Here is a 57,671-nt window from a genome sequence, read left to right as displayed (position 1 = left end):
CGCATTTTTGCCTCTCGAGTTATGCGTAAAGCCAACCGTGCCATCTTTTTCTACACTACTTACTATGCCTACATGAGTGACGATTTTTGCTTTTTTGTTATTTTTCGTGCTTCTAGTCGTGTTGTTGAAAAATACTAAATCTCCAACCTTCGGATCGTCAAAGGCGATCAGATTTTTACTCTCGTAAAGCTTAAACATAGCTTCGCTTTTTAGACCGTGCTTGGTGTAAAATTTATCAAGCTCTTTTTCGTCAAAAAAGTCTCGATTTAATTTTTTATTTATAAGCGTCACAAAGCCCGAGCAGTCGCCGCCGTCTCTTTTACCTATATATCCTTGCAGGAGATTTAGCAGGGCCGTTTCTTTTGCGTCGAGTCGGTCGCCGGTTTTACCATAAAATGTCTTGCTTCCCCAATTTTGGATTTTATCCTTTTCTAGCGAAGTAGTAGCTTGGGTTTTACTTTGCTTCGTTAACATCGTATTTTTGGGAGTGCCTGACGAAACGTTAGCGCACCCCGACATAAAAGCCGCTAAAAATAGGGCGTAAATTTTAATTTTATAATTTACAAGCATCAGCTACGCGATTACCCCGCTTTCTTTTAGAAATTTGATATTTGCAGCCGTTTGCGATTCGCCTTTTTCAAGAGCCGCTTTTTCCTCCGCGCTTGGTTGTTTGATCTCGCGCACGCCGCCCTTGCCTAGCTTAACGAGCCTACCGCCCGCGCACTCGCCCTCTATCACGCAGCAGCTTAGCCACTGTTCGCTGCCGGTTTTTATCGCCTCGCACATCTTGGCAGCAGCCGCGCCAGGAGCGTAATACGCCGACGTGCCAAGTAGCTTAACTATCTTTGCGCCGCCAGTTTTTGCCTCCTGCGCTACCGCGTCAAATTCGCCGCCCAGATCCACGCTCACGTTACTTTGTAGCGCGACCATATCGTCGTTGTGAGAGCCTATGATGTGTGCGCTAAATGCGCTGTTTTTTAGTCCCGTTTTTTGAGAGATCTCGTATTTTAGGCGCGCAGAGTCTAGTTCGCCAGCCATCCCCAGCACCCTGCTTTTATCAAAACCGCTCGTTTTATAGACTAGATACGTGAGCGCGTCAAGCGGATTAGTTACGTTTATGATGACGCAGTTTGGAGCAAATTTAGCGATTTTCTCCACCGTGCCTTTTACGATGCCTGCGTTTTTTAGCAGCAAATCCTCTCTAGTCTGCCCCTCTTTTCTAGGACTTCCGGCGGTCACGACCACTATATCGCTATCTGCGATCAGCTCAAAATCATCCCCGCCGGCAACGCTCGCGTCCAGACCAAAAACCGCCGCGCTCTGAGATAGATCGATCGCCTTTGCGCGCGCCACGTCGCCAAATATATCCACCAGTACGATTTCGTCTGCTATGCCTCTTAGCAAAATAGCGCTAGCCGCACTCGCGCCTACGTTTCCGGCTCCGATAACTGAAATTTTCATTTTTTTCCTTTTTTATAAAATTTGATTTTGTAAAATTTGATTAAACGTCGCGCTCGGCTTCATCGCCGCGCTCGCCTTTTTATCATCCGGCTTATAGTATCCGCTGATATCGACCTTTTGTCCTTGCGCCGCGTTTATTTCGGCCACGATCGCGCTCTCGTTTTGCGCGAGATTTTGGGCGGCGAGTTTAAATTTATCGCCCAGCTGCGTACCGCTAGCGGCAAGCTCGATCGCCCAGTAAAGCGCGATATAAAAATGGCTCGTGCGCGTATCTAGCTGCCCCACTTCAAACCGCGGAACTTTGTTTTCTTTTAGATAGCGCTCTACGGCCGCGTTTAGCGTATCTGCTAAAATTTGCGCCTCAGGGCTTTGCTTAAAGCCGGCTAACTGCTCAAGACTAGCGCCCAGAGCCAAAAACTCGCCCAAACTATCCCAGCTTAGGTGATTTTGCTCCAGCAGCTGTTCGGCGAGTCTTGGCGCGCTGCCTCCGGCTCCCGTTTCAAAGATACTTCCGCCCTCCAGTAGCGGCACGATAGAGAGCATCTTGGCGCTGGTTTCAAGCTCCAAGATCGGAAAAAGATCGGTCAGATAGTCGCGCAAGACGTTGCCCGTGACGCTGATGCAGTCCTCGCCGCGCCTCATGATCTCAAGCGATTTTTTACAAGCAGTCGCAGGAGACAATATCTCTATATCAAGCCCGCTCATATCCATGCTAGCTAGCTGCGCTCTTACCTTTTTTAGGATTTCTCGGTCGTGAGCCCTGTTTTTGTCCAGCCAAAATATCGCCTTTTGTCCCGTGATTTTCGCGCGTTTTAGCGCTAGCTCGACCCAGTTTCGCACGGCGACGTCTTTAACCTGCGTCATCCTAAATATATCGCCCTTTTCTAGCTCAAATTTAAATAAAATTTCGTCTTTGGTGTTTAGCACGCGCGCCTCGCCCGCTTCGCTCATTACAAAGGTTTTATCGTGACTGCCGTACTCCTCGGCCTTTTTAGCCATTAGACCTACGTTTGAGACGCTGCCGATTTTAGCGGGATCTAGCGCGCCGTTTGCCTTGATATCCGCAATCGCGGCTTCGTAAACCACAGCGTAGGTTTTATCCGGTATCACGGCTTTAGTTTCGCGAGCTATACCCTCTTTATCCCACATTTTGCCGCCGTTTTTTATCATCGCCGGCATCGAGGCGTCGATGATAACGTCGCTAGGAACGTGTAAATTTGTAACGCCTGCGGCCGAGTTTACCATCGCTAAATTCGGCCTCTTTGCGTAAATTTCATCAAATTTGGCTTTGATTTTTTCCTGCGTAGCTTGAGGCAAATTTAAAATCCTGGCAAAAAGGTCTTTTAGCCCGTTGTTTTCGCTGACGTTTACGCTTTTTAGCTCGTCTGCGAACTCATCAAAAACTTCCGCGAAAAAAATCTTCACAAAATGCCCGAAAATCACTGGATCGCTCACTTTCATCATCGAAGCTTTTAGATGCACGCTAAAGAGCAAATTTTTTGCCTTCGCGTCCGCGATTTGCTCTTTTATAAAGGCGTCTAGCTTACTTGCGCTCATAAAGCTAGCGTCGATTATGTCGCCTTTTTCTACCGTTAAATTTTCTTTTAGCACGCGTTTTTTGCCGCTTTTTGAGATAAACTCCACGCGTAAATTTTCATCCGTTTCAAAGCTAATCGAGCGCTCGGAGGAGTAAAAATCTCCGCCCTTCATATAGGCGACTTCGGTTTTGCTGTCTTTTTCAAAAGGGGTGATTTTATATGGATTTTCGCGGGCGTAGCGTTTTACCGCACCGACGCATCTGCGGTCTGAGTTGCCCTCGCGCAGCACTGGATTTACCGCGCTTCCTAGCACTTTGGCGTATCTAGCGGCAGTATCTTTTTCCTCAGGCGTTTGCGGCTCGGACGGGCATGGCGGCAGATCGTAGCCTTTGGCACGAAGCTCCATGGTAGCGGCGTTTAGCTGAGGCAAACTTGCCGAGATATTTGGCAGCTTGATGATATTCGCACGATTTTCTTGCGTCAAATTTCGCAGCATCTCCAGATCGTCGCTTACGCGTAGATCAGGCGGTAGCTTGTCGTTAAAAGCGGCGATGATCCGCGCGGCTAGCCCTATGTCGGCCTGGACTATCTCTATGCCGCCCGAGCGCAAAAATGCCTGCAGGATCGGAAAAAGCGAGTAGCTAGCAAGCAGCGGGGATTCATCGGTTCTAGTATAGACGATGTCGCTCATCTTTCCTCCTAAATAAATTTCGCAAAATCTTATCCAAATTTATATTAAAACGCCTTTTGGCGCGCTATTTTTGGGAATTTATCGCGCCGACGTGCTCATCGTAGGTTACGCTAAATTTATGCTTGCCCGTCTTTTTATCCCGCACGAAGTACAAAAACTCGCTCTGCGCCGGCCTTATCGCCGCCCTTATCGCCGCTAGACCCACGGTACAGACGGGGCTTGGCGGCAGGCCTTCGTTTAGATAGGTGTTAAATTTGCTCTTATCGCTTCGTATGCGTTCGGCCGTGACCGTCTCGTGCGAGTAGAGTCCGTAGTTTAGCGTGCCGTCCATTTGTAGCTTCATGCCCTTTTTTAGGCGGTTTTGTATGACGGAGGCCACAAGTGGCATCTCATCCTCGCTCGCGGCCTCTTTTTGCACGACCGAGGCAGTAACCAGATACTCGCTCCAGTGCTTTTCGTCATAGCTTCCCAGTAGCTCGGTCGCCGTTTTTTCGTGGGATTTTTTAGATAAATTTACGAGGTGCGCCGCTAGTTGTTCTTCGTTTACGCCAAGAGGCACTTTATAGGTCTCAGGCACCAAAAAGCCGTCTTCTAGCGGAGCAAATTTGGCGTAAAATTCATTTAGCTTCGCCTCGCTCAAATTTAGCTTTTTTGCGACCTCTTGTAAAAATACGGCCGTCGTTTCGCCCGGAATCAGCGTTATTTGCGTTAGGGCCGCTTTTGCGGTCGTGAGCTTGTATAAAAAATCAAGCTTGCTAAGCTTTGCCGCGCCCAGGTCTATCCAGCCTGCTTGCACGTGCCCCATAGCGCGCAAGATCACGGCGTCTAATTTATTTGCGTCCGTATTTTTTTCGCTTAGATATGATATAATCGCGAGCGTACTGCCCTGAGGCACGAAAATGACCTCGCTCACGCTCACCGGGCGGCTAAGATAAACAAGAAAGCTCAGAAAAAATATGAAAATCATCTCGCTGATAATGAAGAAAATTTGGCGCATTTTGATCCCCGCGGTTTTGATATTCGTCATTTTTATAGCCGTCCTAAAACACGGCGCCATGATAGAAAATATCGACGCGGGCGACTTTAAAATAGAGCAATTATATATAAAACTCGATAAAAAAATAATTTTACGCGCGAAAAATATAGAGATACCTAAACAAAGCGCCAAGGATAGCTCCGAGGAAACGCTACTTGACCTCTCCAAAAACATCGTCTGGATCGACAGGCTGTTTGAAGAAATCTTACTCGAGCGCATCAAATTTTTAAACAGCGAGTCCACGCTATTTTACAGAGACGACGTTTTTTATCTGGATAGCCCGTTTTTGGCGGTTAGCTCAAATTTTAAAGATACCGAAGACGGCATAACCGCAAACGTTTATCTACTCGAGTTTAAGGACTTTAACATCACTTTAAGCGGCGTTAGCAATGCCGATTTGAGGCGCCAAATTTACGATTTTAACGGCACTTTTTCTAGCCACGAGCTAAACGGAAACGCTACCGTAAATCTCAAAAAAGCCGAGCTAACATACGAGCTAAGCGACATAAACGCGACTAGCCTACGGGGCTTTATGGACGAGCTGGGCGCAAAAACTGGGCTAGATAAAGAGATAAAAAGCTGGATCTACGGCTACATCACGGCGGATAACTACTTCGTAAAATCGCTTCGGGGTAGATTTGACCTAAACAAGCAAGAACCATATCTAAACGAGCTTAGCGCGCAGGGATTTTCTAAAAACGTAAAGGTTAAATTTCACGAAAAGCTACCCGCCGCGACCGCCGAAGGAGTCGATGTCGAGCTAAAGAAGGGTTCGCTGTTTTTCACGCTAAAAAACCCAAAATGGCAGGGCAAAAATCTAAACGGAAGCAATCTTGAAATCTATAAAATTTTCGAGGAAAAAGGCGCGGGACTCACGCTAAATCTGCAAACCTCGGCCCTCTACGACAAAAGCGTAAACTCTATACTAAAGGCCTACGATATCGAAGTTCCCGTTGAGCAGCTAAGCGGCAAAACGGACGCCAAACTCGCGCTTGATATCAAATTTGATCCGCTAGAAGTGACGCCTAAGGGCAAATTTAAGATCACCGGCGGGCAAACTCTGATCGCGGGAGCTAAATTTAACGTCGAAACCGCAGACGTCGAGCTTTTAAACGACAAACTAAAGGTAAGTGCAAAAAATACGGGGATGGACTTTTTTAGCGCGGACGCAGCGGTAAATCTCGATCTAGGAAAGCTCGCAGGCGACATAAACGGCACGCTAAAAGGGCTAAATTTAGCATTTGGCAAGAGCGAAATTTTAAAGCTAGGCGCGACGCCGTTTGCTGCTAGGCTTGATTTTAGCGGCAAGGATACGAAGCTAGATATCGCTTCGCCCGCTACCGTGGGTTTAAAATTCGGCGCGCAAAACGAGATAAATTTACCCGACTCGCGCGATCTACTGCCCTACTCGCCGCTGCTAAAAAGCCTACAAATCTCTGAAGGCGGCGTAAATATAAAAACCAAGGATTTTGAAAATCTAAGCATCGAGGCTAACGGCGTCAAATTTGAAACTCCGCTACTTAAAAAAGACGGCTCGCCATATGACGCCGATAGCTTTACCATCGACGTAAACGCAAAAGGCGCAACGGGCAAAAGCAAAAGCGGCGGGTTAAATTTCAAAATCGCGGGCGGTAAAACGGAGCTTTTTATAAAGGAGCTTGATCTGGCGCTTAGCGGAGATGAAAATTTGACCGACAAAGACGGCGACATCGAGTTTGAGGCCAAGGGCTCAAAGCTGATTTTAAATGATTTCAACGCGACTCTAGACCTGCTAGCCTACAGCGGCCAGAGCGCGGGCGGGACGGTGAGATTTGACGCAAAGCCCGCTCGCGGCAACTTTTCGCTCATAAAATCGGACAAAAAATTTGAAATGTGGGCAAACGACATCAGAGGCGAGTTTATCAACTCGATCTTTAACATCAAAAGCTTTGAGGGCGGCAGCTTTAAAATGCGCGTTTTAGGCGGCGGGACGAATGATTTCAAAGGCGAAGTGAGACTAATCGGCGCCACGCTAAAAGACTATACGTTTTACAACCAGCTTCTGACGTTTTTAAACTCCGTGCCGTCCCTGCTCGTGTTTAAAACACCGGACTTCGGCGCGGACGGGTATCCCGTGAAATTTGGCAAAATTTTGTTTGAGAAAAAAGGCGATGTGCTAAAGTTTCTAGCCATCGAGTTAGAGAGCTCGAGCGCTGATATCGGCGGTCACGGCACGATAAATCTCGCAACCAAAGAGATCGACGTGGATCTGGAGCTAAAGCTGCTAAAGGACGCTAGCTCCATCATCGACAAAATCCCGCTCATAAATCAGATCGTGCTGGGTAAAGACCGCACGCTATCAACCGTCATCAAGGTGCGTGGAACTCTGCAAAAGCCGCAGTATTCGACGCAAATCCTGCAAGACACGCTACTCTCGCCGTTTAAGATAATCAGAAACGTACTCGAAGCGCCGTTTTTGATATTTGAGTAAATTTGACGAGCTTCCAGGCGTCTGCGCTGCTAGTTTGCGGGTTAAATAAAGCCAAATTTGATACCCCGCGCCGCTCGACTGTGCAAGGCGTTCGCGGGCTATTGGCAAATTTAGTCTTTGATATTTCTAAATGGCAAGCATGAGCGCCATACTTAAATACGGCAAAAACCGAATCGAAAACAAAGCCCAAAATCACAGCGTTAATGACCGCATAGCAAAAATTTCGCCATTAAAATATACTAGGCTCGCTGCGAATTTTCATAAATTCGTAATCTTTATAGGCCGTTAAAGCCGCGAGCAAAACGCCAAATATCGCTGCGATATTTGGTGCCGCAAAGCCAAAATCGCCTCCGAGTCAAATTTGATAAAAACGGCGCCAAAGCTAGCAAGATAACACGGCGTAGATCTAGTACGCAGACGCGCTAAACTCTCTCAGGGCAAAAACGGCACTAAAAATTAGCGCGCCGACCGTAGATTTTGCACATTTCTTGTAAATTCACGGCGGGTTTTGGCGTTTGGCGCCATCTTGCCAGGACTACGATTTTTATTAAATTTGCTTGCGTTTTAAATTTTATTGCTAGCGGCTCGGGCGTTTTACGGCATCAAATTTAGCTTTTGATCTCATCGTCAAAAAGCTCGCGAACGTCCACCCAAAAGCTTTCGGGCATAAAAATCGGCGAGTCCAAAATCTCCAGCAAACCGTCCCTAAAAGACAAAAACTCCGCAACTCTTTGGAGTCTGTCAACGGTTTTTAGGCTCATGTCCGCTAGTCGCAGCACCTTTGCAAGCTGCATTTTATCAGCCGTCCACTCGGCAAATGCCAAAAACCGCGAATCGTCCGAAAACATAAAGCACGCCGTAGCCTGCTCGCTAAGCAAAATTTGCTCACTCTCGCCGCTTTGGCTAAATTTTACATTTTCGCTCTCGCTTTCTTCGCGCTTCAAATTTAAACCTTGTGCCTCGGCGTTTGCGTCGCCGTTAAATCCGCTTTGCAAATTTACGCCGCCTCGCAAAAGCTCAGCGCTCGCGTAAAGCCGTAGCTCGCCCAGACTCGGCGCACCCATAGCTATCTCATGACCTTCAAATTCCGCGCTAAATTTACCGTCCGCGCTGCACTCTTTCGCACTGTAATTCCAAGCAGAACCCATTTATTTCCTTTCAAATTTATTTAGCTAAATTTATCCGCGCATTTACCCGCGCCGCCGCATAAAATCTCGCGGTCTCACGACTCAAAATCAAAGCAGTAAAAATCATCCGCCTCGCTCCAAAGCTCTTTGAGCGACTGCCCGTCTATCTGAGGCGCGGCGTAGAGTTCTCGCAGCGTGGCGAAATACCGCTCGCCGCTCGCGTTTGCGCCGGGCTCGTCCGAGCACCTTTGAAACGAGCAGCGATCCGCATAGGCGATGATCATATATTCTGCACCGAGCAGATGAAAACCAAACTCGGGCTCGCCGCCCTGGGCTACGCATTTTAACAGCATTTGCTCTATGGTTCCAAATGAAAATTTGGGCTTTTGACTTCTTTTTAAAATTATTTTGCCGTGTTTTTAAAGGTAGAAAATGCGTAAAATTTGCCGCGTTTTTGGAAGTAAATTTTAAAAATCGGTTCAAATTTAAACACCGATTTAAACATCAAATTTGAGCTAAAATTTGCAGCAAAATCACCGCATCTCAAGGCGCATGAGGTGCATATCCTCGCCGCCCGTGACCTCTAGCTCCTGTGAACCGCAGGCTGGGCAGGTGAAGTCGTTTTCGCTTAGCTCGCCGCTAAAACCGCAGCTTTTACACTCCACGGCGACGTTTTGCACCGCGATAGCAAGTTCGGCATTTTCGCAGATCGTGCCCGTTTTATAAACCTCAAACGCGCTTTCTAGATAGTGAGGCTCGACGCCGCTTAGCCGCCCGATACGCACCTCAAGGCGCACGACCTCTTTTGCGCCGTTTGCAGCGGCGTTTTTCTCGCAGAGCGCGACTAGGCTTTGGACTATGCTTAGTTCGTGCATCGGATTTCCTTGCTTGCGGACGGAGCGGGTTTTATTTGCACGGACGTGCCTAGGGCGTAAATTTGATAAATTTTGCGAGCCCGCTCTCGTGCCGTACAAGCCCAAAAATATTGCGCATTTAAATTTGATCTAGCCATCGCCGCTCCTAGCATATTCTAGGCAACAGCTCGCCCTTTGGCGCTTCTAAAAAGCGCTTCGAGCCGTATGTGTTTTGCAGGATGACGCGGCCGTTTGTAGTACCTAAAATCTCACCGATCAAAGCCGCGTTAGCGTCAAATTTGCGTAAAATCTCAAGCGCACGCGCCTCGTCTTTTTCATCGACGGCTAGCACGAAGGTCCCCTCATTTGCTAGCTCGTAGGGCTCAAAGCCAAACAGCTCGCAAACGCCCGTCACTTCGTCGCTAACCTTGATATCCTCCTCGCGAACGAGGATGTCTAGGCCGCTAAATTTCGCCCATTCGTTTAGCACCGCCGAGAGTCCGCCGCGCGTCGCGTCGCGCATACACATGGGCTTTACGCCGCCTTCTATCAGCGCCTTTACCACGCCTACTAGCGCCTTGCAGTCGCTTTTTAGCTCGCTTTGCAGATCCAGCTCCTCGCGGCTGGCCAGTACTACTGCGCCGTGTCTACCCACGTCGCCAGAGATCAGGATTTTGGCGCCGGCGCGCAGGCTTTTTAGCTCCACGCCCTCGCAGACGATCTCGCCGATACCGCTCGTGTTGATAAAAATTTTATCGCATTTACCGCGCGGCACGACCTTCGTATCGCCGCAGACGATCCGCACGCCGTTTTCGCGAGCGACCGCGGCTAGTGAGCCTAGCACGCGCTCTAGCTCGGCTATTTCCAGCCCCTCCTCAACGATGAGCGCGCAGCTTAGGTACTTTGCCTCAGCACCCACCATAGCTAGGTCGTTTATCGTGCCGCATGCGGCGATCTTGCCGATATCCCCGCCGTTAAAAAATATCGGCGTAACAACGAAACTATCGGTGCTAAAGGCTAGCTTGCCGTTAAATTTAGGCGTCAAATTTGCCGAGTCGCCAGCATTTTTGTCCGCGTGAAAATCGCTGAAATTTAGTATCGCGCTGTCGTTGCTCTCGCGCAAAATTTCATTATCGAATATCCTAAAAATCGTCTCGTTTATGAGCGAGTTCATCTCCTCGCCGCCGCCGCCGTGGCTTAGCATTATCTTGCTCAAATTTGCCTCCTCTTAGCCCGCGCTTTTTACGTCGCCGTATTTGTAATATGCCGCGCACGCGCCCTCGCTAGAGACCATGCACGAACCCACGGGAGTTTTTGGCGTGCAGGCTTTGGCGAAAATTTTGCAGTCAAAAGGCTTTGCTCGCCCGCGTAAAATTTCAGGACAGATACAGGCCTTGCTCTCGCCTTTGCTTTGCACATTGCAGTCAAATTTGACCCTCGCGTCAAGCTCGGCGTACTCGGAGCGCAGCTTCATACCGCTTTGCGCGATCACGCCAAGACCGCGCCATGAGAAGTCGCACGGCTCAAAAAACTCCTCTATGAGCGCCTTTGCTTTTTGATTGCCCTCGCGCGTGACGACTCTAGCGTATTCGTTATAGACCTCGTGCGTGCCTGCGTTTTGCTGGCGAACGAGGTTTAGGATGCCGTCCATCAGATCAAGCGGCTCAAATCCGCTAACCGCGATAGGTTTTTTATACTCGGCCGCGATGCTCTCGTAGATGCCATATCCCGTGATCACGCTCACGTGGCTAGGGCCCAAAAATGCGTCGATCTTGACGTCCTCGTCGTTTAGGATCGCTCGCACAGGTGCGGGGACCGTAACGTGATTTATATGGAAAAAGAGATTTTTTAGCCCGAGTTCTAGCGTTTTTTGGACCAAATTCGCGCTCATAGGCGTCGTCGTCTCAAACCCGATTGCGAAAAATATCACGCTCTTTTCGGGATTTTCGCGCGCGATCTTGATACAGTCTAGCGGGCTATATAACGCCCTGATGTCGCAACCCTCGCCTCGCAGCTTTTGCAGGCTGGTGTTTGAGCCTGGGACTCTCATCATATCGGCTAGAGTGCAGAGAATTACGCCTGGCATCTGGGCTAGCTTGATCGCCTCGTCTATGCGGCTCCTTGGCATCACGCAGACGGGACAGCCCGGGCCGTGGACGAAATTTATATGCTCGCCGACTAGCTGCGGCAGGCCAAATTTCATGATCGAGTGCGTGTGTCCGCCGCAAATTTCCATGATATTTAGCGGTTTTACGCTCTCTTTTTTAATAAGTTTTGAAAGCGCTAAAATAAGCTCTTTATCGCGAAAATCATTGATTAGATTCACGCTTTTTCCTTTGCGTTTGGATCGTTTGTCGCCGCTTGCATAGCGCCTAGCCCGGCGTCGCCTTCGTCCGCACAGATCTGGCCGCTCTCCATATCTTTAGCGATTTGGCGGTAGATTTCGATACTCTCTAGCGCAAATTTCGTATCGATTTTTTCCATCGCGTAGCCGACGTGGATGAGTACGTATTCGCCAACGGCTACGGGCTCGGCGATGAGATCGAGGCTCACGCGGCGACTCACGCCTAGCGTCTCGACGGTAGCGACGTTATCTTCGTCGATCGCGACCACTTTTGACGGTATTGAGAGGCACATTATCTAAGCTCTTTTTTAAATTTTAAGAAATTTAACCACTTCTCCATGCCTTCGCCCGTTTTTGCGTCAAGCTCGATGACGTCGACCTTCGGATTTAGTTTGCGAGCCTCTTTGACGACTTTTTTCACGTCAAATTCAAAATGCGGCAACAGCGAAGTTTTGGTTATCACAATGAGATCGGCGGCGCGAAACATCACGGGGTATTTTGCTACCTTGTCGTCGCCTTCAGGTACCGAGAGCAGCACGACGTTAAAGTGCGAGCCCACGTCGTAGCTAGCCGGGCAAACGAGGTTGCCGACGTTTTCAACGAAAACTATATCAAGGCCCTCTAGCGGCAGATGATGAAGCCCCTCGTGCACCATAAAGGCATCCAGGTGACATGCCTGTCCGGTCGTGATTTGGTGGGCCTTGCCGCCTGCTTTTATTATGCGGTCGGCATCTTGGTTGGTTTCTAGATCGCCCTCGACGACGCCGATTTTAAATTTACCGCTTTTTATCGTAGCTTCTAGTAGCGTTGTCTTGCCGCTACCGGGGCTGCTCATGAGATTTACGCATAAAATCCCGCACTCGTCCAAATGCGCGCGGTTGTGCGCGGCCTCTTCGTCGTTTTGGGATAAAATTTTCGTTATCACTTCGACGGTTTTACTCTCGTTTAGCGCCGGGTGCGCGTGGCCGTGACTATGCTCGTGAGCCGCGCCGTGTCCATGCTGGGCGCCGTGATCGTGAGCGTGCGAGTGTGTCGTGCCGTCTGCATGAGTGTGGGCATGATCGTGCCCGCCCAGCGAGCATCCGCAATCTTTACACATATTGTTTCTCCTTAGCGATTTTTTGGGGTTATTATACTCTTAGATGTTAAAAAATTGCTTTAGTTTCATACCTTGCGGATATTATTTCGTTGCGTTTTATTTATATTTTGAGATTTTTGCGGTAGCGGCGAGGGGGGGGGTAAATTTGACTCAAATTTGAGCCTAGTTAAATTTGACGGCTCGGGCTAAATTTGAGTTCGGGTAAGTCTAGTCAAATTTAGCCCTCCGGCCGCCCATAAATTTAACGCTTGTTAGATTCTGCCGCGTTTGGTTTTTCTAGCACGATATCCTTGATTCGAGCTTTGCCGTTATCCATCACGCTGATGACGGCCGTGGCGTTAAACTCCATCATATCTCGCTCCATCTGCTTTGCGCTTTTGGGAGGCATGAAAAAGGCCTCGATGCCGAAATTTGCGGTATTATAATCAACCCTGCCCGCTAAAAACGTCCCGCCGTTAGGCCGCTCGAAGCTATATCTGTCAAATTTATACCTGCCGTCTTTGTCCTGCTTTAAAACGGCGTAAATTTTAGCGCCGTGCAGCTGCTGCCTTTTGCTTAAATTCGAGTCTCTTTTATCCAGCTCGTAAATGCCTGTAAAGCCGTAACTAAGGCGCACGTAGTCGCCGCGAAACATATCGCGCGGATCGTAAAGCGTGGTTTGCAGCAAGATCTCTTTGCCAAAATATATCGGCGCGTACGCATACGCAAGCATCGCGATCACGGCTAAAATTTGAAATACCGCGGCGGCAAAAATCAGCTTTAGTTTCATTTCGCGCTCCTTTTTTTAGAGATCCTAGATACCCCGAGCACCACGAGCGCAAATACCAAAAACAGCGCGCTAGCACTGACGTAATCGCCAACCAGATCCACATATCGCACGAACGCCACCCAAAAAATGAGCGTAATGCCGAATTTCATGTTATTTTGCTTGATAAGAGAGACCGCGACGCAAACGCCGATGAGCGAAAACACGCCCTCCTCGTAGCCCGCAAGCGCGTCTAAGATAAAAGGCAGCGCGACCAAAAGCGCTCCGACTATTGCGGCGGCGTATTTTTTAAAGTAAAACGCAAGCCCCAAAGAGGCCCCGCAAAAAGCCACAAACAGCGCTCCAAACACGCTTTTTAAAAACGTAACGCCGTTTAAAACATACTCGTAGTTCTGGGCGCCGTAAGACCACGGACGCGAGAAATGCAAATCCTCGTAAAGCGACATATCAAAACACAAGATGCCAGCGCCGCAGACGATACCGATGTTTTTAAGGTAAAACGCGAGTTCAAATTTACCCGCCCTCTCAAGCAAAAACGAGGCGCAAACGGCGAGCAAGCAGTAGCTAAGCGCAAAAAAATGAACGGCGTAAAACGCGTCGTCCACGCGCAAATCAGCTAGGAAATACCGCTCGTAAAGCACGAAAGAGACGATATAAGCAAACACGCTCGCAAAAAGCGCGCCCGTAAGTAGACGCGAATCATCGCGCCAAAGCACCGCAGCCGAAGTTATGATAAACAGCAAAAATCCGTGCGAAACACCGCTAAACTCAAACTCCATCAAAAACCAAATAAGCCCCAAAACAAGAGCTTGCAATGCGATGATGGACTTGCGCGTCGCAAGCGCTAGCGCCAAAGCTCCGACCGCCCACAGCAGCACTCCGTCAGGCATATGCTCGCCTAGGTGGTAAATTTGCGCGACTAAAACGATCGCCGCGCCGTAGCAGAAATTACCCAGAAAAAACAGCGTCGTAGCCTGCGTCTCTTTGCCGTTTTTCTGCGCCCAAACTCCGCTAAAATTTACCGCCGCGAGTATGCCAAGCACGATGATTAGCCTCACGGCGCGCGGCAGCTCCTCCCAGTTTGCGCCCACAAGCGTAAATAGCGAAAGCGCCAAAAACAGATACGCAATGAGCTTTAAAATAAAGCTTCGTCGCTCGTTTGCGCCCGATAAATCTATATCGTATCTAGCTGCTATCTTGCGCGCCACCTCGTCGCTTATCAGCCCGTCTTCTCGCCACTTAGCAAGCTCGTCAGCGAGAAAATTTTTATGAAATATCATCATTTTTCTACTCCACGCATTTCATTATCCTATGTCGTCCAGCCCGGTAGAGCACCGTATAGCCCGTAGCGCCCGAGATCACCGATGCGATTAGTACCGCGAGCTTATCGGCGTACGCGAACTCGTACGTGTCGTGATAGGAGAGCGAATTTATAAAAAGACTCATCGTAAAGCCAATGCCGGTAAGCAAGCAAAGGCCGTAAAACTGAGCCAGATTGCAGTATTTGGGTAGCTTTGCGAGCTTAAATTTGATCGCAAGAAAGCAAAATCCAAACGCCCCAAGCTGCTTGCCTGCAAACAGCCCCAATATGACGCCCAGCGATACGGGGTGAAAAATCTGCTCCACCCCTATGCCTTTTAGCGAGATGCCAGCGTTTACGAAGGCAAACACCGGTAACACGAAAAAGGCGACGTAACCGTGCAAGTCATGCTCGATCTGCTTTAGCATCGAGCCCTCGCCCTCCTTTGCCTTAAGCGGTATGAAAAATGCCGCCACGACGCCAGCTAGCGTCGCATGCACGCCTGATTTTAGCACGCTCACCCAAAGGATAATGCCCAAAATCACGTAGCAGGCTTTTTTATTTACGCCAGCTAAATTTAAGGCTAAAAGCCCCAAAGTAGCCGCTCCGGCAACTATAAACGATACTGCTGAGAGATGTCCGCTGTAAAATATCGCCATTATTAAAATCGCGCAAACGTCGTCGATGATAGAGAGCGTCACGAGAAAAATTTTAAGACTCGCCGGCACTCTTTTGCCAAGTATCATTATAAGTCCCAATGCAAACGCCGTGTCCGTCGCAGTCGGGATCGCCCAGCCTTTTAGCGCAAAAGCATCGGCGTGGTTAAACGCGTAAAAAACGAGCGCGGGCATGACGATACCGCCGGCCGCACCCACGATAGGCAGCACGATCTGAGCGGGATTTCGCATCTCGCCCTCGACTATCTCGCGCTTTAGCTCAAGCCCCAAAAGAAAGAAAAAAACCGCCATGAGCCCGTCATTTACCCACAAAATAAGCGGCTTTTGCAGGCTAAATTCGCCAAAAACCACGCCCATATTTATGCGTAAAAAGGAGTTGTAAAATTCGCTCAAAAAGCCGTTTTGAAATATCATCGCAAAAATCGCGGCAAGGATGAGCAAGATGCCCGAACTAGCCTCGTTTTGGACGAAATTTTTAAAAGAGATATGTTTCAAATTTTAACCTTGAAATAAAAATAGTGATAAATTTGGATAATTTTAGCGTTAAAGAGATAAATGCGTGATAAAAGAGAGGCTTTTGCGGGCAAATTTGATATGGCTTATCAAGCTTGCCCGCATTTTAAACGTTACGAGCGCGGGACGGCAGCCTTGGTTAGTTTTGCAAATTTAACCCCTTTTAGTCCGCCCATTTTTTCGGAAAATTTCTCGATAGCTCCCGCTTTACCGCGCAGTATCAGAGTCTCCAGGCAGTTGTCGTGATCTATATGGACGTGAGTCGTGCAGGCGATGTGCAAATTTGCCTGATGCTCGATGTCCATCATTTTTACGACGAGGTCGTTTTGGTGGTGCAAATAAATGAGCGTCAAAACGCCGATGAGATCCTCGTCCGCGTCTTTCCAGCTGTCATTTACTATTTTTTCCCTAATCAGATCGCGAGTAAACTCGCTTCTCGAAGCATAGCCCTGAGCGCCTATTTTGTTGTCGAGTTCGTCTAATAACTGCTTTGGCAACGAGACACTAAATCTTATGATGTTTTCCACTATCGCCTCCTTAAAGAAATTATTAGTTATTATACATCAGAAAACTTTAATTTAAATTAATGTAAGCGCGATCTGACCGATAGCTACCGAGGAGTCGTTTGAGGAAAAGTTCTTATTTATGTAATACTTCTTACCTTTTTGCTTAAGAATTAAAATTACATTTTCAAGCAGGGCCTTATTTTGAAAAACTCCGCCAGCTAGCAAGACGTCGTTATGCTGTGCGCAAGCCACGTCTGCTACGAGCTTTACTAGCCCTTTTATAAAGCCCGTCGCAGCCGTTTTTGCATCGTCTTTGAGAGCTCTTTTAAAGGCCTCTTTAAAGCAAATTTTGTCACTACTGATTTCAAATTCGTAGCAGACGTCTAAATTTGCGTCGTAAAGCGCCTCTAGGCTCATTCCCGCCTCGCCCTCGTAGCTGATGCTATCAAGCCCGAGGATTACCGCCGCAAACGCGTCAAATATGCGTCCAAGCGAGCTAGTTTTAACGCAGTTTATTTGCTTTTCGTGCAGGATTTTTAGATTTTTTAGCTTAGCGGGCTCAAATTTAGCCAAAAACGCCTCCGCCTCGCTCTCTAAATCATATTTTAAAATCGCGGCATAAGCAATCTGCCAGATATTTTTCACGCTAGCTTCGCCGCCGATCAGCAAAATTTCGTCAAATTTGCAAACCCGCTCATACTCTTTGCCGCGCACTTTCATGATCTCTCCGCCCCAGACGCTCCCGTCCGGGCCGTATCCCGTACCGTCAAAGCAAAAGCCCAGATACTCGCGATTTGCGTCTAAATCGTTTTCTAAAATCACCGATAGCAAATGCGCGTGATGATGCTGGATCTGCGTGATTTTTGAGCCCAAATTCGCAGCATATTCGCGCGCCCATTTCAAATTTAAAAAATGCGGGTGCAAATCAGCCGCTATCTCGTCAAATTTTAACTCGTAAATCTCGCTAAAAAGCTGGATTAGCGCGCAAAACCGCTCATAGGTTGCGACGTTTTTTAGATCGCCGATATACGGGCTTATCATCAGCTCACCGTCCTTAAAGATCGCAAACTGGTTTTTTAGCTCCGCTCCGACGGCTAAAACGGTCTTTTCGCTCTTAAATTTAGTGCGGATAAATTTGGGATGCACGCCGCGGCTCGTGCGGATAAAGATAGTCTCGCCGCCCGCTACAAACGCGATACTATCGTCGCTTGGCGAGTGTATCTCGCGGTCGTTATCTAGGTAAAAATCTATCGCGCCGCCGAGCTTTTCTCGCAGGTCTTTTTCACCATATATGATGGGCTCGCCAGAGACATTGGCCGAGGTAGCGATAACGTCGCCCTCTAGGTACTCAAAAAGCAAAAGATGTACGCCCGTGTATGGCAAAAATATGCCGATTTTATTTAGGCCGGGTGCTAAATTTGAGGGAACCCGCGCGCTAGGCAAGCTTTGCAAAACGACGATCGGTTTTAAATTTGAGCTTAAAAGCTGCTGCTCCTCGGGCGAAATTTGAGCGTATTTTTTAGCGCGCGCGAGGTCTTTACACATCACGGCAAAGGGCTTTTTAGGCCGCTTTTTGCGCTCTCTTAGCAGCCCTACCGTATCCTCCTTTAAACGGCACATCAGATGAAATCCGCCAAGCCCTTTGACGGCTAAAATTTTACCCTCATTTATGAGACGTGCGGCCTGCTTTGCGCTTTCGTTATCCCGTGCTAAAACCCGCCCGAGTTTATCTTTTAAAGCAAGCCTAGGCCCGCAGTTTGGGCATGAGACGGGCTGGGCATGATAGCGGCGATTTAGCGGATTTTTGTATTCGCCGCCGCAAAATTCGCATATCTTAAACGCGTTCATCGTCGTGTTTGCGCGGTCGTAAGGCAGCGACTCGATAATCGAAAACCTCGGGCCGCAGTTGGTGCAGTTGATAAAAGGATAATGATACCTCGGGTCTGCGGGGTCATAAAACTCGCGCTCGCAGTCTGCGCAAAGGGCAAAATCGGGCAAGATAGGCGCGTGCTTTTTGGCCGATTTTGAGGCGACTATCTTAAACTCGTCAAATTTCGCGCCCGCTAGCTCGGTTTTTCTTATCTCGTCGATGCGAGCAAGGCTGGGTAGCTCCTCATGCAGCGCTTTTTCAAATTTTTCTATCTGCTCGTCTCGCCCGCAAAGCGTTAGTTTCACGCCCTCGTCGTCGTTATAAATTTCGCCCGTAAGGCCGAATTTAAGGGCTAGATTATAAACAAAAGGGCGAAAGCCGACGCCTTGGACTAAGCCTGAAATTTCATATTTAAAACATCTCTTCAATCAAAAACTCTTTGCTAAATTTGGCATTTAAGCCTGTTTTTAGATGCTTTAACGTCAAATTTGCAAGCGTTTTGTTCTCAAAAAGCGAACCGCAAAGCAGCGCGTTTTGCACGCTAAAATCCTGCTTTAGCGCGTCTGAAAAATCGCTCAAAAAATACGCTAGCGACTCGGCGTATCCGTAGCTAAGCAGCCTCGCATCGACGCCAGCTAGCCTAAAGCTCATGCCGCTTCTAGCAAATTTAACGACGTCAAAATGCGTTTTATTTAGCATTTTAAAATCGAGCCTAGGCCCTTTTGCGCCGTTAAAATCGCTCGCGTTTTGAAGTAAAATTTCGCCTGCTTTTTGCGCATCGCTATCAAATCCAAGCAGCGCTCCGACCATGCAAAATAGCCCGAAAAAGCCGTTTTGTACGTTTAGTTCGCCGCGCGGCAGGCTAAAGCTTTCGCCGTAATTTTGAAGCAAACTCTTGCCGCTCTCCTCGCGCTTTATCTGCGCGTAAAGCTCGTCAAAGCTCGCGGGCAAGGCGAAATTTAAGACGTTAAAATCATCAAATTTGGGGTAAATTTTAACTTCATCGTCTTTAAACCTGCTTAAAAATATCCTAGCTACCCCGCCCTCTTCGTCAAATTCTTTTTTTGCGAGATTAAAAGCGGCTAGATTTTTATCAGCGGCGCCCTCTATCTCGCTTAAATTTGCGCGCGAATAATAAATCCTAGAGCCGCTAAAAATGTATCCGTTTTCAAGCACGGTAGCCTTAAATGGCGGCTTTTGCGCTTTTAACGCGATAAAATTTACGCCCGCTTTAAAAAGCTTGTCGCAAAGCGCATAGATAAAAATGTCTCTAGCCGCGCAGACATCAAAAAACCTAGGAGAGCTTGGGTGATTGCCGCGGTAAATCGCCGTCGTTTTTAGCGTAACGGCGGGCTTTTCGTAGCTTGCTAAGGCAACCTGCTCGGCTTCGTTTGCGATAAAAATTTTAGGTAAATTTTTAAGGTTTGTCGGCATTAAAAGATTAAAATTTTCGTTTAGTTCGGTAAAATTTGACGCTTCAAATTCGCCGCTAATATCTTTAAATTTAACGCTTTCGCCCGCGCTTAAATTTTTAAAAGCAAACTCCAAAAGCTCGTTAAAATTCGCTTTCGTCACGGGAGTAAATTTACCGTCTATAAAAACGTAAACGTCACTAAAAACGCCGTTTTCGCACTCTTTTAGCTCGCCTTTTAGATAGGCGCTAACGACGCGCGGCGTGATGTTTGAAAGAGTATTCTCAGGCTCGTTTGATTCGCCTTGGGGTAAATTTTCGCTCGCGTAAACCTTTGAGCCGCGTAAAAAGACGCTGTGAGGCAGCGCGCTAGAGAGCAAATCAGAAAATACCAAAAGCTCATCTTGCGAGCCCTGGGCGTAAAGCGCCCTTGAATCTCGCTCCTTTTTAATGCTAAATTTTAAACCGCTTTTTTGCGCGTAAAATTTAAGAAAAAACGCGAAATTTTCGCTCGCGCCGTCAAACTCGTAAGCTAAAATCATATCGCGCCCTTTTTTGAAAACTCTAAAGCGATATCGCAGACGCTAAAATTTGCGATCTTTTCGTAGCTAAATCCAAGACGCGAAAGCTCGTTTAAAAGCGTCTTTTCCATCAAATTTGCCCCCTCTTGCGCCTGCGCGGAGAGCTCAAAGCTCATAGGCTCGATGCGCTTTGGTACGATACCTAAAATTTTCGTCCGCGGCAAATCGCCCGCAAGCTCCATGAGCCGCAAGGTCTCTAGCATCTCAACCTCGTGCGCGGAGCCGTTCCAGGAAATTGTGGGCGGCATCTGCTCGTAACCAAAAAAATACACATCCCCCGTCTCGCTGCCCTCGGCGCTGATACAGTCGGCGACTATCAAAACATCCGCCCAAGCAATAACGGGCGTGAGCGCCATAGCTAGCGTGCCGCCGTCGATAAATCTTAGCTCCAAATTTGCGCCGTCTGCGTTAAATTTGGAGCCGTCGCTACGAGCGAGATCGCCGCTTAAATTTGAGTTCGCGCCATCCAAATTTGTCGAGTCAAATTTATCGTCCAAATTTAAAACGGAGTCAAATTTAGCCCCGTTTTTAGGGCTAAATTTGTAGTTTCGCTCCATCATTTTTACAAAATGCACCCCCACGCCCTCGTCGCCAAACATCACGTTGCCGATACCTAGCACCAAAACGCGCATCAGTGCTCGTCTTTTACGTATTTGTAGCCGCTTACGATGGCGTCCATAGCTCCGTTTTTGCCTTTTACGGCGTTAAATACCGCCATATACACGTGCGCCACGACAAAAACCATGATGATCCACATGCAGATGCGGTGTATCGTGCGGACGTTTGCTAGCCCTCCCATGAGCTCCTCGCACTGTCTCATCGGCTCGTAAAGCAGCCCGCCAAGCCCCTCGTGATAGACGTGTACATAGAGCACGAGGCCCGTTAGGCAGATCAAAAACAGCACTAGATAAAAGAAAAAATACGACGCAAACTGAAGCGGGTTATAAACGCCCTTTAGATGCGGGTGCGGGCCCAAAAACAGATAGTATTTTATCTGCGCTATCCAGACTTTGGGATTAAAAAAATCAACGATACTCACGACCTCTTTACGGCTGTATTTATCAAATATAAATAGGTAGAGTTTGAAAATAAAGCACGCTATCAGGACAAATCCCGCGATCTGATGAGCTGCGCGCCACTTGGCGTTCATAAACAGCACGGGCTGGGTCGTGACCTCGGGACTAACAAAAACATACGATATATAGTATCCGCTCACGACTAAAAATGTGATGGCAAAAAACCTGATCCAGTGCGTCGCTCTAAGCCCGATGGAAAATTCATACTCGCTTTTGCGGTCAAATTTATGCTCGCTCATAGCCGCTCCTTTCACAAATTCGGGTTGATTTTGTATTCGCCCAGCTGCGTGCCGCGCGCATCCATCACGTGTACGGCGCATGCGATACAAGGATCGTAGGAGTGGATCTTACGTATGATCTCAAGCGGCTTGGTTAGATCGGCGATCTTTAGCCCGATGAGGCACTCCTCGTAGCTTCCGCGTACGTTTGCGGCGTCTTTTGGCGAGGCATTCCATGTGCTTGGCACGACTGCTTGCCAGTTGGTTATCACGCCGTCTTTTATGCGGCACCAGTGGCTTAGCGCTCCGCGAGGGGCATTGCCTTGGAAATTTCCCTTATACTCTTTGCCGTTATCTATGACGTACTTTGCGCAGGTTTCTTGATCGGTTTTTAGATTTTCTACTAAACTATTAAAGGCCGTTAGTCCGTGATCGGCTACCAGTTTGGCCTCTAGCATCCTGGTTGCGGTTCTACCCAGCGTAGAAAATACCGCCTCAAGCGGAAGTCCAGAGTCTTTTAAGAATTTATCTACGATCTTTACCACGCGCTCGTTGCCTTTGGCGTAGTTTATCGCGATGCTGGCAAGAGGCCCCACCTGCATCGGTTTGCCCTCATAGCGAGGAGCTTTGATCCAGCTGTATTTGCCTTTTTCGTCAAATACCTTAGTATCTACCTCCTTGCCGTGACCGTCTAGGGTTTTCATATCTTTTAGGCCTGTATAGTTTGGCTCGGTCTGTCCGTCGTACGGATGCAGCGGGGCCGGGTTTTTATACCATGCGCGAGTGGCTTCCTCGGTGATCTTATCGCCGTCTACTTCGTAAACCTTGCTGATATCGCCGTTTAGGATAACTCCGCCTTGGATTAGATACTCGTTTCTACCGACTAAAAACTCATCATAAGCGAACAAATTTGACACGCCAACGTCCTTTAGTACGCTTGGCTCGCTGCCGTAGGCTTTAGCGGCCATGACGAGATCTGGATAATACGCCCTGTTAATAAAATCGGCCGTTTCTTGAAATTTGGTTAGATATTCGCCCAGTCTTGCAGGATCTAGCAAGTCCATGACGCAGGTCACGCCGCCCACAGTTAGGCTTTGGGGATGCGGGTTTTTGGAGCCAAATATCGCCATCATCTGCGCTACCGTCCTTTGTATCCTTAGACACTCTAAATAGTGCGAAAGCACGATCAAATTTTGCTCAGGCGTAAATTTATAGGTCGGATGTCCCCAGTAGGCGTTGGCAAAAGGCCCTAAATTTCCTTTTTTTACGAAGGTTTCGACGCGCTCTTTTACCTCCTTTAGTTTATCTGCGCCGGTCGCATACGGCGTATCGCAGTATTTAAACGCTTCGTCGCTAGCCTTGCGTACGTCCGCGCTTAGAGCCGAAACCACGTCCGCCCAGTCAAGGCCGTGAAGCTGATAAAAATGCACCACGTGATCGTGCATATAAAGGGCGTTATTCATCAGCGTGCGCGTTAGCTGCGCGTTTAGCGGAGGCGTGATACCTAACGCATTCTCGACGGCCATGATGCCCGCGCGGTAGTGCGAAAACGTACAAACGCCGCAAATCCTCTGCATGAAAAATCCCGCATCCCTCGGATCGCGCCCCTTTACGACCTGCTCTATGCCGCGCCAGAGCGTCGAGCCCGAGTAGGCCTCTTTAACTACGTTATTTTCATCTACGACGACCTCTATGCGCAGGTGGCCTTCTATCCTGGTTATCGGGTCTATTACTATTCTTTGCTCGCTCATTTTTACGCCTCCTCCTTGTCTTTAGCAAAAATGCTTATCGCGGCGTGCGCTGCTATACCGATGCCTGCGAGCGCCAGCACTCCGATGCCGATTTTATCGCTGACGTTATCGGCGCCTAGACCCAAAACCGTGTTAAACAACCTATCTGCCATCGGCTCCTCAAAAGGCCCCATCGTATCCCAAAAATCAGGCTCCGAGCAACCTATGCAGCCGTGGCCTGCTTGCACAGGCCAGCTAGTATGCTGATTAAATCTCTCGCGAGAGCAGTTATTAAACGTATATGGGCCTTTGCAGCCGACTTTATAGAGGCAGTAGCCGTTTTTTGCGCCCTCGTCGCCAAAGGTCTGCACGAACTCGCCCGCGTCAAAATGCCCTCTTCGCTCGCAAAGATCGTGAATCCTAAGTCCGTAAGCCCATTTTGGACGGTTAAATACGTCAAGTGCGGGCAAAGTACCGAAAAGTATGTAGTGGAGGACGTTGCCCACGATATTTTTCTCGCTAGGAGGACATCCCGGGACGTTTATAACGGGTTTTGAGGTTACTTTTGATAGGCCTACGGAATTTGACGGATTTGGCTTTGCCGCTTGTATACCGCCAAAGCTCGAACAGGTGCCGATAGCAAATATCGCCGCGGCGTTTTCGCTCGCGTGCTTTGCGTGATGAAGGCCGCTAAGACCCAAAGGACCGACCGTTAGATAGTTTTCCGTATCGCCCGTAGGTATGCCGCCCTCGACTAGCAGGATGTATCTGTCTTTGTATTTTTCGATCGCACTTTCTAGGTTTTCCTCAGCCTGCCAGCCTGCCGCAGCCATCACGGTTTCATGATACTCGAGGCTGATGTAATCAAAAATCAAGCTATCTATACTCGGCGCATCGGTGCGAAGCAAACTCTCGCTACATCCGGTGCACTCGGCCATATGTAGCCATATCACGGGCAGCCTGTCGCTAAGCTCGGCGGCTCTAGCTACGGTCGGCGCCATAGATGCAGGCAGCGCCATAAACGCCGTCATCGCGCCGGCCCACTTCATAAAATCTCGCCTGCTAAATCCGCTTTTCTTTAAAGCTTCGCCGATTGAACCGTTTTTAAAAGTCGGAAGCGTGGCAAGCACGTTAAGCCTCTCGTTTATCCTAACTAGGACGTCATCTTTCATGCTCTCTCCTTTGGTGAAATTTGCATTTTGACATTTTTGATAACAGAGTAAATTTGTCTTTAATCATTATCAAATAGCTTTAAATATTGAAATATTACAACTAAAAATTAAAATTCTATATTTAGTAAAAGTATTAGTTTTTATGATTAAGTATATTATTATTTTAGTGTCATTTTTGCGAGAAAAGTCCTAAAAATAATTAAAGTATAAAAATAGATTTAATAAATCGTTTTTACATTTTGATATTTTAAAATCAAAATCGTCCTATTTCTTAAATTTGCAAATTTATGGCGTCAAATTTTACTCTGGCTGCCTTGCATCTCTAAAATTCGCGCGCTTATTTGCATTATCTGCGCAAAAACAGCCCCCTTTTGCGTCTCGAGCGAGGCCGCCATATCCTTTGCGTATGGATTTTTGCTCGCTTTTATTCGCTTTATCGCGGCTTCAAGCTCTTTTAGCCGTTTTTGTAGTTTTTCTAGCTGTTTTTTTAAGATATCTGCGCTGCTTTCTGCCTCGTTTGCGCCGCTAGGCAAATTTGACGCGCCGCGCAAGATATCGCCCCTATCGCCGCTTTTTAAATTTAGCGCGCCCGCGTTTAAATTTACCGCGCTAGTCGCTGCAGAGCTTTTGCCGACGCTCATCAAATTTGAGTTTAAATTTATGTTTAATTTTACATCCATCGCCGCGCCTTTAAATTTAAAAGTATATCGGCAAATTTGAGTAAATTTTAAGACGCAACCGTAAATTTCACTCTCAAATTTACGGATTTTACTTAGGCTCGGCAAAAACGCCCAAATTTCGCCGAGCCCAAAAGTAAAGCGTCAATTTATTCCTTCGGCGCGATCATATCCTCAGGCACCACCCACGCGTCAAATTCCTCGGCGGTTAGTATGCCCGATTTTATCGCTTCCTCGCGCAGCGTAGTGCCGTTATGATGCGCGGTTTTGGCGATCTTGGCGGCATTTGCGTAGCCGATGTGCGGATTTAGCGCGGTTACTAGCATTAGGCTCTCGTGCAGTAGCTTGTCGATTTTCGCGGCGTTTGCGCTGATGCCGCAAGCGCAGTGTTTTTCAAAGCTGTTCATCGCGTCGCTTAGCAGGCGGATGCTTTGGATGAGGTTGTAGGTAAGCACCGGCTTAAAGACGTTTAGCTCGAAGTTTCCCTGGCTTGCAGCGACGGAAATCGCGACGTGGTTGCCCATCACCTGCGCCGCTACCATCGTGACGGCTTCGCACTGCGTCGGATTTACCTTGCCCGGCATTATCGAGCTTCCCGGCTCGTTTTCGGGGATGTTTATCTCGCCGATACCGCACCTAGGCCCGCTTGCTAGCCAGCGCACGTCGTTTGCGATCTTCATCAAATTTGCCGCCAGACCGTTTAACGCGCCGCTTAAAAACACCTCGGCGTCGTGGCTGGTTAGGCCGTGAAATTTATTCGGATGGGATTTAAATTTAAACGCCGTGCCCGTTAGCGCGTTTAGCTCGTCGCTTACCATCTCGCTAAATTTCGGGTGCGAGTTTAGCCCGGTGCCCACCGCTGTGCCGCCGATAGCAAGCTCCTGCAAAAACGGCACGGTAGCTAGGATCTGCGCCTTGCTCGCCTTTAGCATATGCGCGTAGCCGCTAAATTCCTGTCCTAGCGTGAGCGGCGTGGCGTCTTGCAGGTGAGTGCGGCCGATCTTTACGATCTTTGCAAACTCGGCGGTCTTTTTATCCAGCGTCGCTTCAAGCTTTTCTATCGCGGGCAGTAGTTTTTTTTGAAGCTCTAGCACAAAAGCTATTCGCATCGCCGTAGGATAGGTGTCGTTTGAGCTCTGGCCTTTATTTACGTGATCGTTTGGATGCACGAATTTTGCGTCTTTAGCGTCCAGCGCCGCCTTATCGCGGAAATTTAGCCCCAAAATCTCCATCGCGCGGTTTGAAACGACCTCGTTTAAATTCATATTTGACTGCGTGCCCGAGCCCGTCTGCCACACGACTAAAGGGAAGTTCCCATCCAGCTTGCCGTTTAAAATTTCATCGCACGCCTGCGCGATCGCCTCCGTGCGAGGCTCGTCTAGGCGGCCTAGCTTGCGATTTACCAGAGCGCACGCCTTTTTTAGATAGGCAAAGCCCTCTATGACCTCTTTTGGCATCGTCTCTAGCCCTACTCCGATCTCGAAATTTTCATGGCTGCGCTGTGTCTGCGCACCCCAATATTTATCATTTGGTACCTTTACCTCGCCCATCGTGTCTTTTTCTACTCTATACTCCATGTCTTTATCTCCTTTACTTAAATTAGTATTTGAAATTATATATCAATTATCATAAATTTAATCTTTCGAGATTTTACGCGCAAATTCGATATAATCGCAAAATGAAAAGAGTTTTAGCTAAATTTATCAAATACTTCGCCGCAGTCGCCCTGCTCTGCTTTGTAGCTTTTTTGGTGCTTGACTTCGCCTACCCGCTCGACGTCAAAGCGCTAAAGCGGGAAAATTCGTTCATACTTTTTGACAAAAACGGCCAGATCGTCGCCCTTCGGCCTAGCAGCGACGAAATTTGGAGATTTGAGGCTAAAAACATCCCGCAGACGCTAAAAGATAGCGTTCTTTTGTTTGAGGATAAATTTTTTTACTACCACATCGGTGTAAATCCATTTGCTATGATCCGCGCTGCCGCGCATAATCTCACGCACTCTAACCGCATCGGCGCATCCACGATCACTATGCAAGTCGCGCGCATGATGAAGCGAGAGGAGCGCACCTACGCGAACAAATTTAAAGAGATCTTTACCGCGCTTCAGCTTGAGTGGCACTATAGCAAGGACGAGATTTTAAATTTTTACTTTAATCTCGCTCCCTACGGCGGAAATATCGAGGGTGCGGCGGCTGCGGCGAGGTTTTATTTCGGTAAAGATTTAAGCGAGCTTAGTATCGCCGAGTGCGCGCTTTTAAGCACGATCCCAAAAAATCCAAACGCCAACCGCCTAGATAAAAAATCAAACATCAACGCGCTAAAAAACCGCGTCGCAAAACTGCTTTATAAAGCAGGCGTGATAGATCAAAGCGCTTTTCAAAGGGCGCAAAGGGAGCCTTTTAAAAACAAACGCTACGACGCCGTTTATAAGGCCAGGCACTACGCCGCACAGGCTCTAAAAAACGGCATTACGCACTCAAATTTGGATCTAAATTTGCAAATTTTACTCGAAAACGCGCTAAAAAATACGGCTACCTCGCTAAAATCAAAAGACGCCTATAACGCCGCTGGAATAATAATCGACAACAAAAATATGAGCGTAGCGGCCTACGTGGGCTCGCACGACTGGTACGCTCCGCAGGGGCAAAACGACGGCGTAACGATGAGCAGAAATGTGGGCTCGACGCTAAAGCCGTTTATATTTTCGCTAGGACTTGACGAGGGTTTCATCACGCCAAAAAGCCAGATGATAGATACAGAAATTTTCCTCGGAGAGTACGCGCCTAAAAACTACGACAGCAGGTTTTTTGGTATCATCTCAGCGACCGAGGCGCTGGCACTTAGCCTAAATATCCCGGCCGTTAGCCTAAACAACAAACTGGGCGAAAACTCTCTTTACGAGCTGCTTTCTCACGTGCATTTAGTGAGTTATTCAAAGGAATTTTACGCCGACAGTATCGCGCTTGGAAGTGCGGAGATGAGCCTGCTAAGCTTAGCCCACCTCTACACGATCTACGCAAACGGCGGCGAGCTAAAACCACTTGAAGTCGCGGGCAAGACGATACTAGGCTACGGACGGCTAATCAGCCCGCAAAGCGCGTATCTAACCTCAAAAATGCTCTCAAGCGCGTCAAGAAGCTATCTGGGCGTCGCGTGGCAATACGCAAAAGACACGCCTCAAATCGCCTTTAAAACCGGCACCAGCTACGGCTCGCGCGATATCTATACGATCGGCGTAAATAACGACTACACGGTTGCGGTGTGGTTTGGCAACTTTAACGGCAAAAAGACGCAAAATTTAAGCGGATTTAGCGACGCGTCTCGCACGGTTTTTGACGTCTTTAAACTGCTAGCTCAAAAGCAAAAACTGTCTTTCATGAGCGCGCCAGGCGGCATTGAGAGCAAAAAAACATGCCTTGATGCGTTTAAATTTAAAGAGTGTAGAGATGAAGAGGATGACTGGCAAATAGAGGGCGTTGCACTAAAAGATATCTGCGAGAGTATCAGAGGCGATGAGGTAGGATTTTTACTAAAAAACGGCGCGATTACTCAAGAAGATATCAAAGAGAGTCCTTGTTACTATAAATTTAAAAGCTATAAACCTCTCGTTGCAACGCCGTCAAATAATCAAATTCTGCTAAGCGATGAAAATTTAACTAAAGTTATGCTAAAATGCTACGCTTATATCGGCGATGAGATATATCTCAAGATCGACGAAAACGAGTGGGAAAAAGTAAACAACGCGAGCGAAAATACCTTAAATTTAACACAAGGCAAACATAAGCTCGGGTGTCTGGACGAAAATTCAAATCTAAATGAAATCAATATAGAAATAAGGAGGTTTTAATGCGTTTAAAGCTGGTCGGCTTAAGCCTAAGCTGCATCTTGGTAGCAAATTTAGGCGCCTTTACGCTTGACGGCTCAAGCAGAGCATTAGACGATGGCTCGGTAAGCATTGGCGTAAAATACGCCCAAAACGAACAGTCTCTCATCGGCAAGGTCACGCACAAAAAGATAATCGAGTGTTCGCCCGAGATAACGGGAGCCTTTGAGTATGGATCAGACTCGATTTTCTTTTGCCCTAAAAAGCCTCTTGCAAAAGGCGTAAGCTACTCGTGCAAAAAAGGCGAGAGTAAGGTTAAATTTTACGGCGGAGATTTCGTGCTATCAAACATGATAGAGTACTCCGGAGATACCTTTTTAGCGGTATTTAACGATAATGTTAGCGAGGATGAGTTTGCCGCGAATTTTAAAATTTACGACAAGCAAAATTTGGCCAAGCAAAACATCAAATATAAAATCGTAGCCAAAACGCCTAAAAGTTTTCAGATAAAGTTACTTGAAAGCGGCGACAATTTAGTATTTTCGGTTTCTAAAAACCTCAAAAATACTTCGGGTATAAATTTAGCCGATAGTTTTGAGGTCGTGCAAAAAGTCTCAAATCCAGATGAAAATTTCGTCGATAAGCCAAAAGCCAAGACTATGTTTTTAAACGAAGTCGAAGGCATCAGCCTAGATAACGGCAAACTAGCGGCTAGACTCTATCTTAAAGATTGGATAGATTCTGATAATATTAAAAAATTTATCAAGGTCGATGGCGTAAATAGCTTTGAAGTTGGCGAAATGGAGTATACTAGCCACCAAAACGCCGACGGCGAGTATTACTACTACTATATCGACATTACTAGTAAAGACTTCAAACCGCAGACAACCTACAAAGTCACCTTCTACAAGGGCTTTGGCGACGACTACTCGATGCTACGAGAAAACTCCACCTTTAACGTCGCTTTTGGCGATCTAAAGCCGTTTTTGGAGTTTACAGATAGCGGCACGTATATGTCTAACATGGGCGAGATCGGCATAAAAAGCGTGAACACAAACACCGCTAAAGTCGTCGTCGAAAAGCTAAAAGAGCAAAATTTAAGATACTTTTTAAATTTTACCGAGACTCCTTTGGATAACTACGCCGAGGAAGTAGCTAGCAAAAACTACGAGATCGGTGGCGCTCAAAACGAAATGCAAAAAAGTAAGATCAAGCTTGACTTTGCCGAGGGCGGAGATGGAGTTTATCTAGTCACGGTCTACTACGACAAAGACAAAAGCGTACAAAAAGCGGTCTATCTAACCGATATCGGCCTAAGCATGAAGGTTTCAAAAGACGAGGTGTTTTTATTTGCCAACCGCTTGAGTAAAAACGAAGTGGTCGCAAACGCGGACGTCAAAATTTACTCCACTAAAAACAATCTCATCGCAAGCGGCATCACAAACGACGAAGGCGTATTTAAATTTAATAAAAAAGACATCGGCAAGGACGTCTCAAGCGCAGTTTTAACGCTAGGTAAAGAGCAAAGCTTCATCGCCCTATCGCAGAACAAACGCCTAAACGAGGAGTCAAATTTAGACGCCAAAGATAGAAGCGAAACGTATAGCGCGTATTTGCATTTTGCTAGTAACATCATACGTCCGCAGGAAAACATAAAAGGCGAGATCATCATCAAAAACGCGCTGTTTAAGAGCCTCTCAAACATGCCCGTTAAGCTAAAAATCAGAGATCCGCAAAACAAAGTGATCCTAAATAAAGGCGTAAACACCACCGAGCTTGGCGTGATAAATTTCGACGAGCCGGTAAACTCAGGACTAACCGGAACGTTTAAATTTGAAGTGATCTTTGCAAATAAAATCATCGATAGCTACGACTTTTCAGTCGAGTCATTCACTCCGCAACGCATCAAAAACGAAGTTAAGCTAGATAAGCAAATTTACGCTCTAGACGATCTAATAGACGTAAAACTGCAAAGCAACTACCTTTTTGGCGGAGCGGCGGCTAATCTCGAAGGCGATGTGGCGTTAAATTTATATCAACAAGATTACAAAAACGATAAATTTAAAGAGTATAAATTTAGCAACGGCGAATACGCTGCAAACGGCCTAGATCAGTTTACTAAACCAGTCACTCTAGACAACGAAGGTAAAGGCGCGACTGCGTTTAAGCTACAAAATAAAGGCAAAATCGCAAGCATTTTAAAAGGCACCGCGGTATTTACCATTAACGATGACGGCAAAAACGTAAGTGCTAGCAACGACTTTAGCGTATATCCTTTTGACGTGATGGTCGGCGTCAGAGCAAACGACACCTACATCGACTCAAACTCCAAACTAACGCTAAATTTTGTCAGTGTCGATCCGCTTAAAGACGAGGAGTTAAAAGATAGACAAAAAGCCGTCGAGATCAAAAAAGCGATCTGGGAATACAACTACGACAAAGAAGGCTATCTAAAATGGAACAAACGCTACGAAAAGGTCTTTAGCGATACTCTTAGCGGTAACGAATTCGTTTATGATTTCAATCAAAGCGGCGACTTCATAGTCGTGGTTTCCGATATCCTAAGCGGCCACTCGGCAAATTTAGATATATATGTTAGCGGCTGGGACTACGGCGGCACGTTGCAACCGACAAAAGAGCTAGCTAAAGCCAAAATCAAGCTGAACCAAAAAGTCTATAAAAAAGGCGACTCGCTAAACGTAGACGTTAGCTCTGTGCTAAAAAGCGGTATCGGCATCATCACGGTCGAGTCAGAAAACGTCAAAAAGTATAAAGTCGTAAATATAGAAAACAACGTCGCAAACGCCAAATTTGACCTTGACTTCGATTTTGAGGGACTTTATATAACCGCATCCATTATGCGCGTGGCAGATAACGACGTCTTGCCGTTTAGAACCTACGATAAAGTCTATGCAAAAGCGGATAAATCATACCGAGCGACAAATGTCAGCATCGAAGCGCCGAAAGTCGTCAAGTCAAACTCCAAATTTAAAACTACCGTAAAAACCGAGCCAAATGCGGAGGTTACGCTATTTGCGGTTGATGAAGGCGTGTTACAAGTAACAAATCAAAAGCTAAAGAGTCCGCTTGACTTTTTTGACAAAATTTTAAACGACGGCGTGCTTGACTACGACATCTATGCAAATTTGAGCGGATTTAAAAAAGACGGTAAAGTACTAAGCTTCGGCGGCGACGCGGCAGCTGCTCTCATGGAGATGAGAATGGCTAAATTTGCTAGCCCGGTCGATAAGAAAAACGTCAAAACCTACATCAAAATGCAAACCGCAAAAGCGGGTGCGGACGGCGTAGCGAACTTTGACGTAGAGGTACCTAGCGACTTTAACTCCGAGATAAATTTGGCCGTACTTAGCGTCATCGGCGATAAGCTCGGCTTTAGCGTAAACGCAGTCAAGGTAAAAGACGATATCATCCTAAAACCGACGCAAACGGCGTATTTGATCCAAGGCGATCAGGTAAACTACACGCTAAGAGTGATAAACACGACTAAAGAGCCAAAAACCGTTGCTCTAAGCATAGATACGAACCTAAACGCACAGCTAGCAGTCGATAGCATCGAGCTAAAACCTAACGAAAATGCGAAATTAAATTTCGTCATCGATGCTAACGCTACGGGCAAATCATATATAAATTTCACCGCAAACGACGGCAAAAACGGCTATACATACTCGCAAAAGCTTGACGTCATCCACGCCTATCCGCTTAGCACCTACGCTAAAAATTTCCAGGCTACCGTAGAGAAAACATTTAAGCTTGACAGCGAGTTTAAACGCATCAGGATCGACGCCTCAAGCTCTATAAAAGGCGTACTAAGCGCAAATAGCGACAAGCTCGTAAACTACCCTTACGGATGCGCCGAACAGCGCTCAAGTAAGCTTTTTGAGCTAAATTTCCTAGTGCTTGGCGGAGATGATTCTAAAGAAGCTAAAGCAAAAGAAGCCGATAGAAGAAGATTCGTCGAAGCGGGCATACAAGACGTCGTCAATATGCAAAAAACAGACGGCAGCATCGGCTACTGGAATCAGCTAGGCTACACGAACAACTTTGCTTCTATCTACTCTATCGATATGCTGTTTGCGCTTGAAAAATCAGGCTTTGCGCTTGATAGCCACGTAAAAAATAAAGCGATCGACTGGTTAAGGGCGTTTGGTAGCAACGACAACTTCCAAGCTCTTTACGCAGCCTACGTCCTAAGCACGCAAAAGAAACTCGATAGATCAAAGCTAAATGCTCTATACGATCAAAAGAGATACCAAGGCAGCGCCCTTGAGGGCTACTTGATGGCTGCGATCCTCAAAAACGAGGGACTAAATAAAGAAAGCGAAAAAGTACTAAAAGAGCTAAATAAATCGACCTATAACCGCGAAAAAGAGCTAGCAGATAACTTCGGTTCAGAGATCAGAAACAAGGCCTTTATGCTGCTTTTACACGCTAATCACTTTGAGAAAAACGCATTTAGCGACGAGCTAGCCGACTACCTGATCGCTCGCGTCGATAAGCTACATTCGACGCAGGAGCGCGCATTTACGCTAAGAGCGCTAAGAGCCTATATTAAAGACGTCTCAAGCGAGAACAAATTTAAGCTTATCGCCGACGGACACGATCTAAATTTCGACGGCCGCGGAGCTATCAACATCGCTCCTAAAAAGCCTGAGATTACTATCGTACCTGAAAACGGCGCAGCCGTGTATCTAGGCGTTAGCGCGTCAGGCTATAAAAAGCTAGACGTAAATCACAAATTTGACAAGAAGGGGCTTGATATCTATAGAACCTTCGTCGGCAAAGACGGCAAAGAGATCGATATCAACGCGCTTAAGGTAAACGATATCATCTACTCTAAGCTATCGCTAAAAACGAATGAGTTTATCAGAAACGGCGTGATAAACGAAACGATCAGCCCTTGCCTTGAGGTGGTAAACGAAAACATCGTACCTAACGTTAGAACGGAAGCTACGAAAAACTCTTTAACACTCGAGCATCAAAATATCGAGGACGACAGAGTTTTGAGCTTTTATAGCTTGGACGCTAGCAAGGATGCTCACGTGCTTTATACGCCTCTTCGCGTCGTCATGAGCGGTAAATGCATGCTGCCTGCGGTCATCACGGAAAACATGTACGACGAGAGCATGAGCGACTACGATCTAGCTCAGCACGAATTTATCGTCAAATAATCCTTTTGCGAAGCGGTTTTTTAGCCGCTTCGCTTTCTTTGCCTATTCTTAAAAACAACCTAATTTTAAACATACTATTAGCAAATTTGTAGTAAAATCCGACATTTTTTAAACAATTATTAAGGATAAAATATGGCGGAATTTTACGACGCAAAAGAAGTAGAAGATAAATTTTATAAAATTTGGGAAGAACGCGGATATTTCGAGATAGACGCGAACAAAAACATACGCAAAGACGGCCGTAAATTTTGCATCATGATGCCGCCTCCAAACGTAACGGGCTCGCTTCATATCGGGCACGCCCTAACCTTTACCCTGCAAGACATAATGACGCGCTACAAAAGAATGGACGGCTACAAAACGCTGTGGCAGCCGGGCCTTGATCATGCAGGTATCGCCACGCAAAACGTCGTTGAAAAGCAGCTCCTAGCCCAAGGTATCAAAAAAGAGGAACTTGGACGCGAAAAATTCGTAGAAAAAGTCTGGGAATGGAAAGAAAAAAGCGGCGGAATGATCGTTCACCAGATGCGAAAACTAGGCATCTCGCCGGCATGGTCGCGCCAAAGATTTACGATGGATGAGGGACTAAGAATAGCCGTCAAAAAGGCTTTCGTAAATCTCTACGAAAAAGGGCTCATCGTACGCGAAAACTACATGATAAACTGGTGTACGCACGACGGCGCGCTCAGTGACATCGAGGTCGAACACAAGGAAAACAAAGGCAAGCTTTATCACCTAAGATACTACCTAGCGGGAGAACAAGATAAATTTATTGTTGTGGCGACTACACGTCCTGAAACCTACTTCGGTGATACAGCGGTAATGGTCAATCCAAACGACGAGCGCTATAAAAATTTGATCGGCAAAAAAGTCGTCCTACCGATAATCGGTCGCGAGATCGAGATCATCGCCGACGAGCACGTCGATATGGAGTTTGGAACGGGTCTTGTTAAAGTCACCCCGGCGCACGACACTAACGACTACGAGGTCGGCAAAAGACACGATCTAAAATTTATCACCGTTTTTGACGAAAAAGGTATCCTAAACGAGCAGTGCGCGCAGTTTAAGGGGCTAGAAAGGCTTGAAGCCAGAGACGTCATCGTAGCAGAGCTAGAAAAGCTCGGAAACGTCGAGAAGATCGAAGACTACGAAAATCAAGTCGGCTACTGTTACCGCTGCAAAAACGTCGTCGAGCCCTACATCTCAAAGCAGTGGTTCGTCAAAAAACAGATCGCGGACGACGCGATCGCAAAGGTCGGCGAAGGATTAGCTAAATTTTACCCGGCGCACTGGATAAACAGCTTTAACGCCTGGATGCGCGAGCTTCGCGACTGGTGTATCTCGCGCCAGCTATGGTGGGGACATCAGATCCCGGTATTTTACTGTAATGAGTGCGGACACGAGTGGGTGGACGAAGGCGAACCGACGCAGTGCCCAAAATGCAAAAGCGCAAATTTCCATCAAGACCCGGACGTCCTTGATACATGGTTTAGCTCGGGGCTTTGGCCGTTTAGCACGCTTGGCTGGGGCAACGGCGAGGAGCTAAAAAACGAGAAATGGTTTGAGGGCGATTTGGCCGAATTTTACCCGAACAACCTACTGATCACCGGCTTTGATATTTTGTTTTTCTGGGTGGCTAGGATGATGTTTCAGGGCGAAAACGCGCTTGGTAAGCTGCCGTTTGACGATATCTATCTGCACGCTTTAGTTAAAGACGAGCAGGGCAGAAAGATGAGCAAGAGCCTAGGCAACGTCATCGACCCGCTCGTTAGCATCGAGGAGTACAGCGCCGATATCTTGCGCTTTACGCTTGCGCTACTTGCCGTGCAGGGACGCGACATAAAGCTAAGCGACGAAAAGATGAAGCTAGTGAGAAATTTTACGAACAAGCTTTACAACGCGAGCAAATACCTGCTGCTAAACGAGTCTAAATTTGCAAATTTAAGCGACGCCAAAATCGAAACGAAGCTTGGCAAATACATGCTAAGCCGATTTAACGAGTGCGTGCGCGAAGTGCGAGAAAACATAGACGCCTACCGCTTTAACGATGCGGCAAACGCGATTTATAAATTTTTATGGGATGAGTTTTGCGACTGGGGTATCGAGCTTAGCAAAGCCGACAAAGGCAGCGTAAAAGAGCTTGGAGCGATATTTAAAGAAGCGATGAGGCTACTTAGCCCATTCATGCCGTTTATCTCCGAATACCTTTTCCACGAGCTTAGCGGCTCAAATTTAGAAAACGCGAGCTCGATCATGGTCGAGGAGTATCCGCAAGCTAACGAGCGCGATTTGCAAATAGAAAAGACCTTTGAGCTAGTGATCGAGGCTATCGTCGCGATCCGCCGCGCAAAGGCAACCATCGAGCAAGGCAACTCAAAAATCCCAAAAGCTTTCATCAAGCTAAACGGAAACGAAAATTTGAACGAAGCGACAAACTATATCGCACTGCTAGCCAAATGCGAGCAGATCGAGTTCTGCGACGATAAAATCGAAAACGCAGCTCGCGACGTGAGCGAAAATTTAGAAGTCTTCGTGCCGCTTGAAGGCGTGGATATGAGTGCGGTGATCATGCGACTGCGGTCGCAAAAAACCAAACTAGAAAAAGAGATAACAAAGCTATCAAGTATGCTAAATAACGAGAAATTCGTGGCCTCCGCCCCGCAAGCCGTGGTCGAAGCCAACCGCGAAGGACTAGCTAGCGCGACGCAAAAGCTAGAAAAGGTAGATAGCGAGCTAGCAAATTTGGGAGCGGTCGATTGATATTTTTTGGTTTTTGCGTTAGGACTTGGCAGATCCAAACAGTGCCTTGAGCGGTTAAATTTAAACTGCGGCGCACTGTTTAATGCGCAAAAATTTAAAAAAATAAAAGGATAAAAAATGAGCGAAAAAATAAAAATAGCGGTTTTAGGATATGGAAATTTGGGTCGCGGCGTAGAGCTTGCCGCACAAAATAGCAAGGATTTAGAATTAACAGCGGTTTTTAGCCGCAGAAATCCAAGCGAGGTAAAAACATGCGGCGCGCCGGTATTTAGCGCGGATGAAATTTTATCGCACAAGGGCAAATTTGACGTTTTGGTGCTTTGCGGCGGTAGCGCGACGGATCTACCGACACAGACGCCGGAGTTTGCGCTAAATTTTAACGTCGTAGATAGCTTCGATACGCACGCGAAAATCCCAGAGCACTTCGCCGCAGTAGACGCCGCAGCTAAAAAAGGCGGAAAAGTAGGCATTATCGCTGTGGGCTGGGATCCGGGGCTGTTTTCGCTAAATAGACTATTTGGCGAGAGCGTGCTAGAAAACGGCAGCAGTTATACATTTTGGGGCAAAGGCGTGAGCCAAGGCCACTCCGACGCCATCCGCAGGATCAAGGGCGTCGTGGACGCACGCCAATACACCGTGCCGATAGAAAGCGCCTTGGAGCGAGTTCGCGCGGGCGAAAACCCAAAGCTTAGCACGCGCGAAAAGCACCTGCGCGAGTGCTACGTAGTGGCGCAGGACGGCGCCGATAAAGCGCGCATCGAGCATGAGATAAAAACGATGCCAAACTACTTTGCCGACTACGACACTAGCGTGCATTTTATCGATCTTGCGACGCTTAAAAAAGAGCACGGCGGCATCCCTCACGGAGGATTCGTCTTGCGAAGCGGAGCGACGGGCGAGCGCGGCGAAAATAAACATCTGATCGAGTTTTCGCTAAAGCTTGACTCAAATCCGGAATTTACCGCGAGCGTGCTCGTTGCCTACGCCCGCGCGGCATATCGTTTGGCGCAAAAGGGTGAGCGCGGCGCATTTAGCGTATTTGACATCGCTCCGGCGCTTCTTTCGCCAAAGAGCGCAGATGAGCTAAGGCGCGAAATTTTATAAATTTTAGTAGCGCTTCGGCGGAATTATGAATGAGGAAATTTGAGTGATAAAGATAGAAAATTTAAAGAAATTTTACGGGGCGACGCAGATCATAGACGGCGTCAATCTAACCGTAAAAAAAGGCGAAATTTTCGCCATCGTAGGCCACAGCGGCGCGGGTAAATCCACCCTGCTTCGCTGCATAAACGGCCTAGAGGACTATCAAGGCGGCAGCCTGAAGGTATTTGACAAAGAAATCTCGGCGCTAAAAGATAAAGAGCTAAGAGAGCTTAGGCGAGATGTTGGGATGATATTTCAGCACTTTGCGCTGATGGCTAGAAAAACGGCGTTTGAAAACGTCGCAACCCCACTTAAATTTTGGGGCTACTCAGACGGCGAAATCAAAAAAAGAGTGAGCGAGCTGCTAGAACTCGTAGGTCTTGCAAACAAAGCCGCAAGCTACCCCGGCGAGCTAAGCGGCGGACAAAAGCAGCGCGTCGCTATCGCCCGCGCCCTTGCGCTAAGTCCAAAAATTTTACTCTCCGACGAGGCTACCTCGGCGCTTGATCCAAATACGACAAATTCGATACTCGAGCTTTTAAAACAGATCAATCAAACGCTAAACATCAGCGTCGTTTTGGTCACGCACGAGATGGAGGTCGTAAAAAGTATCGCGCGCCGCGCAGTGCTGCTAGAAAGCGGCAAAATAATCGGCAGCGGCACGATCGAGGAGCTATTTTTAAAACCCGACGAAAAGATGAAGGAATTCCTCGGCGAGGATGAAATTTTGCCGAGCGAGGGCGTAAATATCAGGCTCTTTTTCCCAAAAGAAGTCGCGCAAAACAGCGTCATCACGCATATGGCGCGCACGCTAAACATCGACTTTAACATCGTTTGGGGCAAGCTTGAAAAGCTAAACGAAAACGTGCTAGGCTCGCTCGTCATAAACGTCGATCCTAAAGACGAGGCGCGCGTGACCGAGTACATCAAGCAAAGCGGCGTACTATGGGAGGTGGCGTGATGTTTGGCATAGATTTTTCTAAATTTCCCGACGTTTTCGAGCGCATTTTGCTCCCGGCTATCGGCGAGACGCTTTATATGAGCGTAGTTTCGACGCTTTTAGCGTTTCTCATAGGTCTAGTGCCCGCTATCTTGCTCGTTCTTTCCGCGCAAGACGGCCTAAAGCCAAACAAACCGCTATTTATAGCGCTTGATATCACGGTAAATACGCTAAGGAGCTTTCCTTTTATCATCCTCATCATCGTGCTTTTCCCGCTCACGCGCCTGATCGTAGGCACCAGTATCGGTACCAGCGCGGCTATTGTTCCGCTTACTATCGGTGCGGCGCCGTTTATCGCCAGGCTGATCGAGAGCGCGCTAAAAGAGGTCGATAAAGGCATCATCGAAGCTGCTAGAAGCTTTGGTAGCTCAAATTTTCAGATCATTTTTAAGGTGATGTTCGTTGAGGCATTGCCCGGCATCGTGGCCTCTATCACGCTTACGCTTATCGTTATCATCGGCTTTTCGGCGATGGCGGGCGCGGTCGGCGGCGGCGGGCTAGGATCTGTTGCGATAAACTACGGCTATCAGAGATTTCGCCCCGATATCATGCTTTATACCGTCGTGATTTTAATCATAATGGTTCAAATTTTCCAATCATTAGGAAATTTTATTTATAAGATCACAAAGAAATGATTTTTTACATCTGATTTTATTTTCTTTTAAACTTTTTTTGCATAAAATCCCGAAATTAATTTTACAAAGAAAGGATAGAAAATGAAATCAGATATGTGCGAAATGCGTAGCTTCACTCAACTTAAGTCGTCGAAAGACTAACGCTAAGCGCAAAATTTCTTTTTAAGCGCTTAGTCTTGCTAAGCATTTAAAAAGAAATTTAAGCCTCCGCTCATATCCTTTTTTAAATGCTAGCCAAATTTTAAAAAGGATATAAAATGAAAAATCTACTCAAATACTCTCTAGTCGCTCTAAGCCTAACGGTCGCCGCAAATGCAGCCGAGAAAATCGTCGTAGGCGCTACGCCAGTTCCGCACGCTGAAATTTTAGAAGTCGTAAAACCTATCCTTGCAAAAGACGGCTTTACTCTTGAGATCAAAGAATTTAACGACTACTCTACTCCAAATTTAGCCACCGAAGACGGCGATCTAGACGCTAACTACTTCCAGCACCTACCGTATCTTGAGGAATTTAACAAAAACAAAGGCACTCATCTAGTTAAAACCGTAGGCGTTCACCTCGAGCCTATGGGCGTTTACTCTAAAAAGATAAAAGATATCAAAGAGCTAAAGGACGGCAGCACCGTAGCGATACCAAACGACCCGACAAACGAGAGCCGCGCGCTTGACGTGCTAGCTAGCGCAGGTCTGATCAAGCTAAACGACAACCCTCTAAAAACTCCGCTTGACATCACGGAAAATCCGAAAAAGCTAAAATTTGAAGAGATCGAGACCGCTCAAGTACCTCGCACACTTGATGACGTTACTATCGCCGTTATCAACACGAACTACGCTCTAAACGCCAACCTAAACCCAACCAAAGACGCGCTCGTGCTTGAGAGCAAAGATAGCCCGTACACCAACTACGTCGTGGTCAAAGTCGGCAACGAAAATAGCCCAAAAATCAAAGCTCTAGACAAAGCCGTCACGAGCCCCGAGGTAAAGAAATTTATCGAGGCAAAATATAAAGGCGCGATAATCCCGACGTTTTAATCAAATTTAGCTCCGCCCGCTCAAATTTAGCGGCGCGGGCAAATTTAACGAAACGACGAATCCAAATTTAGTTTAGAGACCACTCTTAAAACAAAACGGCGTAAAAGCTTTTACCTTTTTAGCGCCGTTTTTCAAAACAAAAAAGGAATAATAATGCAATTTTCAAAAATACTTCTTGGCGCGCTTCTAGCTAGTGGCCTATATGCTAGCGACAAAACAATCACCGTAGGCGCATCTCCCGTGCCTCACGCCGAGATCTTAGAAGAGGTCGTAAAGCCGATCCTAGAAAAAGAAGGCTACAAGCTCGACGTTAAAATCTTTAACGACTATGTGATCCCAAACCTCGCCGTCGAAAACGGCGAACTCGACGCCAACTACTTCCAAGGCCTGCCGTATATGAAGTCGTTTAACAAAGACAAAGGCACTCACATCGTACCGACCGTGGGCGTACACGTCGAGCCTATGGGCGCGTATTCTAAAAAGATAAAAAGCCTTAGCGAGCTAAAAAACGGCGATATCATCGCTATCTCAAACAACGCTGCAGACTCGACGCGCTCTATAAATTTGCTCGAAAAAGCCGGCATCGTAAAGGCTAAAGAGGGCGAATACAAATCGCCGCTAGATATCATAGAAAATCCGAAAAATCTAAAATTTAAAGAGATGGAGTCCGCACAGACGCTACGCTCTTTAGATGACGTCGCGCTAGCGTTTATCAACGTAAACTACGCCCTAGACGTTGGCCTCAAACCGACAAAAGACGCGCTAATCCTCGAGGATAAGGATAGTCCGTACACCAACTACGTAGCGACCAAGGCCGGTAACGAAAATAACCCGAAAATCAAGGCTCTAGATAAAGCCATACTAACTCCCGAGGTTAAAGACTTTATCGTAAAGCGCTACCAAGGCGCGGTGATACCGAGCTTCTGATCGCGTCAAATTTAACCGATTTGCCATCGTAAAATTTAGTTTTTAAAATCGCAACAGGCGTTTTTTGCCTAAATTTTATGACTCAAATTTGGCAAAAAAGAAAAATAGTCGAGAAAAATCTCCAAAAAATAAAACGGCGTAAAAGCTTTTACCTTTTTAGCGCCGTTTTTCAAAACAAAAAAGGAAAATATAATGAAAGTTTTTAAAATTTTAGCAAGTTTGGCGCTAGCCTTTAACCTCTATGCAGCAGATAAAGATCACACTATCGTAGTAGCCGTCTCGCCCGTGCCTCACGCAGAGATCATGGAGTTTATCAAACCCGCTCTAGCAAAAGAGGGCTACGATCTAGTCATCAAGGAGATAAACGACTACTCGATCCCGAATTTAGCGACGCAAGACGGCGATTTGGACGCAAATTTCTTTCAGCACTGGCCGTATCTGAAAAATCACAATGAAACAAAAGGTACGACCTTGATAACCGCCGCGGCGATACACCTTGAGCCGCTGGGCTTTTACTCAAAAAAGATAAAGAGCCTAATCGAGCTAAAAGACGGCGCTAAAGTCGCGATCGCCTACGATCCGACCAACGGCAACAGAGCGCTAAATATACTGCAAAAAGCCGGCCTCATCGAGCTTGATAAGGGCGCTGAGCTAGCCACGCCAAAAGACATCGTGAAAAATCCGAAACACCTAAATTTCGTCGAGCTTGAGGGCGCGCAGATACCTCGTACACTGGACGAAGTCGATCTTGCCGCTATAAGCACAAATTTCGTCCTTGATATCGGTATGAATCCTAAAAAAGACGCGCTAGCTATCGAAGGTACTGAAAGCCCGTACGCCAACATCATCGCAGTCAAAGCGGGCAACGAAAATAGCCCGAAAATCAAAGCCCTCGTTAAAGCCGCAACCAGCCCCGAGACGAAAGAGTTTATCCTAAAAAGATACAACGGAGCGATCCTGCCGGTATTTTGATTACGCGCCGCTTGCGCTTTGACGCAGAGACGGAAGCTTTTTGGCCGATTTTAAAGTCGGCCGATAAAATTTGAGTCAAATTTGACGCTCAAACGGGCGCGGTTAAATTTATAACTCAAATTTGACCACGACTCGTTTTTTTAACTCAACAATCCTCCACAAAACCTTATAAAGGTGCGGGTAAAACCCAAATCTTTATCTCGCAAATTTATCTTGCAATCAAATTTAAAACTCGCCTGAAACGCCGTTAAATTTGACCGCCGCAGACGACCCTAGCCCCAAATTACGCCCGCCTAAAGCTAAAATTTACCGTAGTTTGCTAAAATCATAATTTTAAATTTAAGGAGAAAAATGCTAGGCGATTTTATAAATTTTATCGTCCAAACCGTCGGCGAGTGGGGATATGCGGGCATATTTTTGATGATGTTTTTAGAGAGTTCGTTTTTCCCGTTTCCAAGCGAAGTGGCGATGATCCCGGCGGGATATCTAGCGCATCAAGGACAAATGAGCCTAGTGCTAGCGTGGTGCGCGGGTACGGCGGGCAGCCTCGCAGGAGCCGTATTTAACTACTATCTGTGCTACTTTTTTGGGCGCGAGCTCGTACTAAAATACGGCAAATACGTCGGCATAACGAAGGTAAAAATGCGCAAATTTGAGGCCTTTTTCAAAAGACACGGCGAGATCTCGACCTTTAACTGTCGCCTGATCCCTGGCATTCGCCAGTACATCAGCCTGCCTGCCGGCCTTGCTAAGATGAATCTTTTTAAATTTAGCCTCTACACGACGCTTGGTGCTGGTATCTGGGTCGCTATACTGCTAGCCGTGGGCTGGTATCTAGGCAAAAACTACGACAAGAGCGCGTTTAGCCACATTGTGGTCGCCCTACTCGCCGCCGTCGGCCTGCTGACTGCGCTTTATATTTTTTACGTAAAACGCCTAAGTAAAAAATCAAAAATCGGCGCACGAGAGCTAGAATAAACCTCTGATCAAGCTAGCAAGCAAGGCTGAAATCAAAATTTGGCCTTGCTTGCTTTATCAAATTTATAGCGCACCGTAAAAACTACGGCAAATTTTACGGGCATATCGCGGCTAAGAACTTCGTGTCTTACGACCTTTCATTTAACCAAAACCCTAAAAATGCAGAAAAATCTGGAATTTTATCTCTATTGCAGCCAAATTTCGGCTTAAATTTAGAGATCATGTAAAACGCAAATTTGATTTATGCGTTTAAATTTTACGCCTTAAAGCAATAAATTTGATTACTTTTAAAGCTTCTTTAGTGAAATTAAAAAATGAAAATTTAGCCCTTTTTGCGTCTTTGTTTTTCAAATAATACCCGCGCAAATCAAGCGCCAAAAGCGTGATAAGGGAAGGAAACATGTAGATATTTATGGCGATAAGCACGATGCGAAGCGTAACGGTATCTTTTAAAATAGCTTGTAAATTTAGGCTGTTTTCGATACTAACGTAATAAACACCGATCACGGCAAAAAGTGCAGCGATACGTAAAATTTTAGATACGATTTCGTTGCCCAGTTTTGAGATATTTTCACTCACGGCTAGCGATAAAAATAGCCAGCAAAATATCCAAATAAGCGCAAAAACCACGTCTAAAAGCAAATTTTCATCATAACGCTCGCGTACGACTATAGCAAAAACGGGCGAGAAAATCAGACTCAAGACGAACCAGAAAAGCGAACGAAATGCAAGCAGGACGAAACACGCATAGATACAAGCGCTAGCGGCAAGTAAAAGCCACTCTGCCCCAAAAACTAGCCCGAGCGCATAAACGCCGATACAAAGCGTAAAAAGGCCGCAAAAGAGCGAATAATAGCCCTCAAGCAGCCTCGTAGCCTTTAAATTTATATTTTCAAAAAAGTTTAGCACGCGTGGATCATGAAATTTTCTTTTGTTTCGGGCGAAACACCTTCATCACGCTCTCATCAGTCTCTATAAATGCGCCGCCGATTAGGTCGATGCAGTACGGGATCGCAGGAAATACGGGCTCCAAGCACTCCCTGATCGCCTTTGGCTGGCCGGGTAAATTTACGATGAGCGCGTGCCCTCTGATACCGGCCGTTTGGCGCGATAGGATCGCTGTGGGGACGTATTTTAGGCTGGCTGCGCGCATTAGCTCGCCAAAGCCGGGCATCATCTTTTCGCATACGGCCTCGGTCGCCTCAGGCGTCACGTCGCGTGGAGCCGGTCCCGTGCCGCCCGTCGTTAGCACTAGATCGCAGTCTAGCACGTCTATCATGTGTTTTAGGCGCTCTTTTATGAGCTCGATCTCATCGGGAATCACCTCGTAAAAATACTCGCGCTCGCTCGTTATCCAGCCATCCAAAACCTCTTTTATCGCCGCGCCCGATAGATCGTCGTATTTGCCTTCGCTAGCGCGGTCGCTTAGCGTCAAAATGCCTATTTTTGCCTTCATTTTTTCTCCTTAAATTTAGTTGTAATACTCTTTTATTATCTTGCCCAGCGCGTCTTTATCGATACTCTCAAAAATCTCGATATGCTCGCAAATACGCTCTAGTTGCGTTTTCATGCCTGCTAAAAACGTTCCGACCTCGGCGTATGCCTCTTGCAGTAACTCCTCGGCCTCAGCCGCGCTTGGCGTAAAGGTATGCCCCATACCGTACTCAAAGACCATATTTTGCGCGATCTCGCGAGCCTTTTGGATGTCGGCGTTAGAGTTTGAAAAAGTATCGTCTTTGACCATCTTTAGCGCGCTCATGCCCGCCAAACAGACCTTGATACGCGCAAACATCTGCGAGCGCGACTCTATCTCTCGCTCGGGGCGCATAAACTGCTCCTCGACGAGCGAAATTTTTTCAAATTCTATCCCGAACCAATACGCAGCCAAAGCCTTTGCGCCCTGATATAGCGCCTGAATGCGCTTTTCCTCGTCGTTGTAGCTTAAAATCCTTCTTTTACCGAGCAAGACTTTGTTTAAAACGCTTTCAAAATCGCTAAATTCGATTATCTCGCCGCCGCGTCTTAGCGCGTTTATCGCAGCTTCATTTACCAGCGTGGAAAGAGCCGCCCCGCTAAAACCGACGCTGATACGCGCCACGTCTTGGGGCTCTACGCTAGTATTTTTATCTTTTAGATAAGACTTTAAAATCTCGACTCTATCGGTAAAATCGGGCATCGAAAGGAATATGCGCCTATCAAATCGCCCCGAGCGTAGCAGCGCCTCGTCTATCATCTCGATACGGTTGGTCGCGGCGATCACGATGACGCCCGAGTTGTCCTCAAAGCCGTCCATCTCGGTAAGTAGCTGATTTAGCGTAGCCTCGCGCTCGTCGTTTCGGTTGCCGCCGCGCACCTTGCCCACGGCGTCGATCTCGTCGATAAAGATGATAGACGGCGCATAGGCTTTAGCCTTTAAAAACAGCTCATGCACGCGTTTTGCGCCCATACCGACGTAAATTTGCACGAAACTCGCGCCGCTTTGGTAAAAAAACGGCACTCCCGCCTCGCCCGCGACGGCCTTTGCTACTAGCGTTTTACCCACGCCAGGAGGCCCCACCATCAGCACGCCTTTTGGCATTTTGATGCCGAATTTTTTATATTTCGTCGGATTTTTTAGAAAATCCACGATCTCGCTTAGCTCAAATTTGACGTCTTTTATACCCGCCACGTCGTCAAATTTGACATTTGAGATAGCAGGCGCCACCGAGCTAGCGGCGATATTGTCGTACTCATAGACGTTTGCTTTTTGATTTTCGTTTTGAGCGGCTAGTTTTTGTTTTTTAAACCTAGCATAAATCGCAAGCCCCCCAAAGCAGATAACAAGCAGCGCTAGCACGGCTAAAATTTCATCCAGCACGGGCGTCTCTTTTTTTAGATCGATGGGTACTTTTTGCACTAGAGCGCGCATATCTACGCCATCTTTTACGATGATATATTTGTTACCGCCTTTAGTAGTGAGCTCCAGCTCGCCGCCGTTTACGGTCGCGCTTGCGATCATGTCGCCTTCTAGCAGCTTTTCATAGCTTTCGTACATTATGTTTTTGGGTTGATTTCTACCCACCGCAACGGCTAGCAAAACCGCCAAAATAGCCGTCAAAATCACGATGATCTTTTGTTTATTTAGCTTAAATTTGCGCATAGTCGCCCTCGCTTTTTACTTCAAATTTATCTATGACCGCCCACTCTTTTAAAATTTGCTTATCCGTTTTGATTTTTACTTTGTTATAAAACTGATCGAAACCTTCGTAAAATTCACCGTTTAGCTGTTCGACTAAAACGTTTAGGCTACCGCATTTTTTGGCGTGTTCTTGCCTAAATTTAAAATTATTCTCCGCTACGATTTGCTTTAAAACCTTAAGTCTAGCCTTCGCCACGTCGCCGTTAACGTCCACTTTCATATCCGCCGAGTGCGTACCACTTCGCGGCGAATACGCAAAGCAGTGCAGATGCGTGAGCGGAAATTTTTTAAAATTGTCTAGTGCCTCGCTCCAAATTTCCTCGCTCTCGCCAGGATGCCCCACGATGTAGTCGGTTCCTAGCGCAAAACCCATCTGGCTAAGCTCCAAAAACAGCTCCAAATCCCTAAAGGCTTGATTTCGCCGTCTCATGATACGCAGCATCGCCTCGCTCGTGTGCTGAAGCGCGATGTGCAGGTGCCGCTCCAGCCAGCTCTCGCGCAAGATTTCGCGAAAGCTCTCGTCTATCTGGCTGGGCTCGATACTACCGAGCCTTATGCGCTTTATGCCGCCTATTTTACCGAGCCGTCCTAGCAAGCGACCCAGGCTTGAACCTGTATCCTTGCCGTAGCTACCGATGTTTGTGCCGGTTAGCACTAGCTCGTTGTAGCCGTTATAGGCTAAAATTTTAGCCTCACGCAAAATAGCTTCCTCATCCATACTGCGCGCCTTGCCGCGAACGGCGGGGATGATACAGTAACTGCAGGCAAAGTCGCAGCCCTCTTGGATCTTGATAAAGGCTTTGGTGTGATTTTCGTAGTTGGTTACGATATTTTTGTCGATACTTTTTAAATTTCCAAGCTCGAAAAACGGGTCTTGCGACTTTAGCAGCGCGTTTATGTCCTCTTTTTTACTCGCTCCTATTACGCCAAAAACCGCGCTTTTGTTAAACAGCTCCTTGCCCTTGCTCACAGCGCCGCAGCCCGTTAGTATCACTCTAGCGCCGCGTTTTTTTATGCCGTTTATGTAGCTGCGCGCACCGCTATCGGCGGAGTTTGTGACCGTGCAGGAGTTTACTACCACGATGTCGGCTTCGTTTTCGTCGCTAACGATATCGTAGTCTTTGACGTAGCTTTTCATTAGCTCCGTGTCGTAGATGTTCGTGCGACAACCGAAGGTTTTAAAATACACCTTCTCTCGGCGCGGCTCTTGCAGGGTCAAATTTGAGTTAGGCTTCATGCTTCTCCTCGCCGCCTTCGCCCATCGGCTTTGACTCGCCGGCTTTTACGCGCCTATCCATATATAAAGTCTGCGTCGGATAGGCTATAACGATGTCGTCGTGGCTAGCTATAGCTTCCATTATCTCCGCACTTATCGTGCTTCGCAAAGATAGCGTGGCAAATGTGTTTGCCATGTACCAGACTGAAATTTTCACACCGTAAGGCTCGATAAAGGTAAACACGCGCGGCTCGACGTTTGGATTTTTTATACTGTATTGATTTCGCAGCTTGCTCATTTGTTTTTTGGCGATTTCCGTGTAGCCTTTAGAGTATTTTCGCGCGATATCTTTGATGATGTGAGCGGCTTTTTTGTGGTTAGAATCAAAGCTACAAACGACGTCGATGCCGTCCCAGACGGTCTTCATGCCGTGGTGCGAGTAGTTTGCGATCAGATCGGTGAAGATATAGTTGTTCGGTACAAATATAATGCGCCCGGCTCTGCGGTTTGAGTTTACCGTGACGATCGTGACATCCTCGTAAATAGTCATCCTAAGCAGCGAGATATCGATGATGTCGCCCACGACGTCCTCTCCGTCCTTGCGCACCTTGATGCGGTCGCCGACGTGAAAACTACCGCCAAAAACGATGACCGTCCAGCCGAGCATACTCATAAACATATCTTTCATGGCAATCGCAATACCAGCGGACGCAAAGCCCAGCACCGTGACGAGATAGGTCACGTTTTCGATATAGGCAAAAAGCAAGATCATGATAATGAGCGTGATGTTTACGAGATTTATAAATTTATTTGCCGTATAGAGGCGCTCGTTGTCGGTGATCGTCTTTTTAATGATAAATTTAAACAAAAACGAAAGTCCGATAACAACGACGATAAATATACCGATATCAAGCGCCTTTTTCATCTGCGCCTTGATGTCCTCGCTAGTGCGGTTTATCGCTTCGTTTACGCGCTTTTCGTACACACCGTAGGTGGTCTTTGCGATGTCGGCCGCGGCGTTAAATTCCGCTAGCTCCTGCCTAGCCTCGGCAAGCTCTGCTTGAAAGCGCGCGTCGTCGCTCAAATTTACGATCTGGGTTAAAATTTGCTCTTTTCTAGCTAACTCGTCGGTCGTCTTAGAAAGCCCGTCTAGTCGGCGTTTATACTCGTCTTTTTCGCTTCTGAGCTGCTTTATGTGCGAAAAGCCCGAGATCACGGCGACGGGATTGGTTATCTTTTGTAAAATTTCTATCTCGGGAGCCGTTATCATGCTAGAAAACGGCGCTTTTTGAAACTCTCTTAGAAGTTCGATCTGCTCTTTTAGCGTACTTTGTTTTTTTTGTAGCTCGAGTACTTTTTCGGTATTTTTTGCCTGTTTTTTTATCGCTGCTTCGATTTCGTCGAGCTCCGCGCTTAGCTTTTGAAAGGTGTTGTAGTTTGAGTAGCGAGTCGCCCAGATGTTATCGGCTAGCTCGTCCTCGATAAAGGCCAAAGACGCGTTTAGTTCGGATAGCTGAGCTTCTTTTGTCGCGTTAAATTCGCTAGGAATATCATCAAGCGAATAAGCAAAGATCGCAAAAAATAAAATAAATAAAATTTTTCTCATTCAAACTCTCTTAAAACGTCCATCACGAGCTCGCGCGGCACGTCTTTTTGTATCTCGTAGTCTCCGATACCTCGCGGCAAGATAAATTTGATCGCTGAGTTTTCCGCCTTTTTATCGAGGAAAAAAGCCTCGTAAAAGCTGCTTGCGTTTGGCACCTTGTAGCTTATCGGCAGGCCAAATTTAACTAGCAACTCCGCCACGCGCGCCTTTTGCTCCTCGCTCATGAGGCCTAGCTTCACCGCTAGCGAATTAGCCATATTCATCCCGATCGCCACCGCCTCGCCGTGCAGGTATTTTTTATAGTTCGTTTCGTTTTCTATCACGTGAGCGAAGGTATGGCCGTAGTTTAGCACCGCTCGCACGCCCTTTTCGCGTTCGTCGGCCTCTACGGCGGCGGCTTTTATCTGCACGCAGCGGTAGATCAAATTTTGCAAATTCGCCTCATCCGTCAAATCTGCATCCTCCATCCACGAAAATATTTTTTCGTCAAAGGTTACGGCCATCTTTACGGCCTCTGCGAGGCCTGCTGCAAATTCGTGCTTTTCAAGCGTCTTTAAAAACTCGGTCTCGCAGTAAACGGCGCTAGGTTGATAAAACGAGCCGATTAGATTTTTGCCAAATTTATTATTTACACCCGTTTTTCCGCCCACGCTAGCATCCACTTGCGCTAGCAGAGTAGTCGGGATGTTTATAAATTTGATCCCGCGCTCGAAAATGCTCGCCGCAAAGCCCGCCATATCGCTCACCACTCCGCCGCCAAGAGCGATGATCACGCTGCTGCGGTCAAGGCGGCTAACAAAAAGCTGCTCTAAGATCGCCTCGATCGTTTGCATATTTTTATACTCTTCGCCGTCTGGGACGCTGATGACGAATTTTTGCGGACAATCTATGCGTGAGAGTAAATTTTGCAGATAAAGCCCGCCTACTTTTGCGTTTGTAACGATAGCGACTTTAGCGTCAAATTTAAGCTCTTTTAGCTCGTTTATATAGACGCCGTAGCCCGGCTTGCCGTCAAATTTTATATCTATTTTCATCTTATTCTCCGCTTTTATTTTATCCAAAATAGCCTAATTTATCGGTATAAAAATCTGATAGTTGTCGCTAAGGCGCGCGTACAGACGGTTCATATCATTTGAAAACGTAGCAAAGGCGTCCTTTTTACTGATCTTTTTCGTAAACGGCACGAACTGAAGCAAATTTTGCTCGTTTTTTAGCTTTAAAATAGGATTTATATTTCTATCTTCGACTATCTCGACCTTACGTCCGAAAATTTTAGAAAGACTATCAAAATGTTCCTCCGCGCCCTCGCCGCCGCTAAGAGCGCCAAAGTGATATAGCGAGATTTGCGTATCTAGCTGCGCGCAGCAGTCCATGATGACGGCTGATTGGTTTTCTATCTCGTCGCCAAAACCGCTACTTAGTATCACGCCTTTTTTTATCTCGTCCGCGTCGCCTCGGCCGATAGTAGTTACCGGCCTTTTAAGCTCGAAAAGCATCCTTTTGTGGGCCGAGAAAAATTTATTATCGGTTACTATTAACCCGACGTCGTTTTTAAATACGTCGTCTTTTATCTGTTCTACGCCGCGACCGAAAAAATCAAACGTTACCGCAACCCTCTCGTCTCCGACCGATTTTAGCTTCTCGTAGGCTAAATTTAACGTCGGATTTACGACCTTTACGTAGAGGCGTTTGCTATTTAGCTTTTCGTGCAGTTTTAGGCTCTGTTCTAGCAGCCGTAAACAAGCCTCTTCGCCCATGGCGCGCATATCTAAAAACAGGTAAGTGTTATGTCCAAATGGGCTTGGAAACTGCCCCGTTTCTTTTTTCACGCTTCTAAATACGCTTAAAAGCACGCTAGGCTCGCCCACTATCAGCAAAACGTCGTTTGGCAGGATCATTAAATTCGGCTTTGCGATCATGAAATTTGAGCCGCGATAAACCATCGCGATGCGCCATTTTTTTTGCGTTATTGAGCTGATATGACGGTACATAAACGAGCTTCCTACGGGTACTTTTACTTCCATTATTTCGCCTTGTCCAAGCCCCACGTTATCGGCTACTACGGGGATATCGGGCAAATAATCCATGAGCCTAGCCGTCACGATGCCTCGCCCGTCTAAAACCGTTAGGTGCGAGTCGTCCTCTAACCCGCCTAGTCCCCATAGATCAAGCATTAAAATTTCCGTTTTTTTGCTGATTTGACGCAGATTGTTATAGACGCTAACCGTCTCAAAGCCGTCTTTTAGCATTATCATAAACTGGCTAAAATAGCCGCTAACTACCTGCTTAAGACGATCAAAACTCGTCGGATCAAAGCGGTAAAAGGTAAAATTTTCTAAATTTTCCCCTCCAAAAATCTCCTCGTCCATAGCGATAACCGTGTAGTGATGAGCGTTATTTCGCGCTACGAATAGTCTTTCTAAGAAATATTTAGCTACAATGCCGTCCGCAACTATCAAGATATTTTTCATTAAAACTCCAAATTTAAAGGGACTATTATATCAAAATGACTTTTAGTATAGATAAAACGGACGGTGCGGCGCGCGCGGGCACGCTAATCACCGCTCACTCGACGATAAAAACGCCCGTGTTTATGCCAGTTGGCACCGTAGGTGTGGTAAAAAGCCTAGACGCCGTGGATATGATGCAAATTCTGGGCGCCCAAATAATCCTCGGCAACACCTACCACCTCTACTTGCGTCCTAGCAGCAAGGTGGTAAAAGAGCTTGGCGGCCTGCACGGCTTTACTAAATTTAACCACTCGTTTTTAACAGATAGCGGCGGCTTTCAGGCATTTTCTCTGAGCAAGATCTCAAAGCCCGACGAAAACGGCATAAAATTTAAAAGCCACATCGACGGCAGCGCGCACTATTTCACGCCGCGCTCGGTGCTAGATACCCAGTACGACCTAAACTCCGACATCATGATGATCTTAGACGATCTAGTCGCGCTTCCTGCCGAAAAAAAGCGCGTGGAGCTAAGTATAAAACGCACGATAAAATGGGCGCGCGAGGCGATAGACTATCATAAATTTAAGCAAAGTAAAGGCGAAGGGCTCACGCAAAATATATTCGGCATAATCCAAGGCGGCACGGACGAGGCGGCGCGTAAATTTTGCGCCGAAGCGCTGTGCGAGATGCCGTTTGACGGTCTTGCTATCGGTGGCCTTAGCGTAGGCGAAAGCAACCAAGAGATGTATGATACCGTGCAGGGCGTGATGCCCTACATCGACGCGGCGCGCCCACGCTATCTCATGGGCGTAGGCACTCCAGAAGACCTTGTAGAAAACGCGGCTCGCGGCGTGGATATGTTTGACTGCGTTATGCCGACGCGAAACGCGCGCAACGGCACGCTATTTACGAGTTTCGGTAAGATAAATATCAAGTCTGCAAAATTTGCAACCGACCGCGCTCCGATAGATCCCCAGTGCAACTGCTACGCGTGCCAAAACTACTCTCGCGCATACCTTAGCCACCTATACCGTGCTGGCGAGCTGACGTTTTTCCGTTTGGCAAGCCTACATAACTTGCAATATTATCTAAATTTGATGAAGCAAATGAGAGAGGCGATAATCGCGGGCGAATTTGAAAAATTTAGGCGAAATTTCTACGCCAAACGCGGTAAAGACGCGCCGAGCATATAAGGCAAAACCGTGAGCGAGCGCGATATCTCTGGGTACTATTACGGCGAGGAGTGCGAGTACATCTATCTCGTCACGGACGGTAGCGAACAAAACTATAAATTTATCTTTAAAGACGACAAAATTTACGCCCGGGACGGCAGCGAAAGCGGCGCGGAGGAGTTTATCCGCGTCGTAAAAAAGATAACGAGCGAGTTTCGCGCCAAGATCGCCGAGCACTCCGCCCAGCTTGAAAGCTACGAGAAAATTTACGCAGGCAAGAGGGATTTTACTAAATTTATCAAAAAGCACGCGGTCTTAAAATACGAAATACGCAAATTTCAAAATAAAATTTCACACTTTTACGAGGCTCTGGCGATCTGTCAAAACGAAAGGCCCGAGCTAAAAAAGCAGCTCAAAAACTACGTCTATGAAGCTGGCGTGCTAAAAAACGCAGCCTGCGAAAACGCCGCTAGGATAGACGATATCTACGCGCATATCCAAAGCCTAAAAAACGACAAAATAAACCGAAATATCTATATCCTGACGCTACTTTCGGCGCTATTTTTACCGTTAAATTTGATCACGGGATTTTTCGGGATGAACACGAACGGGATGTTTTTAAACGGCTTTCAAAACGGCACTGCTATCGTCGCCGGATCTATGCTTGCTCTTTTTGCGACGCTAGCGGGGCTGTTTTATTTTCTAGGCAAACGGCGGGAGTAAATTTGCCAGGTCATTTGCAGCTAGCTAAATTTAACTAGCCGTCAAATTCGCTGCAAATTTAACGCACCCCAAAAAACCGCAAATCAGGCGCGGCATAGTCAAATTTACTCCGCTTTTCCTGCTGTCGCTTTATATATACCGATTTCGTCTTGCAAAATTTTATACTTTTGTGCTAGCGCACTAATCTTGCCTTCAAGCAGCGAATTTTGCGCCTCCAGATAGTTTTTTAGCTCGGTTTTGCCGTAGTCGTATTTGAGCTTATATATGTCGCTGATAGAGCTTAGATTTCGCAAATTTTCGTTTAAATTTCGCAAGACCGCCTCGTCTTTTTGCAGATTTTTATAGCCGGCATCGATCTCATTTAGCGCGGTCGTTAGCGTCTGCGCGTAGTTTAGCTTCATCGTCTCAAACTCAAGCTCGGAGATTTTTAGCTTTGATTTGAGCTTGGAGTAGTTTAAAAATGGCAAATTTATCGCGATATTGCCGCTTAGAAAATTTAGCTTAAGCCCCTCGCTCGCACTATCGCCGCTACCGCCAAGGCCCGCGCCTACCGTGATGCTTGGATAAAAGCTTTTTTCGCTAACCTTGACCTCTAAAAGCGACTCTTTGATGCGCGAGATTGCAGCTTGCAAATCAGGACGCGCGCCGATAACGTAAAGCGGCACGTTTAAATTTACGCCTTGCGGCGAGATATCGCTCAAATTTCCGCCCAAATTTAAATCAAACTCGGGCCTAACGTTTAGTAGATTTCTTAGCGTTTTTTCCACTGCGTCAAGGCTCTTGCTTGCGTTTAAAATTCTATTTTTAGCCGAGATTACCGAGCTTTTTACTTGCTTTAGGCTTAGCTCCTCTTCTTTACCGAGCTCAAATTTGGCCTTTATGATGGCTTCAAGCTCCTCGTAGTTTTTTAGCGTTTTTTTGTATAGATTTATGCTCTCTTTTTGATATTTAGCCTCAAAATACGCATCCGCGACGGAGTTAATGAGCGCAAGGCGAGCGGCCTCTAGGTCATATTTTGTCGCGTTTGCCTCCCACATGGCGGCGTCTGTGGAGTTTGCTAGCTTGCGCCACAGATCGATCTCGTAGCTTAGCGAGATGCCGCTTTTATAGCTCTCGCTCCAGCTGCCGCCCGTTTTTATATTTTTACCGGTTTCCGCGCCTAAATTTGCGTTAAAGCTAGGCACGAGATCAGCCTGCAAGACGCCTGCTTGAGCTAATGCTTTATTTACGGCTATGGCTGATTTTGCCAGGTCTATATTATTTTTTAGCGCGAGGCCGATTAGCTCATTTAGGCGCGCTTCGCCGTAGCCCGTCCACCACTCGCGGTTTATCCTTATATCGGCGCTTGCGTCCTCTTTTAGCAAAATTTGCTCGTAGTTTTCGTTTATTTGCGTTGCTGCACAGCCGCCGAGCAAAAAGGCGGCTAGGATTATGGAGATTTTTTTCATTTTATTCCCTTGAAAGAGCGTCGATCGGATTTAGCTTAGAGGCGCTGCGTGCGGGCATGTAGCCAAATATCACGCCTATCGCGCTAGAAACGACGAGCGCGACCACGATAGAGGTCTGCGAAAATATCATCTTTATATCGGGCGCTAAATTTTCCGCTAGATACCCGATACCAAACGCAGACCCGACGCCGATTAGCCCGCCGATGAGACACAGTAACACGGCCTCGATCAAAAACTGCTCTAGGATATTTCCCTGACGTGCGCCGATCGCCATCCTGATGCCGATCTCTTTAGTGCGCTCGGTTACGGAAACTAGCATGATGTTCATCACGCCGATGCCGCCCACCAGCAGCGAGATAAACGCGATACAAGAGATCAGTAGCGTCATGGTCTTCGTCGTCTCCTCGATCGTTTTTTTGATAGTGTCGGAGTTTCTAGTGAAAAAGTCCTTTTTGCCGTGTTTGGCGGTTAAAATTTCCGTTAAACTCTGCTCGGCGATTTGCGCATTTACATTATCTTTAACCTTAACCGTGATAGATGAGAGATGCCTATCGCCGGTTAGCTTGTTTATGACAGCGGTATATGTAGAAAACGTGCGCAGAGTGCTGGAGTCGGCGAACATATTGTCGTTTTTGGCTACTACGCCGATGATTTTAAAGGGGCGTTTGTTAAAAAGCACCGTTTTACCTAGCGGATCTTCGTCTGCGAAAAACTGCTCACGAGTTGGCTGATCTATCACGATCACGGACGCCGACTCTGCGACCTCTTGGGCGGTAAACACCCGTCCGGCCTCGACCTTGTAGCCCATCACGTTTAGGCTCTCCTCGCTACCGCCTTTAATCGTCGCGGAGGCTGATTTATTGCCGTAGGTGAGCGTGCCGCTAGCAGAGGCGTTTGGCGTGACGCTATCTAGATAGTCTTGCTTAGATAGCATCGTTGCGTCGCTAACGGTCAGGTTTCTCACCCGCTCCGAGCGCATATCGCCAAAACCCTTGCCGTTTAGGATATCGATCGTGTTAGTGCCGATACCGCGGATATCGGAGAGGATCTGCTCCTGCGAGCCCTGCCCAAGTGCTACTACGCAGATAACCGATGTGATGCCGATGATGATACCAAGCATCGTTAGCGCCGAGCGAAGTTTGTGGCTAAGGATCGCGTTTATCGACATTTTAAAGCTCTCGATAAACTGATCTTTGTAAAAGCTGAAGATATTTTTTTGCTTTGGCGCCGGTTTTTCGGAGGCGAAAATTTCTCCGCTTTTTACCGTATCGCTCAAAATTTTACCGTCTTTTATCTCGATGACGCGGTTTGCGTATGCGGCGATATTTGGGTCGTGCGTGACGATGATGATGGTGTGGCCTTGCTTGTGTAAATTCGTTAAAATTTCCATCACCATGAGGCCGCTTTTGCTATCTAGCGCACCCGTTGGCTCATCTGCCAGGATGATCTCGCCGCCGTTAATAAGCGCCCTAGCGATCGAGACTCGCTGCTGCTGTCCGCCGCTAAGTTTATTGGGTAAATTTTGTAGCTTTTCGCCAAGCCCGAGCCCTTCTAAAAGCTCGCCGGCCTTTTTCTCGCGCTCTTTTTTAGAAACGCCCGCATACACGCTAGGCAAAGCTACGTTTTGCAGCGTAGTTAGCGTAGATAAAAGGTTATAACGCTGAAAAATAAAGCCGAATTTTTCTCTGCGTAAACGCGCCAGCTCGTCGCCTTCAAATTTAGATATGTCGCGCTCTTCTAGCAAATACTGTCCGCCGCTTGGGTTATCTAGGCAGCCAAGGATATTCATGAGCGTAGATTTACCAGATCCGCTTTGACCGATGATAGCGATAAACTCGCCCTTTTTTATGGTTAAATTTACGTCTTTTAGCGCGTCAAACACGTTATCGCCGAGTTTAAATTTCTTACTTAAGTTTTTAAGTTCTATCAAATTTTTCAAGACGTCGCCTTAGAGCTTCATTCTTCTTTTTTCTTTTTCGAGCATCGCATTGATTTCAGCCGCCGAGTTTCGCTTCGTCACGACCTCCTCGCCCTCCTCTACTCCGCTTAAAATTTGAGTTTTTAGGCTATCGATTAGTCCCGTCTGTACCTCTCTTCGCTCAGCCGTATCTAGCCCGTCTTTACCTTTTTTTAGTACGTAAACTACGCTTTTGCCCTCTTCGTTTTTGACGGCTATCGATGGTACTATGACGGCGTCTTTAGCGCTATCTAAGATGACTGTGTTTTGCGTAGTCATACCGATCCTTAGCGTGCCGTCCAGGTTATCCACGATAGCTTTGGCGTAGTAGTAAATTGCCGAACTA

At 47.1% G+C, this 57,671-nt stretch carries 46 protein-coding genes (2 of these 46 cut by a window edge); 13 read left to right on the top strand and 33 right to left on the bottom strand.

The window, feature by feature from the left end; all coding sequences use genetic code 11:
* From CSHOW_RS04760 to mltG, 4 genes are all read right to left on the bottom strand, one after another.
* A protein-coding gene (locus tag CSHOW_RS04760; RefSeq protein ID WP_418656673.1) for a CHAP domain-containing protein crosses the window boundary here: on the bottom strand, positions 1-519 show its 5' portion. 153 nt of this gene lie to the left of the window's left edge; only the first 519 of its 672 coding nucleotides appear in the window; the start codon lies at positions 517-519; its stop codon lies beyond the left edge, outside the window.
* A gap of 54 nt (positions 520-573) precedes the next feature.
* Complete coding sequence (locus CSHOW_RS04755) at positions 574-1,461, bottom strand: lactate/malate family dehydrogenase (protein WP_002947898.1); 888 nt, start codon at positions 1,459-1,461, stop codon at positions 574-576.
* A 12-nt stretch (positions 1,462-1,473) separates the two neighbouring features.
* On the bottom strand, positions 1,474-3,690 hold the full coding sequence (locus tag CSHOW_RS04750) for an NADP-dependent isocitrate dehydrogenase (protein ID WP_002947900.1): 2,217 nt from the start codon (positions 3,688-3,690) through the stop codon (positions 1,474-1,476).
* Positions 3,691-3,754: 64 nt separating this feature from the next.
* Positions 3,755-4,717 carry an endolytic transglycosylase MltG gene (gene mltG / locus CSHOW_RS04745; RefSeq protein ID WP_171992808.1) on the bottom strand — a complete coding sequence of 321 codons (963 nt, stop codon included), beginning with the start codon at positions 4,715-4,717 and terminating at the stop codon, positions 3,755-3,757.
* On the opposite strand from mltG, the gene CSHOW_RS04740 reads away from it, so the two are divergent.
* Positions 4,647-7,196: a YhdP family protein gene (locus CSHOW_RS04740; protein ID WP_002947915.1), complete on the top strand. Its 2,550-nt coding sequence runs from the start codon at positions 4,647-4,649 to the stop codon at positions 7,194-7,196. The two genes, mltG and CSHOW_RS04740, sit on opposite strands and share 71 nt — an antisense overlap.
* Positions 7,197-7,804: 608 nt before the next feature.
* Here the strand turns inward: CSHOW_RS04740 and CSHOW_RS04735 are convergent.
* From CSHOW_RS04735 to fumC, 19 genes are all read right to left on the bottom strand, one after another.
* Positions 7,805-8,344, bottom strand: a complete 540-nt coding sequence (locus tag CSHOW_RS04735) for a hypothetical protein (protein WP_002947920.1) — start codon at positions 8,342-8,344, stop codon at positions 7,805-7,807.
* A gap of 74 nt (positions 8,345-8,418) precedes the next feature.
* On the bottom strand, positions 8,419-8,676 hold the full coding sequence (locus tag CSHOW_RS04730) for a hypothetical protein (protein ID WP_002947921.1): 258 nt from the start codon (positions 8,674-8,676) through the stop codon (positions 8,419-8,421).
* Positions 8,677-8,856: 180 nt separating this feature from the next.
* A complete protein-coding gene (gene hypA, locus CSHOW_RS04725) occupies positions 8,857-9,198 on the bottom strand; it encodes a hydrogenase maturation nickel metallochaperone HypA (protein ID WP_002947927.1) in 342 nt (113 codons plus the stop codon).
* A 145-nt stretch (positions 9,199-9,343) separates the two neighbouring features.
* The gene (hypE, locus tag CSHOW_RS04720; RefSeq protein WP_002947931.1) at positions 9,344-10,393 is read right to left on the bottom strand and encodes a hydrogenase expression/formation protein HypE; all 1,050 of its coding nucleotides are present in this window, start codon (positions 10,391-10,393) and stop codon (positions 9,344-9,346) included.
* 12 nt (positions 10,394-10,405) lie between these two features.
* Positions 10,406-11,503, bottom strand: a complete 1,098-nt coding sequence (hypD, locus tag CSHOW_RS04715) for a hydrogenase formation protein HypD (protein ID WP_002947933.1) — start codon at positions 11,501-11,503, stop codon at positions 10,406-10,408.
* Positions 11,500-11,814 (bottom strand): HypC/HybG/HupF family hydrogenase formation chaperone, encoded by a 315-nt coding sequence (locus tag CSHOW_RS04710; protein WP_002947936.1) that lies wholly within the window; start codon positions 11,812-11,814, stop codon positions 11,500-11,502. Before CSHOW_RS04710 ends, hypD begins: the two co-directional genes overlap by 4 nt.
* Positions 11,814-12,620, bottom strand: a complete 807-nt coding sequence (gene hypB, locus CSHOW_RS04705; RefSeq protein WP_002947938.1) for a hydrogenase nickel incorporation protein HypB — start codon at positions 12,618-12,620, stop codon at positions 11,814-11,816. The genes CSHOW_RS04710 and hypB overlap by 1 nt, the downstream gene beginning before the upstream one ends.
* Before the next feature lie 241 nt (positions 12,621-12,861).
* Complete coding sequence (locus CSHOW_RS04700; protein ID WP_002947942.1) at positions 12,862-13,389, bottom strand: GDYXXLXY domain-containing protein; 528 nt, start codon at positions 13,387-13,389, stop codon at positions 12,862-12,864.
* A complete protein-coding gene (locus CSHOW_RS04695) occupies positions 13,386-14,669 on the bottom strand; it encodes a DUF2157 domain-containing protein (RefSeq protein ID WP_002947943.1) in 1,284 nt (427 codons plus the stop codon). The genes CSHOW_RS04700 and CSHOW_RS04695 overlap by 4 nt, the downstream gene beginning before the upstream one ends.
* 4 nt (positions 14,670-14,673) lie before the next feature.
* The gene (gene nhaA / locus CSHOW_RS04690; protein ID WP_002947944.1) at positions 14,674-15,858 is read right to left on the bottom strand and encodes a Na+/H+ antiporter NhaA; all 1,185 of its coding nucleotides are present in this window, start codon (positions 15,856-15,858) and stop codon (positions 14,674-14,676) included.
* Between the two features lie 131 nt (positions 15,859-15,989).
* Positions 15,990-16,403, bottom strand: coding sequence for a nickel-responsive transcriptional regulator NikR (gene nikR, locus CSHOW_RS04685; protein ID WP_002947945.1), 414 nt, complete (start codon positions 16,401-16,403; stop codon positions 15,990-15,992).
* Between the two features lie 51 nt (positions 16,404-16,454).
* Entirely contained in the window at positions 16,455-18,680 is a 2,226-nt protein-coding gene (gene hypF, locus CSHOW_RS04680; RefSeq protein ID WP_002947946.1) for a carbamoyltransferase HypF, read from the bottom strand.
* Positions 18,664-20,205 (bottom strand): hypothetical protein, encoded by a 1,542-nt coding sequence (locus CSHOW_RS04675; protein WP_002947947.1) that lies wholly within the window; start codon positions 20,203-20,205, stop codon positions 18,664-18,666. Before CSHOW_RS04675 ends, hypF begins: the two co-directional genes overlap by 17 nt.
* Positions 20,202-20,876 carry a HyaD/HybD family hydrogenase maturation endopeptidase gene (locus tag CSHOW_RS04670; RefSeq protein WP_002947948.1) on the bottom strand — a complete coding sequence of 225 codons (675 nt, stop codon included), beginning with the start codon at positions 20,874-20,876 and terminating at the stop codon, positions 20,202-20,204. Before CSHOW_RS04670 ends, CSHOW_RS04675 begins: the two co-directional genes overlap by 4 nt.
* Complete coding sequence (gene cybH, locus CSHOW_RS04665; RefSeq protein ID WP_002947950.1) at positions 20,876-21,559, bottom strand: Ni/Fe-hydrogenase, b-type cytochrome subunit; 684 nt, start codon at positions 21,557-21,559, stop codon at positions 20,876-20,878. Before cybH ends, CSHOW_RS04670 begins: the two co-directional genes overlap by 1 nt.
* An 11-nt stretch (positions 21,560-21,570) precedes the next feature.
* A complete protein-coding gene (locus CSHOW_RS04660) occupies positions 21,571-23,289 on the bottom strand; it encodes a nickel-dependent hydrogenase large subunit (protein WP_002947952.1) in 1,719 nt (572 codons plus the stop codon).
* A 2-nt stretch (positions 23,290-23,291) separates the two neighbouring features.
* Positions 23,292-24,440, bottom strand: a complete 1,149-nt coding sequence (locus CSHOW_RS04655; protein WP_002947953.1) for a hydrogenase small subunit — start codon at positions 24,438-24,440, stop codon at positions 23,292-23,294.
* A gap of 293 nt (positions 24,441-24,733) precedes the next feature.
* Positions 24,734-25,120 carry a hypothetical protein gene (locus tag CSHOW_RS04650; RefSeq protein ID WP_100066927.1) on the bottom strand — a complete coding sequence of 129 codons (387 nt, stop codon included), beginning with the start codon at positions 25,118-25,120 and terminating at the stop codon, positions 24,734-24,736.
* Between the two features lie 146 nt (positions 25,121-25,266).
* The gene (gene fumC / locus CSHOW_RS04645; RefSeq protein ID WP_002947961.1) at positions 25,267-26,694 is read right to left on the bottom strand and encodes a class II fumarate hydratase; all 1,428 of its coding nucleotides are present in this window, start codon (positions 26,692-26,694) and stop codon (positions 25,267-25,269) included.
* Between the two features lie 101 nt (positions 26,695-26,795).
* On the opposite strand from fumC, the gene pbpC reads away from it, so the two are divergent.
* The 10 genes from pbpC (at position 26,796) to CSHOW_RS04595 (ending at position 43,575) form a co-directional block, all read left to right on the top strand.
* Positions 26,796-28,964: a penicillin-binding protein 1C gene (gene pbpC / locus CSHOW_RS04640; protein WP_039895156.1), complete on the top strand. Its 2,169-nt coding sequence runs from the start codon at positions 26,796-26,798 to the stop codon at positions 28,962-28,964.
* Entirely contained in the window at positions 28,964-34,129 is a 5,166-nt protein-coding gene (locus CSHOW_RS04635) for an alpha-2-macroglobulin family protein (protein ID WP_002947964.1), read from the top strand. The genes pbpC and CSHOW_RS04635 overlap by 1 nt, the downstream gene beginning before the upstream one ends.
* Positions 34,130-34,261: 132 nt before the next feature.
* On the top strand, positions 34,262-36,889 hold the full coding sequence (locus CSHOW_RS04630) for a valine--tRNA ligase (RefSeq protein ID WP_002947966.1): 2,628 nt from the start codon (positions 34,262-34,264) through the stop codon (positions 36,887-36,889).
* A 117-nt stretch (positions 36,890-37,006) separates the two neighbouring features.
* Positions 37,007-37,993, top strand: a complete 987-nt coding sequence (locus tag CSHOW_RS04625; protein WP_002947967.1) for a diaminopimelate dehydrogenase — start codon at positions 37,007-37,009, stop codon at positions 37,991-37,993.
* A gap of 43 nt (positions 37,994-38,036) precedes the next feature.
* The gene (locus CSHOW_RS04620; RefSeq protein WP_002947968.1) at positions 38,037-38,993 is read left to right on the top strand and encodes a methionine ABC transporter ATP-binding protein; all 957 of its coding nucleotides are present in this window, start codon (positions 38,037-38,039) and stop codon (positions 38,991-38,993) included.
* The gene (locus tag CSHOW_RS04615; protein ID WP_039895157.1) at positions 38,993-39,667 is read left to right on the top strand and encodes a methionine ABC transporter permease; all 675 of its coding nucleotides are present in this window, start codon (positions 38,993-38,995) and stop codon (positions 39,665-39,667) included. Before CSHOW_RS04620 ends, CSHOW_RS04615 begins: the two co-directional genes overlap by 1 nt.
* 257 nt (positions 39,668-39,924) lie before the next feature.
* Positions 39,925-40,698, top strand: a complete 774-nt coding sequence (locus CSHOW_RS04610; RefSeq protein ID WP_002947970.1) for a MetQ/NlpA family ABC transporter substrate-binding protein — start codon at positions 39,925-39,927, stop codon at positions 40,696-40,698.
* 153 nt (positions 40,699-40,851) lie between these two features.
* The gene (locus tag CSHOW_RS04605; protein WP_002947971.1) at positions 40,852-41,625 is read left to right on the top strand and encodes a MetQ/NlpA family ABC transporter substrate-binding protein; all 774 of its coding nucleotides are present in this window, start codon (positions 40,852-40,854) and stop codon (positions 41,623-41,625) included.
* Between the two features lie 192 nt (positions 41,626-41,817).
* Entirely contained in the window at positions 41,818-42,597 is a 780-nt protein-coding gene (locus tag CSHOW_RS04600; protein ID WP_002947984.1) for a MetQ/NlpA family ABC transporter substrate-binding protein, read from the top strand.
* Positions 42,598-42,948: 351 nt separating this feature from the next.
* Complete coding sequence (locus CSHOW_RS04595) at positions 42,949-43,575, top strand: DedA family protein (protein ID WP_002947986.1); 627 nt, start codon at positions 42,949-42,951, stop codon at positions 43,573-43,575.
* A gap of 249 nt (positions 43,576-43,824) precedes the next feature.
* Here CSHOW_RS04595 and CSHOW_RS04590 read toward each other — a convergent pair whose 3' ends face one another.
* The 7 genes from CSHOW_RS04590 to CSHOW_RS04560 are packed head-to-tail and all read right to left on the bottom strand — an operon-like array spanning position 43,825 to position 52,046.
* Positions 43,825-44,484, bottom strand: a complete 660-nt coding sequence (locus CSHOW_RS04590) for a hypothetical protein (protein ID WP_002947987.1) — start codon at positions 44,482-44,484, stop codon at positions 43,825-43,827.
* Positions 44,485-44,491: 7 nt separating this feature from the next.
* Entirely contained in the window at positions 44,492-45,031 is a 540-nt protein-coding gene (mog, locus tag CSHOW_RS04585) for a molybdopterin adenylyltransferase (protein WP_002947989.1), read from the bottom strand.
* Between the two features lie 15 nt (positions 45,032-45,046).
* Entirely contained in the window at positions 45,047-46,714 is a 1,668-nt protein-coding gene (locus tag CSHOW_RS04580; protein WP_002947991.1) for an AAA family ATPase, read from the bottom strand.
* Positions 46,701-47,990 carry a tRNA (N(6)-L-threonylcarbamoyladenosine(37)-C(2))-methylthiotransferase MtaB gene (gene mtaB, locus CSHOW_RS04575; RefSeq protein WP_002947993.1) on the bottom strand — a complete coding sequence of 430 codons (1,290 nt, stop codon included), beginning with the start codon at positions 47,988-47,990 and terminating at the stop codon, positions 46,701-46,703. Before mtaB ends, CSHOW_RS04580 begins: the two co-directional genes overlap by 14 nt.
* A complete protein-coding gene (locus CSHOW_RS04570) occupies positions 47,980-49,575 on the bottom strand; it encodes a mechanosensitive ion channel domain-containing protein (protein ID WP_002947994.1) in 1,596 nt (531 codons plus the stop codon). The genes mtaB and CSHOW_RS04570 overlap by 11 nt, the downstream gene beginning before the upstream one ends.
* Positions 49,572-50,609: a 3-dehydroquinate synthase gene (gene aroB, locus CSHOW_RS04565; protein ID WP_039895172.1), complete on the bottom strand. Its 1,038-nt coding sequence runs from the start codon at positions 50,607-50,609 to the stop codon at positions 49,572-49,574. The genes CSHOW_RS04570 and aroB overlap by 4 nt, the downstream gene beginning before the upstream one ends.
* A gap of 33 nt (positions 50,610-50,642) precedes the next feature.
* Positions 50,643-52,046 (bottom strand): COG3400 family protein, encoded by a 1,404-nt coding sequence (locus CSHOW_RS04560; protein ID WP_002947996.1) that lies wholly within the window; start codon positions 52,044-52,046, stop codon positions 50,643-50,645.
* Between the two features lie 35 nt (positions 52,047-52,081).
* Between CSHOW_RS04560 and tgt the strand changes: the two genes are divergently transcribed.
* Together tgt and CSHOW_RS04550 are read left to right on the top strand one after the other, a co-directional pair.
* Complete coding sequence (tgt, locus tag CSHOW_RS04555; protein ID WP_002947997.1) at positions 52,082-53,218, top strand: tRNA guanosine(34) transglycosylase Tgt; 1,137 nt, start codon at positions 52,082-52,084, stop codon at positions 53,216-53,218.
* Positions 53,219-53,227: 9 nt separating this feature from the next.
* Positions 53,228-53,920 (top strand): CorA family divalent cation transporter, encoded by a 693-nt coding sequence (locus CSHOW_RS04550; protein ID WP_002947998.1) that lies wholly within the window; start codon positions 53,228-53,230, stop codon positions 53,918-53,920.
* Positions 53,921-54,024: 104 nt separating this feature from the next.
* On the opposite strand, the gene CSHOW_RS04545 is transcribed toward CSHOW_RS04550, so the two are convergent.
* The 3 genes in view from CSHOW_RS04545 to CSHOW_RS04535 are tightly spaced (at most 18 nt apart) and all read right to left on the bottom strand, a layout consistent with a single transcriptional unit that may run on beyond the window.
* Entirely contained in the window at positions 54,025-55,368 is a 1,344-nt protein-coding gene (locus CSHOW_RS04545; RefSeq protein WP_002947999.1) for a TolC family protein, read from the bottom strand.
* Between the two features lies 1 nt (position 55,369).
* Entirely contained in the window at positions 55,370-57,298 is a 1,929-nt protein-coding gene (locus tag CSHOW_RS04540; protein WP_039895173.1) for a MacB family efflux pump subunit, read from the bottom strand.
* Between the two features lie 18 nt (positions 57,299-57,316).
* A protein-coding gene (locus tag CSHOW_RS04535) for an efflux RND transporter periplasmic adaptor subunit (protein ID WP_002948001.1) crosses the window boundary here: on the bottom strand, positions 57,317-57,671 show its 3' portion. It continues 857 nt past the right edge of the window; the window shows 355 of its 1,212 coding nt (coding positions 858-1,212); its start codon lies beyond the right edge, outside the window; the stop codon is at positions 57,317-57,319.

Source organism: Campylobacter showae (assembly GCF_004803815.1).
Classification (GTDB): Bacteria; Campylobacterota; Campylobacteria; order Campylobacterales; family Campylobacteraceae; genus Campylobacter_A; species Campylobacter_A showae.
Note: the sequence above shows the minus strand (reverse complement) of the source record. Positions and strands in the feature narration are given on the sequence as shown.

Excerpts from the sequence above, each read along its gene's own strand:
- CSHOW_RS04755 (WP_002947898.1), bottom strand. The coding sequence starts at position 1,461 with ATGAAAATTTCAGTTATCGGAGCCGGAAACGTAGGCGCGAGTGCGGCT.
- CSHOW_RS04750 (WP_002947900.1), bottom strand. The coding sequence starts at position 3,690 with ATGAGCGACATCGTCTATACTAGAACCGATGAATCCCCGCTGCTTGCT.
- CSHOW_RS04740 (WP_002947915.1), top strand. The coding sequence starts at position 4,647 with ATGAAAATCATCTCGCTGATAATGAAGAAAATTTGGCGCATTTTGATC.
- mltG (WP_171992808.1), bottom strand. The coding sequence starts at position 4,717 with ATGACGAATATCAAAACCGCGGGGATCAAAATGCGCCAAATTTTCTTC.
- CSHOW_RS04735 (WP_002947920.1), bottom strand. The coding sequence starts at position 8,344 with ATGGGTTCTGCTTGGAATTACAGTGCGAAAGAGTGCAGCGCGGACGGT.
- CSHOW_RS04730 (WP_002947921.1), bottom strand. The coding sequence starts at position 8,676 with ATGCTGTTAAAATGCGTAGCCCAGGGCGGCGAGCCCGAGTTTGGTTTT.
- hypA (WP_002947927.1), bottom strand. The coding sequence starts at position 9,198 with ATGCACGAACTAAGCATAGTCCAAAGCCTAGTCGCGCTCTGCGAGAAA.
- CSHOW_RS04710 (WP_002947936.1), bottom strand. The coding sequence starts at position 11,814 with ATGTGCCTCTCAATACCGTCAAAAGTGGTCGCGATCGACGAAGATAAC.
- hypB (WP_002947938.1), bottom strand. The coding sequence starts at position 12,620 with ATGTGTAAAGATTGCGGATGCTCGCTGGGCGGGCACGATCATGCCCAC.
- CSHOW_RS04700 (WP_002947942.1), bottom strand. The coding sequence starts at position 13,389 with ATGAAACTAAAGCTGATTTTTGCCGCCGCGGTATTTCAAATTTTAGCC.
- CSHOW_RS04695 (WP_002947943.1), bottom strand. The coding sequence starts at position 14,669 with ATGATGATATTTCATAAAAATTTTCTCGCTGACGAGCTTGCTAAGTGG.
- CSHOW_RS04675 (WP_002947947.1), bottom strand. The coding sequence starts at position 20,205 with ATGATTTTAGCTTACGAGTTTGACGGCGCGAGCGAAAATTTCGCGTTT.
- CSHOW_RS04670 (WP_002947948.1), bottom strand. The coding sequence starts at position 20,876 with ATGCGCGTTTTGGTGCTAGGTATCGGCAACGTGATGTTTGGCGACGAG.
- cybH (WP_002947950.1), bottom strand. The coding sequence starts at position 21,559 with ATGAGCGAGCATAAATTTGACCGCAAAAGCGAGTATGAATTTTCCATC.
- CSHOW_RS04660 (WP_002947952.1), bottom strand. The coding sequence starts at position 23,289 with ATGAGCGAGCAAAGAATAGTAATAGACCCGATAACCAGGATAGAAGGC.
- CSHOW_RS04655 (WP_002947953.1), bottom strand. The coding sequence starts at position 24,440 with ATGAAAGATGACGTCCTAGTTAGGATAAACGAGAGGCTTAACGTGCTT.
- CSHOW_RS04650 (WP_100066927.1), bottom strand. The coding sequence starts at position 25,120 with ATGGATGTAAAATTAAACATAAATTTAAACTCAAATTTGATGAGCGTC.
- fumC (WP_002947961.1), bottom strand. The coding sequence starts at position 26,694 with ATGGAGTATAGAGTAGAAAAAGACACGATGGGCGAGGTAAAGGTACCA.
- pbpC (WP_039895156.1), top strand. The coding sequence starts at position 26,796 with ATGAAAAGAGTTTTAGCTAAATTTATCAAATACTTCGCCGCAGTCGCC.
- CSHOW_RS04635 (WP_002947964.1), top strand. The coding sequence starts at position 28,964 with ATGCGTTTAAAGCTGGTCGGCTTAAGCCTAAGCTGCATCTTGGTAGCA.
- CSHOW_RS04630 (WP_002947966.1), top strand. The coding sequence starts at position 34,262 with ATGGCGGAATTTTACGACGCAAAAGAAGTAGAAGATAAATTTTATAAA.
- CSHOW_RS04625 (WP_002947967.1), top strand. The coding sequence starts at position 37,007 with ATGAGCGAAAAAATAAAAATAGCGGTTTTAGGATATGGAAATTTGGGT.
- CSHOW_RS04615 (WP_039895157.1), top strand. The coding sequence starts at position 38,993 with ATGTTTGGCATAGATTTTTCTAAATTTCCCGACGTTTTCGAGCGCATT.
- CSHOW_RS04610 (WP_002947970.1), top strand. The coding sequence starts at position 39,925 with ATGAAAAATCTACTCAAATACTCTCTAGTCGCTCTAAGCCTAACGGTC.
- CSHOW_RS04605 (WP_002947971.1), top strand. The coding sequence starts at position 40,852 with ATGCAATTTTCAAAAATACTTCTTGGCGCGCTTCTAGCTAGTGGCCTA.
- CSHOW_RS04600 (WP_002947984.1), top strand. The coding sequence starts at position 41,818 with ATGAAAGTTTTTAAAATTTTAGCAAGTTTGGCGCTAGCCTTTAACCTC.
- CSHOW_RS04595 (WP_002947986.1), top strand. The coding sequence starts at position 42,949 with ATGCTAGGCGATTTTATAAATTTTATCGTCCAAACCGTCGGCGAGTGG.
- mog (WP_002947989.1), bottom strand. The coding sequence starts at position 45,031 with ATGAAGGCAAAAATAGGCATTTTGACGCTAAGCGACCGCGCTAGCGAA.
- CSHOW_RS04580 (WP_002947991.1), bottom strand. The coding sequence starts at position 46,714 with ATGCGCAAATTTAAGCTAAATAAACAAAAGATCATCGTGATTTTGACG.
- mtaB (WP_002947993.1), bottom strand. The coding sequence starts at position 47,990 with ATGAAGCCTAACTCAAATTTGACCCTGCAAGAGCCGCGCCGAGAGAAG.
- CSHOW_RS04570 (WP_002947994.1), bottom strand. The coding sequence starts at position 49,575 with ATGAGAAAAATTTTATTTATTTTATTTTTTGCGATCTTTGCTTATTCG.
- aroB (WP_039895172.1), bottom strand. The coding sequence starts at position 50,609 with ATGAAAATAGATATAAAATTTGACGGCAAGCCGGGCTACGGCGTCTAT.
- CSHOW_RS04560 (WP_002947996.1), bottom strand. The coding sequence starts at position 52,046 with ATGAAAAATATCTTGATAGTTGCGGACGGCATTGTAGCTAAATATTTC.
- tgt (WP_002947997.1), top strand. The coding sequence starts at position 52,082 with ATGACTTTTAGTATAGATAAAACGGACGGTGCGGCGCGCGCGGGCACG.
- CSHOW_RS04545 (WP_002947999.1), bottom strand. The coding sequence starts at position 55,368 with ATGAAAAAAATCTCCATAATCCTAGCCGCCTTTTTGCTCGGCGGCTGT.